Genomic DNA, 53994 nt, shown 5'->3' on the forward strand with positions numbered 1-53994 from the left:
CCCCCGCCCCTCCCGTCGAGAAGGACACCGCCATGCCAGCAATCGTCATCACCGGCGCCCAGTGGGGCGACGAGGGCAAGGGACGCGCCACCGACCTCCTCGGCAGCCGCGTCGACTACGTCGTGAAGTTCAACGGCGGCAACAACGCCGGGCACACCGTCGTCGTGGGCGACGAGAAGTACGCCCTGCACCTGCTCCCCTCCGGCATCCTCACCCCGGGCGTCGTCCCGGTGATCGCGAACGGCGTCGTCGTCGACATCGAGGTGCTCTTCCACGAGCTCGAGGCGCTGAGCGCCCGCGGCGTCGACGTGTCGAAGCTGCTCGTCAGCGCCAACGCGCACGTCATCACCAGCTACCACCGCACCCTCGACAAGGTCACGGAGCGCTTCCTCGGCAAGCGCCAGATCGGCACCACGGGCCGCGGCATCGGCCCGGCCTACGCCGACAAGATCAACCGCGTCGGCATCCGCATCCAGGACCTGTTCGACGAGAACATCCTCCGCCAGAAGGTCGAGGGCGCCCTCGACCAGAAGAACCACCTGCTGGTGAAGGTCTACAACCGCCGCGCGATCCTGGTCGAGCAGGTGCTCGAGGACCTGCTGCAGTACACCGAGCGCCTGCGCCCGATGGTCGCCGACACGTCGCTCGTGCTCTCTCAGGCGCTCGACGCGGGCAGGACGGTGCTGTTCGAGGCGGGCCAGGCCACGATGCTCGACGTCGACCACGGCACCTACCCGTTCGTCACCTCCTCCAACGCGACCTCGGGAGGAGCGGCCACCGGCTCCGGAGTCGCGCCGAACCGCATCGACCGCGTCATCGCGGTCATCAAGGCGTACACGACCCGCGTCGGGGCCGGTCCGTTCCCGACCGAGCTCTTCGACGAGTGGGGCGAGTACCTCCGCCGGCAGGGCTTCGAGTTCGGCACCACGACCGGCCGCCCGCGGCGCTGCGGCTGGTACGACGCCCCGATCGCCCGCTACTCGGCGCGGATCAACGGGGTCACCGACTTCGTCCTCACCAAGCTCGACGTGCTCTCGGGCCTCGAGACCATCCCCGTCTGCGTCGCCTACGACGTCGACGGTGTGCGCCACGACGAGGTCCCGGTCTCGCAGAGCGACTTCCACCACGCGAAGCCGATCTACGAGGAGTTCCCCGGCTGGCAGGAGGACATCTCCGGCTGCCGCGAGTTCTCTGACCTGCCGCAGACCGCGCAGGACTACGTGCGCGCGCTCGAGGCGATGAGCGGCGCCCGGTTCTCGGCGATCGGCGTCGGCCCGGAGCGCGAGCAGGTCGTCGTGCTGCACGACCTGCTCGACTAGAGCCTTTCGCCGACCCCACGCCGGTGCGCGCCGCGGCCGACTGCACGCCGGTGCGCGCCGCGTCTCGTCACAGCCGGTGCAGGCCGCGGCCGATCGCCGACAGCACGGCCCGCTCGACGTCGTCCCACTGCGTGAGCACCTGGGTCGCCGAGAAGCGGAGGGTGACGTAGCCGTCGACCGCGGCGAACAGATCGCGGCGGCGGTCGTTCTCGAAGTCGTGGGTCGACCTGCCGTCGATCTCGACGATCAGCGTGCGGCCGATCAGCAGATCGACGCGGCCGACGCCGGGGATCCGGGCCTGGGTCGAGCACTCGACCCCGATCGAGTGCAGGCGCCACCGGGCCAGGGTCTCGACGCCGCTGCCCGAGTCGTCGCGGGCGAACGCGAGGAGCGCCTGGAGCCGCTGCGGGCAGGCCGCCCGCAGCTCGGCGAGGTCGTCGGGTCCGAGCAGGCGCTTCTCGAGCGCCGACTCGAGCGCGACCAGCATGTCCTCGGCGCCGAGGGTGCGGCCCAGCTGCAGCAGTGCGTGCGGGACGGACACCCGCAGGGGCTCGTCGTCGGGCCGGGCCGGGTCCCAGTGCAGGCGGACACCGCGGGGAACGGTGAACCGACCGGCGTTCGGCCCGACGTGCACGTGCAGCCGAGGCGAGCGCAGAACCCAGAGTCCGTGGGAGCGAGCCGCATCGGTCGCGGCGAGGCGGCCGCCGAGCCGGAAGGCGGTGAGGGCCTCCGGAGGAAGGTTCGGCGAGGCGTACCGGCCGCTCCGGCCACGGACCAAGCGGCCGTCCGCGACCGCTGCAGTGAGGCCGCGAGCAGTCGCGCCGGCGGCGAGCAGGACCGGCCGCGAGGAGACTCCACCGTGGAGGGACATGAGGCGATCGAGATCCACACGGCGAGCCTGGCGCCGGACCGCCGTTCGGGGAGGGCCTCCTGCCTCTGCCGCGACGACCGGGCCGTCCGATTCGACTGTGGAGGGACGTCGCAAGCCTCTACGACCGGCGATCGTGTTCACAACTCAGGACGAACGTCCTCGGGCCGTCGGATTCATGCGGATCCGGCCGGGTCCGAACGAATTCTTCCTGAGTTGTGAACACGACCGCTGCCGAGCGCGCCGGATAATCGGCCCATGCAGATCTACGCCGACCTCCCGGCCGTCCGCGCACGTCAGATCCTGGCCGACGCCCTCGCTCTCGGCGTGGCCGTCGTGGCGATCGCCGCCGGGATCGCGGTCGGCTCGCTGATCGCCGGCCTGGCCGAGATCGGCCGTCGGCTCGAGAGTGCCGGCAGCGGCTTCGGCTCGACCATGAGCGACGCCGGGACCACCCTCGGCGGCATCCCGCTGCTCGGCGACGCCGTGCGCGCGCCCTTCGACGAAGCGAGCGGGGCCGGCTCCGTGCTGGCCGCCGCCGGACGCGACCAGCAGCAGCTCGCGAGCGCCCTGGCCGTGGTCGCCGGGCTCGCCGTCGGGGGCCTCCCGCTCCTGCTCCTGGCCGTGCTCTGGCTCCGGCCCCGGCTCCGTTTCGCCCGCCGGACCGCCGAGCTGCGCGCCCTGGGCTCGACCGGCGGCGGAACCGAGCTGCTGGCCCTGCGCGCGCTCACCCAGGCGTCCCCCCGCGAGGTCCTCGCCGCGCACCCGGACGCCGCCGCGGGCTGGCGGACCGGCGACCCGGCCGTCACCGCTGCTCTGGCGGCCCTCGCCCTCCGCCGGGCGGGGCTCCGGCCCCGCTGACCCCGGAGGACCACCGCGGGTCCGCCGGAGGGATGACGCCGCGAGCCACTGCGGACGACGCCGGCGACACGGGTGCCTCCGTAGCGTCGGGGACATGCAGAACCAGACCTCCTCCGTCGTGGCGCGCGTCGAGGGCGTGCGCAAGCTCTACGGCAGCACGCCGCCCGTCGTCGCCCTCGACGACGTCACCCTCTCGATCGAACGGGGCGAGTTCACCGCGGTGATGGGCCCCAGCGGATCCGGCAAGTCGACGCTCATGCACGTCCTCGCCGGCCTCGACACCGCCTCCTCCGGCCGCGTGTTCCTGGGCGACGCCGAGATCACCTCGATGAGCGACGCCGAGCTGACGGTGCTCCGCCGCCGCAGCGTCGGCTTCGTCTTCCAGGCCTTCAACCTCGTCCCCACGCTCGACGTGCGCGGCAACATCCGCCTCCCGTTCGAGCTCGACGGCCGCTCCGTGACCGGCGACGAGGAGCAGTGGATCGCCCGGCTGATCGAGTCCCTCGGGCTCCGCGAGCGCCTCACGCACCGGCCCCACGAGCTCTCGGGCGGGCAGCAGCAGCGCGTGGCGATCGCCCGCGCCCTCGCCACCCGGCCGCAGCTGATCTTCGCCGACGAGCCGACCGGCAACCTCGACTCCCGCACCGGCCGCGAGGTCCTCAGCCTGCTCCGGGCCTCCACCCGCGAGTACGGCCAGTCGATCGCGATGGTCACCCACGACCCGATCGCGGCGGCCTACGCCGACCGCATCGTCTTCCTCCGCGACGGAGCCGTCGTCGACGACCGCCGCGGGATGAGCGCCGAGGAGATCTCGCGCGCGATGCTCACGATGGAGGGTGCGGCATGAGCGGCGTGCGCACGGGCTCGCGCCAGGGCGGCGGCGCGATCGTCACGGTCGCCGCGCTCGCCGCCGCGTTCGGCGCCGTGCTGGTGCAGGTCATCGCCGACATGGTCGCGGCCTTCTCCGCGGCCGGGATCGACGGCATCGGCCAGGTCGCGCTCATGCTCGGGATGGTCGGCGCCGTCTTCTTCGGCATCGCGGTGTTCGTGGGCGGGATCGTCACGGCCAACGCCGTCTCGACCGTCATCGCCGGGCGGACCCGCGAGATCGCCCTGCTGCGCCTGCTCGGCGCTTCCGGCCGGTCGCTCCGCGGCGGGATCGTCCGCACGGGTCTCGTGCAGGGGCTCCTCGGGGCGGCGATCGGCCTGGTCGCCGGCGTCGCTCTCGTGGCGCTCGCCGCCGAGCTGGCGATCCGGGGCGGCACTCTGCCCCGCTTCGACTATCCGCTCGTCTCGCCCGGTCTCCTGCTGCCGCTGATCGCCGTGGTCGCCTCGACGGTCATCGCCTCGTGGTCCGGATCGCGCCGCGTGCTCGCGGTGGCGCCGTCGCAGGCCGCCGGATCGTCCGCCGAGCCCCGCTACGAGGAGCTGCGCGGCCGCACCGCCCGCAATGTCACGGCGATCGTCTTCGTCGTGGTCGGCGCGCTGCTGCTCGCCGCCGGCGTGGTCCTCGGGCTCACCAACCCCGGCGGAGTCCTGCTCGGGCTCGTCGGAGGCATGGCGTCCTTCACCGGCGTGATCCTCGGGGCGCCCGTCCTGCTCCCTCCGCTCACCGCCCTCGTGGGCCGCGCTTTCGGCCGGGGCCCCGTCGCGCGTCTGGCGTCCGCCAACGCCGTCCGCAACCCGGCGCGCAGTGCCCGCGCCGTCATCGGCCTGGTCATCGGAGTGTCGCTGGTCACGATGTTCGCGGTCGCCGCCGCCACCTTCGGCTCGATCATGGAGCGATCGGGCGAGACGAACCCCGAGGTGATCGCGGCGTTCGAGCAGTTCATCCAGGTGAGCACCGCGGTGATGAGCGTCCTGCTCGGCTTCTCGGTCGTCCTGGCCGCCGTCGGCATGGTCAACACGCTGTCGCTCAGCGTGCTGCAGCGCCGGCGGGAGCTGGGCCTGCTCCGCGCGCTCGGCTTCACCGGCTCGCAGGTGCGGTCGATGGTGGTGCTCGAGGCGGCGCAGATGATCATCGCTGCCGCGGTCCTCGGCATCGTGCTCGGCGTCGTCTACGGCTGGTGCGGCGCGATCTCGGTGTTCGGCTCGCTGCCGGGCATCGGACTGATCCCGCCGACCGTCCCGGTGCCGATCCTGGTGGGGGTGCTCGTGGTGGGCGTCGTGATCACGGTCGTCTCGGCCGTGCTGCCCGCCCGCCGCGCCACGACGGTGTCGCCGGTCGCCGCTCTCGCGGTGGCCTGAGGGCCGGCGCCGCCGGATCGAGGAGAGCCCGCGGCGTGAGGACAGGCGCCGTCCCGCGGAGGACCCGGAGGCAGGCACCACGCAGAACCCGCGGCCTGAGCGGCGGCGCCCTCACACCACCGAGAACCCCGCGGCGAGGGGCTCCCGCCCGCTGAGCGCGAGCAGGAGCTCCTCGCCGCGTCCGGCTCGAGCAGCCAGCCCGCCGGTCAGCGCGCAGCACGCCTCGACGGCCTCGGCGGGCAGCACGTGCCGGATCCCGGTGGCGCGCGAGAGGTCGAGCGTGTGCACGACCAGCTCGAGGAGCCGGGTCCGGAGGTACTCGCCCAGCTCGATCGCGTGGCCGCCCACGGCGACGAGGCGGCCGGGACGCTGGGCGGCGACCAGCTCGACCGCGCGGCCCGCCGCCTCCGCCAGCGCCTGCGCCGGCCTGTCGCCGAGCAGCAGTCCCGCCTCGACCCCCCGCTGCGCCACCGCCACGGGGTCGGCGACGTTCCCGGCCAGCGCGGCGTAGTAGTCGAGCGCGTCCTCGATGGTCGGCTGGGGCGGCTCCGGAGCGAGGAGGTACGCCTCGACCGTCAGCACGGCCCGGGAGGCGTGGCCCGCGAGGCCTCGGACGTCCCAGACGTCGAGCCCCGGCTGCTCCCACTGGTCGTCCCGCACCTGAGCGAGCAGGCCGACGAGGGCGGCGGCGGCGGACTCGAACAGTGCGGCGGTGCTCATGGAGCCATGCTGGCACGGTGCCCCACACTGATCGCATGAGCAGTCCCCGCCGCCCCGGTCCCGTCACACTCGTCGGCCGCTCGATCGTCCTCGAGCCGCTCGCCGCCGAGCACGTCGAGCCGCTCCGGCGGGCGATCGGGCGTCCGGAGGTGTTCGCCGGCGGCTACGGAGGAGGACCCGCCGGCCTCCCCGGCGGACCGGAGGAGTTCCGCGCCTTCGTCGACCGCTACTACCCGTGGGGCACGGGCCTGCCGTTCGCCGTGCTGCAGGAGGGGAGCGTCGTCGGCACGACCTCGCTGGCCGACTTCGACGAGACGCGCGAGGCGGCCCACCTCGGCTGGACAGCCTACGCGCCCGAGACGTGGGGCACCGTCGTGAACCCGGAGGCGAAGCGGCTGGTGCTCGGGCTCGCCTTCGACAGCGGCTACGAGCGGGTGAAGCTCCAGGCGGATGCGGTGAACGCGCGCTCGCGGGCCGCGATCCTCCGCCTCGGCGCCGTGTTCGAGGGGGTGCTCCGCCACGACCAGCGGCGGGCCGACGGCTCGTGGCGCGACACGGCCGTCCACTCGATCCTCGCGGCCGAGTGGCCGGCCGTCCGCGACGCGCTCGACCGTCGGATCGACGCGGCGCTAGCGCTCTCTCCCTCGGCCGCGCAACCGCTGACCGACCGGGCGCCCGAGGAGTAGGAAGGAGGAATGGAACGCATCCACTACGCCGGCAGCTCCGTGCTGACGGGTACCGCCATCGCGCGGTCGCTGCTGGCCTACGCGGAAGCGCTGGCGCTCACCAAGGGGTCGATCACGGTCGACATCCCGATCCGCCAGGAGTCCGGCCGGCCCGGACGGGCGGCGCTGCTGATCGGACCGGCGAGCCAGCTGTTCTCGGAGTCCGAGGACGACGGAGCCGAGGAGCTGCTCGACGAGGAGCTCGTCGAGCGCTTCACCCGCGAGACGGCCCGCCTGGGCGTCTCGCACCCCGTGGCCGAGGAGGACGGCGGCGCCGGGCCCCTCTCCGCCGTCGACACCGAGATCCCGCACTTCCACGGCGAGGACGACTCCTGGTGAGCATCCGGGGCGCCGGTAGTATCGACACCCACGACTGCGCCCGACCCTTCGCGGACGGGCGACTTCCCGAACGGAGAACCGCCTGATGGGGCGACTGATCTACGACTCGACCCTCGAGGCCGACTTCGACGACCGTCTGCTGGCGCACCTGCAGATCGTGATCGGCTCGAAGCTCGCGCGCAACGAGTCCTTCTACTTCTCCTGGAAGGACTCCCAGGCGGTCGGCGACGGACGCACCTCGATCTGGCTGCACCCCGCCATCCCGTTGCGCTTCAAGTACCACGGCGGCCGCGCACCGAACATCAACCCGGACTGGATCCGCCAGCTGCTCGCCGACTCGCACACGGCGCACGGGCTGCGGATCAGCGAGGAGCCCCACGGGACCGCCCGTCAGAGCGAGGAGAGCATGCTGTGAAGCGCGTCGAGATCATCTACGGCGGAGCGCCGTTCAGCCTGAGCGAGACGAGTGCCGCGGAGGTGCGCGAGAGCATCGACCGCGCCCTGGACGGCTCCGCGTCGCGCTGGATCACGGTGAACCAGGGCGAGGGCGAGCCTCGCGAGACCTCGATCCTGATCACGCCGGGAGTGGCGTTCTCGGTCGCGGACGTCGCGCACTGAGGCTCGTGCCGCGGTCCCGGTGACCGCCGGGGCTCGCGCCGCCGGCTCGGTCCGGGGCGCTCGCGCCGCCGGCCCGGCTCCGAACGGCTGCCGTGGCAGGCGCACCCGCCCCGCTCAGCCCGCCAGCACGCGCGGGAACTCGCCCGGGATCTCGCTCGCGAGATAGCCGGCCGGGCCGATCCGCGCGGTGAGGCGCGTGTCCGCCTCCGTGTGCAGGAAAGCGCCCCACGAGGCCGCGCCCATCGGGTCGACGCCGCGCCCGCGCAGGCCCGCCGTCGCTCCGGCGAGCACGTCGCCGCTGCCCGCGGTGGCCAGCCCGGGATGCTCGCCCTCGATCCGCACCGCGTCGCCGTCGGGCGAGGCGATCGTGTTGAACAGGCTCACCACCGCGCCGTAGCGCTCGGCGACCGCGAGAGCGGCCCGCTCGACGTCGTCGACCTCCTCGCCGAGGAGCCGGGACGCCTCCTCCGAGTTCGGGGTCAGCAGGAGCCGGCCCGCGAGCCTCCGCGCGAGACGGCGCTGCCCGGGCAGGACCCCGAGCGGGAAGGCGTCGAGGTGGACGGCCGGCACGTCGTCGAGGAGCGGAGCGAGGGCCCGCAGGGTCGCGGCGGTCGCGCGCGGGTCGTCCAGGCCGGGCCCGATCAGGGCGACGTCGGCGGAGGCGAGCTCGCCGGCCAGGACGTCGAGCCCCCGGCCCGCGACGGAGCCGGTCCGCGTCTCCGCGAGCGGGACCACTCCGCACTCCGGCAGCGCGACCGCGGTGGCCGACGCGACCGACTCGGCGACGCAGAGCGTGATGCGCCCCGCGCCGGTCCGCAGCGCGGCGATCCCCGCGAGGATCGCGGCTCCGGGCGTCTTGCGGGCGCCGCCGACGACGACCACGTCGCCGCGGGAGTGCTTCGAGCCTCCGGGCTCGGGGAGGGGCCAGCGCTGCTCGAGCAGGGCGCGGGAGACGAGGTCACTCACGGGGGTCTCCTTCTCCGGCCGCGCGGTCGTCGTGCCGGGTGACGGGGGCGCCGGAGCGCTCGAGGTGGGACGTGCGGTTGAAGAGCTCGAGACGCCACGCATCGCCGTCGCGGACGAGACGGGTGACGGAGCCGTTGGCGACGGGCGTCGAGGCGCCGATGTCGAGCAGTTCGCGCTCGGAGAGGCCCTCGAGGACGTAGCGGAGGACGAGGACGACCGCGTCGTGGCAGAAGAGGATCGCCGGCCCGGGAGGCGCGGCGACAGCGAGGTGGTCGACGAACGCGCGGACGCGGAGCGCGAGATCCGTCCAGGCCTCCCCGCCCGGCGGGCGGTAGTAGAACTTGCCGAGCCACTCGCGCCGCGCCGCCTCCTCGGGCATCCTGACCCGCACGCCGGCGGAGGTGAGGCGGTCGGTCACGCCGAGATCGCGGTCGCGCAGGCGCTCGTCGGGGCGCAGCCGCAGGTCGATGCCGGCCTCGCCGAGGGCGAGACGCGCGGTCGCGGAGGCGCGGCGGTAGGGCGAGGTCCAGGCGGAGGCGGGTCGCGCCTCCTCCGCCAGCCACCGGCCGAGCGCGCGGGCCTGCTCCTCGCCGGAGGGGGAGAGCTCGACGTCGGGGTCGCGGCGGTCGACGGCGATCTCGTGCGCCCCCGAGGCCTCGGCGGCGCTCGCCGCGATGTTGGCGAGGCTCTCGCCGTGGCGGACGAGGAGGAGCTCGGTCGGGCCGGTGGAGGAGTCGGGCATGGCTCCACGCTCCGCCTCGCGGGCCGGAGCCGCCAGGGGGTTCCGCCGCGGCGACGCGGGTTGCTACGGGGGCGTCAGGGCGCCTCTCCGTCGGCGCGCTCCTCCGCCGAGACCGCCGTGACGACCGCGGTGAGCGTCTCGGGGTCGCTCAGGATGCGGAAGTGCCCGCCGGTCTCGATCCGGACGTTGACCGCGCCCTCGAGCATGCTGCCCTCGGGGATGTGCGGATCGAAGAGGCCGAACACGGAGGTGATCCGCGCGTTCGCTCCGGAGCGGCTCGACAGCAGCAGGGTCGTGGCGTCCCTCGGCGAGAAGGCGCGCAGGCTCCGGAGGACCAGGTAGGGCGCGTAGCGGGAGCCGCCGAACGGGGTCGCCACGGCGACCATCCGGTCGACCCGGCCGTCCGGGTCCAGCTCGGTCATCACGTACTTGCCGATCAGCCCGCCCTTGCTGTGGGCGACGATCACCACGTCGCGGAGCCCGTGCTCGGCGAGGTAGGCGGCCACGTCCTCCGCGGTCCGGGCGACCGGGCGGCCGTTCCGGCCGAGGCTCGTCAGCACGTGCAGCGGGTGCCCGCGCTCGTGCAGAGGGTCGATGATCGGGCGGAGGAAGGACCAGGTCTCCCAGATCCCCGGGAGGACCACGACGGGCCGCCGGTCGCCGTCGAGGTAGTCGTCCGGGGCGCGGCGCGAGAGGACGCCCCGCACCTGCCAGGCGACGGCGTAGGCGTAGTCGCGGATCCACCAGACGGCGTCGCGCAGCAGGCGTCGGAGCCGGCTCATGCGGCCGGCTCCGACCGCAGGGGGAGCGGGGCGACGGGACTCTCGCCGAGGGCGGCGGCGAAGCGGAGGATCTCGCGGGCGAGCGCTCCCGGCTCGGTGCGGGGGACGACGTGGCGCGAGCCGGCGAACTCGACGAGCCGCCCCTCGCGCGCGCGGGCCGTGAGCCGCTCGCACCAGTCCCGGGTGGCGATCGGATCGTCGCGGCCGCGGGCGACGAGGACCGGCACCTCCAGCCGGGCGACTCGCTCCTGCACCGGATGCCGCAGCATCTCGGGCAGCTGGCGCAGGTACCAGCGCAGGCCGCCGCGCAGGTAGTCGGCCAGCAGGATCGCGTCGACGCCCACCGGCTCGCCGAGGCAGTCGCGCAGCAGCGCGAGCCCCTGGCGGACCGCTCCCGGCCGCTGCGGATCCACCACCGGCCCGATGAGCACCGCGCCGTCGACCAGCCCGGGCGCGCGCAGCCCCAGCTCGACCGCCACCTGCGACCCCATCGAGTGCCCGACGACGACCGCGCGCGAGACGCCCAGTCCGCGGAGGACCTGCTCGACCTGCCGCGCGTGGTCCTCGAGGCCGACCCTCCGCCGCGGGCGCCCGTTCGCGCCGAAGCCGGCGAGGTCGACGCCGATCACCCGGCCGTGCCGCTTCAGGCGGGCGGCGAGCGGCGAGAAGGTGTGGTGCGACATCCCGATCCCGTGGATCAGGACGAACACGGCGCCCGCTCCGGCCGGACCGGTGTCGACCGTCCGCAGCGTGACGCCCTCGACCTCGTGTCGCACGGGGAGGACGCGGCGGGGCGGTGTCGGCAGCATCGTCCCAGGCTAGGGACCGGTGGCCGGGCGTGCGGGGGGATGCGCCCGCTCCCGCCGTGGTCTAGGCCGGATCCGGCCTGGGGAGGAGCGTTCCCTCCGCCGGCCGCCGTCGAGCGTCCCGTCGTCCCCGCTGTCAAGCGGCTCCTCCCGGGCGGCGCCCCTGCCTAGCCTCGGAGGAGAGGGCCGGCGTGCGCCGCTCCCGGAGGGATGACGCCATGCGGATCGCGATCGTCGGAGCGACCGGCAACCTGGGGACGGCGCTGCTGCGGCGCCTGCACGGCGAGGCCGGGGTGGAGGAGATCGTGGGCATCGCCCGCCGGGCCCCTCGGCTCCGCTCGGAGGAGTACCGCGACGTGCGCTGGGTGGAGATCGACCTCGCGTCGAGCGTCGCACCGCGGCGGCTCCGCGAGGCCTTCGCCGGCGTCGACGCCGTCGTGCACCTGGCCTGGGCGCTGCAGCCCAGCCACGACGAGCCGTTCCAGCGGCTGGTCGACGTCGGAGGCACCGCGGCCGTGCTCGAGGCCGTCGCCGCCGCGGGAGTCGGCCACGTCGCCGTCGCCTCGTCCGTGGGCGCCTACAGCGCGGCGCCGAAGTCGATCCGGGTGACCGAGGACTGGCCCACCGGAGGCCTGCACACCTCGACCTACAGCCGCCACAAGGCCGCGAACGAACGGCAGCTCGACGTCTTCGAGGAGCAGCACCCCGAGATCGTCGTCACGCGCCTGCGCCCGGGGCTCGTCTTCCAGCGCGGAGCGGCGACCGAGATCGCCGGGCTGTTCGCGGGCCCCCACTACCCGACGCGGTGGCTGAAGGCGGTCCGGATCCCGGTCCTGCCGCTTCCGAGGAGCATCGTCTTCCAGGGCGTGCACGCCGACGACGTGGCCGACGCCTTCTGGCGCGTGCTCGACCGGCGCGCCGGCGGAGCCTTCAACATCGCGGCCGAGCCGGTCCTCACTCCGGAGCGGCTGGCACGCGCCTTCGGCGCCCGCCTGGTCACGGTGCCGTTCGGGCTGCTCCGCTCCGTCGTCACCGCGACCTGGCACCTGCGCCTCCAGCGCACGGACGCGGGCTGGCTCGACATCGCGGGCAACATCCCGGTCATGTCGACCGAGCGCGCCCGCGCGGAGCTCGGCTGGGCGCCGACCCGCACGGCGGAGGAGGCGCTCGCCGAGCTCGTGGCCGGCCTGGCCGACCGCTCGACCGTCCCGGGCTCGCCCCCGCTCCGGGGCTGATCCGGCCGGGCGCGCAGCCGAGGCGCGCCCGCCCGGTCACTCCGCGACGCGGATGAGCACCTTGCCCGTCGCGCCCTGCTCGACCGCGTCGTGGGCGGCCGCGGTCTCCTCGAGCGGGAACCAGGTCAGCGGGAGGCCCGCCTCCTCGCCCACCGGGAGGGCGCCGTCGACGAGCGCCGCGGTGATGTCCTCGGCCGCGGCCTGCAGCGCCTCCTCGCCCACGGTGTAGAGCAGCAGGCCCTGCCAGCGGGCGTTCTTCGCGAAGCTCGCGACGATCGGCACGATGAACTCGTCGCCGTTGTTGTTCGCGTAGTAGCCGATGCTGCCGTGGTTGGCGAGCACCTCGACGTCGAGCGCGGCGTTCTGGGCCGGGGCCACCTCGACCACGTGCTCGACGCCCTCGGGGGCGAGCTCGCGGATCCGGTCGGCGAGCGCGGCGTCCGGGTACTGCAGCACGTGCTGCGCGCCGGCCGCACGGGCGAGCCGCTCCTTGGAGTCGCTGCTCACCGTCGCGATGACGGTCGCGCCGGCCCAGACCGCGAGCTGGACGGCGGCGTGCCCGACGGCTCCGGCGCCGCCCTGGACCAGGACGGTGCGGCCGGCGAGGGCGCCGGGTGCGAGGCGGGAGGGGCCGTGCTCGTGCACGGTGAGGGCGCGGTGGGCGGTCATCGCGGGGACGCCGAGGCTCGCGGCGACGTCGGTGCCGACGCCCTCGGGCAGGCGCACGACGTGCTCGGCGGCGAGCACCGCCGACTCCTGCGCGGTGCCGGTGGGGCGGCGGTGCGCGGAGAGGTACATCCAGACCCGGTCGCCGACCGTCAGGCCCTCGACGCCCTCGCCGACGGCGTCGACGACTCCGGCGCCGTCCTGGTTCGGCACGACCTCGTCGAACGCGAGGTCGCCGTCGGCGCGCGCCTTCCAGTCGGTCGGATTCACGCCCGAGGCCAGGACGCGGACGCGGACCTCGCCGGCGCCCGGCGCCCGCTCCTCCCGGTCGACGAGGGAGAGGACGGAGGAGTCGCCGGTGCGGGAGTAGATGATCGATCGCATACGGAGGGCAAGGAGCGCGGGCGGCGGCGTATTCCCGGCGGCACGACGAAGGGCGGCGGGTCCGGAGGCCCACCGCCCTGTCAGCGCCGACGGATCAGTGCTGCACGTCCTCCTGGACGGCGTGCTTGGCCTCGCGGGCCGAGTCCTTCACGTCGTCGGTGGCGGAGGTGCCCGCCTCCTTGACGTTCTGCGCGGCGTCGGCCGCGGTCTCCTTGACGGAGGCGAAGGCCTGCTGCGCGGGCTCGCGGAGCTCGCTCGCCGCCTCCTTGGCCGCGTCGGTCACCTTGTCGACGACCGGCTGGGCCTGCTCCTTGACGCGGCTCGCCGCCTCCTTCTCCTTGCTGGAGGCGGGGATGAGCGAGGCGACGAGGAGTCCGGCGCCGAGGGCGATGAGCCCCACGGCGAACGGGTTGCCCTCCGCCTTGGCCTTCGCCGAGCCCGCACTGCTCGAGAGCGAGTCGGACGCGTCGTGCGCCGAGCCCATCACGCGGTCGCGGACGGAGCCCACGGCCGACTTGACCTTGTCGGTCTGACGCTGCGCGATGGCGGACGGGCTGACCTTCTCGGCCAGCGCGTCGACGTCGCCGCCGAGCTCGAGGCGCGTGCGCTCGATGTCCGCCCGGATCTCCTCGGGTGTCTTGTTCTGTCCTGCGTCGTACGTCATCGTCCTGCCCCGTTCGGCTTGAGGGTGTCGGGAATCTTCTTGAGGGAGTCGACCGTCTCGGGAGCGCCGTCGACCTGCTTCAGGCTCTTGCGGCCCACCGCGTAGAGGATCGCGGCCACGATCGCCCAGATGACGGCCACGACCACTCCGGACCAGCCGTTGCCGATCAGAGTGCCCAGGCCCCACCAGAGGGCGATCGAGAGGAAGAGCACGGCCATCAGCGCGGCGTAGCCCGCCCCGCCGAGGAGGCCCGCTCCCTTGCCCGCCTTGCCGGCGGACTCCTTGAGCTCGGCCTTCGCGAGGGCCATCTCCTGACGGATCAGGGTGGAGAGGTCGCGCGAGACCTCGCCGAGCAGATCGCCCAGCGACGTCGACCCGGCCCGCTGGTCGGGCGTCTCCGTCGAGCGGTGGACGCCCGTCGGGTCGGTCACAGCCGGCCGCCGTTCGGGAAGCCGCCGTCGAGCGGGTCGGCGACGGGCTCGGTCGGCGCGTAGTCGCGCTCGAGGGAGCTCGAGCCGACGGTGCCGTAGGTCGACGCGACGGGCGCGTCGTACGCGGAGGCGTCGGAGTACGCAGTGGTCGAGGCGGGGGCGTCGAACTCGGGCCCGTCGGTGCGGGTGCTCGTCGCCTCCTTCTCGTCCTTCGCCTCAGCGGTCAGGGCGCGGATGAGGCGCCCGCCGACGAGTCCCGTCGCCGCGGCGATGAGGATGAAGGCGCCCGGACGGCGGCGGGCGAACGCGCGGACGTCGTCGAGGAGCTCGGAGGGGTCGCGGTTCTCGAGCCACGACGCCACACCCTGCACGCGGGTGGCGGCCTGCGAGACGAGCTTCGCCGCGGCGTTGTCGCTGCCGCCCTCGCCGTTGGCCAGCGCGGTCAGGTCGTCGCTGAAGGCGCGGGCGCCCTTGGCAGCGTTCTCCTTCTGCGCGTGGGCCTGCTCGGTGAACTGGGTGCGACCCTGCTCGTAGAGGTCGCGGACCTGGACCTTGGCCTCCTGGACCACGTTGGCGGCCTCGTCCTTGCCGGTCGAGAGCACCTCGCCGGCGGCCTGCTTGGCGTCGCCTGCGACGGCGCCGGCCTGGTCCTTGGCGGTACCGGCGGCGGCACTGGCCTTCTCCTTCGCGGAGTCGACCGCGCCGGAGCCGGAGTCGGTCGTGTCGGTGGAGGCGGCGTGAGCGCCGGTCTCATAACCGGTGGTGCCGGTCGGGGTGTCGGTCGCGCCGAAGTTCGCGGCGCCGTCTCCGAAAGGAGGTGAAGCGGGATCGATGTTCGACATCGTCTGCCCTTCCAGTAGTCGAGTGGGGTGCCGCAAGTCTGGGCGGGGCGTCCCGGAAGCAGGAAGGGCGTAGCGGTTGACCCCCGGAAAGGGCTAGCATCCCGCGCCCCCGAGACGGTGCGTGGTCACGGCCTCGTCCGGCCGTGGGAGCAGTCAAGCCCTCCTGGCCTGCGCCGGGTCTGCCTACTGTCGAAGGAGACATCGGACGTCCGCACCCGGATCCGCTCAGCTCCCCGGAAAGGCACAACCAGTCATGCTCTCCTCCCGCCAGGCATCCCCGCTCTCCCCGTCCCGCTCCTCGCGCGCCCGCGTGCTCGGCGCCCTCGGAGCCTCCGCTCTGCTGATCGGCCTGCTGGCCGGCTGCAGCGGTGACGCCCAGACGCCGAACCAGTCGGGGAGCGCGGTGCCCACCAGCGCCGACGACGGATCGTCGCAGACGCCCACGAACGCGCCCTCCCAGTCGGCCCCGTCGGAGTCCGCCACTCCCGCGACCTGATCCCGCGCCCTCGACCGGCCGGCCCCGCTCGAGGGCGCGAATCATGGCAGTCCAGCGGGCGCTCGGGCAAGCCCCTTCCCGCTCCCAGGAAGCGGGCAGTTCCCGGTCCTACGGTCGTGCCAACGATCAGCGAAGGAGGCACCACCATGGGGCTCGATGACAAGATCAAGAACGCCGCTCAGGACATCGCCGGCAAGGCGAAGGAAGCCCTGGGCGACCACAAGAACGACGACAGCCTGAAGGCTGAAGGCCAGAAGGACCAGGCTGCGGCCTCGGCCAAGAAGGCCGGCGAGGACGTCAAGGACGTCTTCAAGTAGGTCTCAGTCGAACGACGAAGGCGGCGCTCCCCTCGGGGGGCGCCGCCTTCGTCGTTCGCCGCTAGGGCCGCAGGACGACCTTGATGCAGCCGTCCTCCTTCTTCTGGAAGGTCTCGTAGAGCGCCGGAGCATCCTCGAGCGGCGCCCGGTGGGTGACGAGATCCATCACGCCGAGCGGATCGGTGGAGTCCTCCACCAGCGGCAGCAGGTCGTCGATCCAGCGCTTCACGTTGCACTGGCCCATCCGCACCGTCACCTGCTTGTCGAACATCGACTTCAGCGGCATCGGGTCGGCCTCTCCGCCGTAGACCCCGCTCAGCGAGACGGTGCCGCCGCGGCGGACCAGGTCGAGGGAGGCGTGCACCGCGGCGAGCCGGTCGACGCCGACCGTGTCCATCGCCTTGCGGGCGATCGGGTCGGGCAGGAGCCCCGCCATCGACTGCGCGAACGAGCCGACCGGCGAGCCGTGCGCCTCCATGCCGACCGCGTCGACGACGGAGTCGGGGCCGCGCCCGTCCGTGAGGTCGCGCAGCTGGGCGGTGATGTCGTCGGACAGGTCGAACGTCTCGACGCCGTACCGCTCGGCCATCGCGCGCCGCTCGGCCACGGGCTCCACGGCGAGGACGCGGTAGCCGCGGTGGGCGCCGATCCGTGCGGCGAACTGGCCGACCGGGCCGAGGCCGAAGACGACCAGGGTCCCGCCGTCGGGCACCTGCGCGTACTCCACGCCCTGCCAGGCGGTGGGCACGATGTCGCTGAGGAACAGGTAGCGCTCGTCCGGCAGGTCCGTGCCGACGACGATCGTGTTGTAGTCGGCCAGCGGCACGCGGAGCAGCTCGGCCTGTCCGCCGGGGACCTGGCCGTACATCTTCGTGTAGCCGAAGAGCGACGCTCCCGAGCCGTACTCCGTGACCTGCGTCGTCTCGCACTGCGACTGCAGCCCGCGGCGGCACATGAAGCACTCGCCGCAGGCGATGGTGAACGGGACGACGACCCGGTCTCCGACCTTCAGCGCGGTGATCCCGGTGCCCACCTCCTCGACGACGCCCATGGGCTCGTGGCCGAGCACGTCCCCGCGGTCGAGGTAGGGCCCGAGGAGGCGGTAGAGGTGCAGGTCGGAGCCGCAGATCGCGGTCGAGGTGATCCGGACGATCGCGTCGGTCGGCTGCTGGATGCGGGGGTCGGGGACGGTCTCGACCGAGACCTTCTCGATGCCCTGCCAGGTGAGTGCTCGCATGCTCGTGTCCGTTCTCCGGCTCGCGCCGGTCGGGGTCGGTAGACCTCCAGCGCACACCCGGACGCCGTCGGACGGGAGGGGCTTGACGCTCCCTCCGCCGAACGCGGGGCGGATTCCCGGGAGAACGCACGGACGTGCATCGCGCGTTCACCCGACTCCCGGCGGCCGAGTGGTGGGATGGGGGGATGGATGCTCTCTACACCGCCATCGCCCACGCCTCCGGTGGAGGACGCGACGGCCACGTCCGCACCGAGGACGACCGACTCGACCTCGACACCCGCGCCCCGCAGGAGCTCGGCGGCTCCGGCGAGGGGACCAACCCCGAGCAGCTGTTCGCGGCCGGATACTCCGCCTGCTTCCTCAGCGCCCTGCACGGAGCGGGTCGCCAGCTGAAGATCGACACGACCGACGCGGCCGTCTCGGCCAGCGTCTCGATCGGGAAGAACGACTCCGACGGCTTCGGCCTCTCGGTCGAGCTCGACGTCTACGTGCCGAAGGCGGGCTCCGAGGACGCGCAGAAGGTCGCCGACGCGGCGCACCAGCTCTGCCCGTACTCCAACGCCACCCGCGGCAACATCCCCGTGCAGATCAACCTGGTCGCCTGACCGACCCCTCTCGACGGCCCCTCCCGGACTCCGGGCAGGGGCCGTCGTCGCGTCCGGGGGCGGTCCGTTAGGGTCGGGGCATGACCGAGGAGCTGTCGCACGAGGAGCCGTCGCACGAGGAGTCCCAGGCGCGGGCCGAGCTCGTGCAGATCCGTCAGAGCATCGACAACATCGACGCGGCGCTGATCCACCTGCTCGCCGAGCGCTTCAAGTTCACGCAGAAGGTCGGCCGGTTGAAGGCCGCGCACGGGCTGCCCGCCGCGGACCTCGAGCGCGAGGCCCGCCAGATCGCGCGGCTGCGGGCGCTCGCCGAGGAGTCCCACCTCGACCCGGCGTTCGCCGAGAAGTTCCTCGGCTTCATCGTCGCGGAGGTCATCCACCACCACCAGCGCATCGCCGACGGCGCCGAGGACTGAGCCTCAGCCCTCGATCCGCAGCAGCCCCGCCGTGCGCTCGCGCAGCACGCCGAGCAGCAGCGGGTAGTCGGGGAAGAGCTGGTCGCGCCGCAGCGTCGGCACCCGGAGCCCGAGGGGGACCTCCGTGATGCGGCCGTTGGTCTCGGTGAGGGTCAGCCGGAGGCTCCGGCTCCCCGTCGGGCTCGAGGCGACGACCGAGCGCAGGGCCTCGAGCGGGAAGATCAGCCCGTCGATCTGGATGGCCGACTCCGACACCACGATCGAGCCGGGCAGCCCGGGCCTCAGCGCCAGCCGCGCGGCGACCAGCCCGAGCGGGAGGGAGAGCGCCACGACGACCGCCCCCAGCGCGATCTGCGCGCGGTCGCCCGACGGGGATCCCGCGAGGGCGACGGCCAGGACGCCGGCGGCGAACGCCTCCGTGGCGACGACGACCAGGGCGACCGCCCGGCGCCGGAGCGGAGCACGGTGCGGCCGGAAGCGGACGGCCGAGGCGGGCCCGGCCAGAGCGGGCGGCAGAGCGTCGCGGACGCGGGCGGCGGCGCCGAGGTCGGCGAGCAGGGCGGCGAGGTCGTCCGGGCGGAAGTGCGCGCAGCGGACCTCGACTCCGTCGCCGCGGCACCAGGCGACGAAGCCGTCGCCGTCGGCGGACTCGAGGAAGCGGACCGACCGGCGGGGCCACTGCTCGCGGCGGCGGCGGCCGCGCATCAGCACGACCTGCGTCTCGGTCGTCATCACGCGGGTGGGGGAGACGACGAAGAGCGAGACCGCCGAGACCAGCCCGATGACGACGGTGAGGGCGAGGAGCCCGAGCGCGAGCACCGACTCGTCGAGGATGCCGCGGCGGTCCGCGAGGACGGCGAACGGGATGAGCACGGCCGTGAGGCCGGCGCCGAGGAGCCGCAGGAGGAGGGCGCGGAGGCGCCGCAGGACCGACGGGCCGTGCACCCGTCGCGTCCGGATCGCCATCGGTTCCGACTCCATCGCGTCAGGCTAGCCCCGGCCGGGGCCGGTCGCCCGGACAGGCGCGTCGGTGGCGCGATCCTCGCGCCACCCGTCCCCGGTTCGGGGGAGGAGTGGCGCGAGGCGCGGCCTACGCCTCGGCGGTGCGGTGCAGGGCGCGGACCGAGACGACCCTGCGGCGGGCGATCGCGGCGACCGTGAGCAGCAGGCCGAACAGCAGCCAGATCACCAGGCCGACGACGGCGCCGGCCGTGCCGTCGGTGCCCTCGACCACTCCGGACAGCGCGTTCTGCGCCGCCGAGAGCGGCAGGAACCCGAGCACGTCGTCGAACAGCCCGGGGACCGTCGAGATGATGCCCGCGCCGAGCGCGATCACCGCCGCGACCATCGCGAGGAAGCGGCCGATCCCGCCGAGCAGGGCGACCAGCCCCTGGTTCACTGCGGCGAACGAGGCGCCGGTGAGCATCGCCAGGAGGGCGAAGCCGACCCAGCGGCCCAGCTCCAGCCCCGCGACCCCGCTCATCACGATCGCGACCGCGAGCCCCTGCACCACGCCGATCACGAGCGCCGGCACGTAGGAGGAGAGGGCGAGCGCCGCGGAGGAGCGGGTCGAGGAGAGCGCGCGGTGCGAGAACGCGGCGAGCACCAGGAACGTCGCGAGGGCGCCGAGCCAGAGGGCGATGGTCGCGAAGAACGGGACGCTGGAGGCTCCGAACAGGTCGGTCGCGCTGCTCGCGTTCTCGACCGGGTCCGAGACGACGTCGGCCAGGTTGGTCGACTCCGACTCGGTGTAGGTCGGGAGCTGAGCGACGGCCGCGTCGAGCCCGGTGGCGAGCGTGCGGGTGCCGTCGGCGAGCTGCACGGCGCCGTCCGAGACCCCGCTCGCGCCGTCGGCGAGCTGGTCGGCTCCGTCGGCGGCGGAGGAGGCTCCCGTGGCGAGGTCGGCGGCGCCCCCCGCGGCGGTGGTCGCCCCGGTCGCGAGGTCGCGGGCGCCGCCCGCGGCGGTGGTCGCGCGGGTCGCGAGCTGCGCCGCTCCCGCCGCCGTGGTGTCGGCGCCGTCGGCGAGCTGAGACGCGCCCCCCGCGGCGGTGTCCGCGCCGTCGGCGAGCTGCGTCAGGCCGGCGGACAGCTGTCCGATGCCTCCCGAGAGAGTGCGCGCGCCGGTGGCGGACTGCCCGACCCCGTCGATCAGCGAGGGCTGCCCGTCGCCTCCGAGGCGGATGCCCGCGTCGATCCCGGCGACGGCTCCCGCGGTCTGCTCGGTGAGGGTCACGGCTCCGGTGGGCCCGCTCGTCGAGGCGAGGACCGCCTTCGCCGCGATGCACTCCGCGGTCGTGCAGGACTCGAGGACGGTCGAGAGGCCGGCGAACGTCTGCGCGGTGGCGGCGGCGGCGCCGGCGCTGAGGGCGGCGACCTGCTGAGTCCCGTCGCCGGTCCTCACCACTCCCTCCCGCAGCTGGTCGAGCCCGTCGGCCAGGTCGGAGGCGCCGCCCTGCAGCGCGGTCGCGCCGGTCGCCGAGTCGCGGGCGCCCGTCGCGAGCTGTCCCACTCCGCCGGCGACGCCGCGCGCGCCGGTGGCCAGCTGCGCGACTCCGCCGGAGAGGTCGGAGGCCCCGGTGCCGAGCTGCCCCACGCCGTCGGCGAGGGACGAGGCTCCGGTGCCGATCTGCCCGACGCCGTCCGAGAGCGAGGAGGCGCCGGTGGCGAGCTCGTCGATCCCGTCGGCGAGGCTGCTCGTGCCGTCGGCGAGGGTGGAGGCGCCGGTGCCGAGCTGGTCGGCGCCGTCGGCGAGCGTGCCCGCGCCCTCGGCCGCCTGGCCGATCTGCTCGTTGAGGGTGTTGAAGCCGACGTAGACGTTCTCGAGGTAGGCCGTGGTCAGCTGCGTGTTGAGCAGCGAGGTGGCGGTGCTGGTCACCGTGGCCGAGATGGCGTCGTCGACGAGCTTGGCCTTCTCGCTGGTGGCGATGTCGATGGTCGCCTTCGTCGCCTCCGCGGCGTCGCCCGAGTACGAGGTGGCGGCGGCGGAGAAGGACGAGGGGATCGTCACGACGGTCGCGTAGCTGCCGTCGGCGAGGCCCTTCGCGGCGTCGTCCTTGTCGGTGAGGACCCAGGTGAAGTTGCCCGTCGAGTCCGAGCCGGAGACGTTGGGCACCGGGGTCGCGCTCGCCGACGGGGTCGCGCTCGCCGAGGGGGTGGCGGAGGGGGCGTCCGAGCTCGCGGAGTCGGTGCCGCCCGTCACGAGGCCGGCCGCGAGCTGGCGGCCGAGCGGCACGGTCTGCCCGTTGATCTCGACCGGAGTGTCCTCGTTGACCACGGCGGCCGTGATCGTGTCGAGGCGCTCGGTCGGGTTCCAGAGCGCCCACACCAGGAGGCCGCCGATGACGAGGGGGACCAGGACGATCCCGAGAAGGGTCAGCCAGGACACCTTCTTGACGCCGCGGGGGCGTTCGAGGGAGAGGAGAGCCATCTGTCAGAGGACCTTTGCGATCGCGCGGCGCTCGGCCGCGGGCGAGACCGCGAGCACGCCGCGGTCGGAGGGGAGGAGGTCGTCGAGCGCCTCGGCGTCGACGGAGGAGGCGACCACGGTGAACGCGTCGTCGGCGGCGCGGGCGGCGTCGAGCTCGGCCCGGATCGCACTGCGCAGCTGCGGGTCGGTGACCGTGTCGAGGTCGTCGAGCACCAGGATCGGCGGGGCCGACTCCAGGGCCGACCGGACGTCGGCGACGGGGTCGGCGGCTCCGGCGAGGCGCACCAGCCCGACTCGGCCGCGCACGGCGGCGGAGCGGATCGGCACGACCAGGCCCGCGACCTTCAGGCGCCCGGAGTCGGGGGCGAGCCGGCCGGCGATGCTCAGCAGCAGCGCGGTGCGGCCGGAGCGGTGCGGCCCGTGGACCACGAGGGAGGAGCCGGGCGCGACCCGCAGCGAGACGCCGCTGTAGACGGGGCCATCGGGTCCGTCGAGGCGGAGGTCCTCCGCCGCGATCACGTCGGTGGATCCGGGCTCCGGCCAGTCGGCCAGCGCGAGCTCCTTCGTGAGGCCCTCGCCCTCGACGTCGAAGGACGGCAGGACGCGGTCGAGCCGGCGCGGCATGTGCCAGGCGCGGTCGCCGAGCAGGTGCAGCACGGCGGGCACCAGCGTCATCCGCACGATGAACGCGTCGACGAAGACGCCCACGGCGAGCCCGAGCGCGATCGGCTTGATGTTGGTGTCCCCCTCCGGCACGAAGGCGGCGAAGACCGAGAACATGATGACCGCGGCGGCCGTGACCACCTTGGCCGAGCCGACGAAGCCCGACTCGACGGCGGCGCGCGCCGGCCTCCCGTGCACGTAGTCCTCGCGCATCCGCGAGACCAGGAACACCTCGTAGTCCATCGCGAGGCCGAAGAGCACGCCCATCAGGATGATCGGCATGAAGCTGATGATCGGGCCCGTCTTGTCGACGTGCAGCGCGTCCGAGAACCATCCCCACTCGAACACCGCCGCCACGGCGCCGAAGGACGCGCCGACGGACAGCAGGTAGCCCAGCGTCGCCTTGATCGGCACCCAGAGCGAGCGGAACACCATCGTCAGCAGCACCAGCGACAGGCCCACGACGAGCAGGCCGAACGGCAGGAGGGCCTTGGCGAGCGTGTCCGAGATGTCGATCCCGACCGCGGTCTGGCCGGTCACCGCGAGGTCGACGCCGTACTCCTGCTGGAAGTAGTCGTGCTTGTCGCGGATCTCGGCGACCAGCGCCTTGGTGGCCTCGGAGTCGGGGCCGCCCTCGGGGATCACCTGGATGATGCCGGTGTCGGCGGTCTCGTTGGGCGTCGCGAGCGGCACCGAGGCGACTCCGTCGAGCTTCTCGATCTCGCCCTTGAGGTCGTCCATGAGGCCGAGCGGATCGGTCGAGCCGATGATCGTCCCGGTGACGATGAGCGGGCCGTTGTAGCCGGCGCCGAAGTTCTCGGCGAGCAGGTCGTAGGTGGTGCGCGCGGGCGTGCCCTGGGCCTGGTAGCCCGCGTCCGGCAGGGCGAGGCGGAGGCTGAGCGCCGGGATGCTCGCGACGCCGAGCACGCCGATCACCGCGATGATCGTCACGATCGGGAACCGCGTGACGACCCGGACCCAGCCGCGGAAGAACCCGCGCGGGACCTCGGCGTGCACGTGGCCGCCGGGGGAGGCGGTGGCCGCCTCCTCGTGAGCCTCGGTGTCGACGTGGGTGCCCGCGGCGGCGGCGGCCTTCGCGGCCCTCTTCTTCGCGCGGCGCTCCTTGGGGCGCAGCCGCGCCCCGGCGAAGCCGAGGAGGGCGGGGGTCAGGGTGAGCGCGATGACCACGGCGATCGCGACTCCGCCCGCCGCCGCGATGCCCATCGTGGTGAGGAACGGGATGCCCGCGACCGAGAGGCCGACGAGCGCGATGATCACGGTCAGGCCCGCGAAGACGACGGCGGAGCCCGCGGTCGCGGTCGCTCGCGCGGTCGACTCCTCCGGGTCCATGCCCTGCTTCAGCTGGTCCTGGTGGCGGCTGATGATGAAGAGGGCGTAGTCGATGCCGACCGCCAGGCCCAGCATCAGCGCCAGGAGCGGCGTGGTCGAGGAGATCGAGGCGAAGCGGGTGGCGATGAAGATCGCCGACATCGAGAGGGCGACGCCGAGCAGCGCGGTGACCAGCGGCATGCCGGCGGCCAGGAACGAGCCGAAGGTGAGCACGAGGACGACGAGGGCGACCACCAGGCCGATGGCCTCGGTGATGGTCACGCCGGGGAGGTTCTGGGCGAAGAGGTCGCCGCCGAGCGAGACCACGGAGCCGGCGGGCAGCGCGTCCTGGAGGGTCGTCGCCTCGGCCTTCAGCGCGTCGCGGCTCTCGGGGCTCGTGGTGGTGGCGGAGCCGTCCATCTGCGCGGTGATGACGAGGGCGTTCCCGGCGTCGGAGATCGTGCCGGAGACGCTGTCGGAGTAGGGGTCCGTGACGGCCGCGACCTCGTCGACGTCGCCGAGCGCGGCGACCGCGTCGGCGACCGGGCCCTTCACGTCGGCGTCCTGGACGCTGCCTCCGTCGGGCGCGACGACCACGTACCGCGCGGACGTGCCGCTGACCTGGGGGAAGGTGCGCTCGAGCTGGTCGAGGGCGGTCTGCGACTGCGTGCCCGGGATGGAGAACGTGTTGTCGGTGCCCTGGTTGAGCAGCAGCGCTCCTCCTCCGCCCGCCACCACGATCAGCAGCCACAGGACGGCGACGAGGCGGTGGGCGCGGTACACGCGACGACCGAGACGGTAGAGCAGCGACGACACGCGGTCTCCTGACGATGGGTGGGGAGGGTGGCGATACGTCTCTGTACCAGGGCGGAGCGGGGCTCCGATACACGAGCGTATCCGATACAGGACCGTATTCGATACGTGAATGTATCGGATAAGGTGAACAGCGTCGAAGGTGTTGACAGGACGGGCAGGGGGCTGGCGATGACGGCGATCGACTCCACCCCTCCCGAGACCTCCCGCCGCGGCCGCACCCGCGAGCGCCTGCTCGACGCGGCCTATGACGTCTTCGCCGAGACGGGCGTGCACAGCGCGTCCGTCGAGCAGATCTGCGAGCGCGCCGGCTTCTCGCGCGGCGCCTTCTACTCCAACTTCTCCACCAAGGAGGAGCTGTTCTTCGCGCTGATGGAGCGGGAGAACGGCGCCCGGGTGACCGCCCTCGTCGAGCAGATGGACCGCACGATCCCGCGCGTCGTCTCGGCCGACGAGCCGCTGACGGCCGAGACGCTGGCCGTGGTCATCCTCGACTTCCTCCAGGGGCCGGCCACCGACAACCGCCGCTGGTGCGTGGTCGAGTCGGAGTTCGAGCTGCTCGCGCTGCGCGACCCGCGGATCGCTCCGCAGTACCGCGACTTCCGGGCCGGCTTCGACGCCTCGCTCGTCCAGATCGTGCACGGGGCGCTGCGCCAGGTGCGCCGCGAGTTCTCGCTCGAGCCGACGACGGCCGTGCGCCTGCTGGTGGCGGGCTACGACGACGCGGTCAAGCAGTCGATCCTCGAGGACGAATCGGAGGCCGAGTCGCTCGAGCGCCTCCGGACGACGCTGACGGCGATCGTCCTCGCGATCTCGTCCGCCGACGCCTGAGCCGAGCCGGCGGCTCCCTCCTGCTGCCGCCGTGCCCGCCGGACGCCTCCGCACCCGGCGGCCGAGCAGCCGCTGCGGACTGCCGCGTCCGGTCCCCGCTCCTCCGCCCGCGCGACGAGGATGGACCCATGGAACTGCGTCAGCTCGAACACTTCCTCGCCGTCGCGAAGGAGCAGCACTTCACCCGCGCCGCGAGCGCCCTGCAGATCTCGCAGTCGGGGCTCTCGGCGTCGATCCGCGCGCTCGAGAGCGAGCTGGGCAGCCCCCTCTTCACCCGCAGCACGCGCCGGGTCGAGCTGACGCCGGCCGGCCGGGCGATGCTCGCGGAGTCGGAGCGCTCGGTCGCCAGCGCGCTCGCCGCCCGCGACGCGGTGCTCGCCGTCCAGGGGGTGCTCCGCGGGAGCCTCGCGGTGGGCACGGAGGAGTGCCTCGGCGGCGTGCACCTGCCGCGCGAGCTCGCGACCTTCCGCGAGCAGCACCCGGGAGTCGCGCTGCGGCTGATCCACGAGGGGTCCGGCACGCTGCTCGACTCCGTCGCCGCCGGCCGCCTCGACCTGGCGCTGGTGGCCGACATCGGAGCAGTGCCGGGCGGCGTGCGGACGATGCCGCTGGCGAGCGAGGGATTCGCGGTGCTCGTGCGCCCGGGTCACCCGCTCGCGAGCCGCGTCGGCTGCCGCATCCCGGACCTGGCGGGCGAGACGATCGTGGGGCTACAGGAGCACTGGGCGGCGAGCCACGTCGCGGCGCGGGCGTTCGCGGCGCACGGTCTCGCGTTCGAGGTCGAGCTCGAGGTGAACGACGTGCACACGCTGCTCGACCTGGTCGAGTACGGCATGGGGATCGCGGTCGTGCCGGCGCACTTCGCCGAGAAGCGCCCGGCCGGGCTGCGGGCGGTGGCGCTCGCCGATCCGCTGCTGGTGTGGCGGACCATGGTGGCGGTGCCGGAGCGGCCGAGCGCCGCGGCCCGGGCGTTCGTCTCGGCCCTCCCGCAGCCGCTGCAGGACGCGGTCTGAGCCGGATCGTGTTCGTCACGGAGGAAGGATCAGCGCCGGGCCCCCGCGATCCGCGTCGGACGGGTACCGAGGCACGATCCTTCCTCCGTTGCGAACCGAATCAGTCGAGCGAGGCCAGCTCCTCGGCCGTGAGCTCCAGGTCGGCCGCCGTGGCGGAGTCGCGGATGCTCTCGGGGCGGGAGGCGCCCGGGATCGGCAGCACGACCGGGGCCTTCGCCAGCTCCCAGGCGAGGCAGACGACCTGCGGCGTCACTCCGCGGGCCTCGGCGACCGCCGCGAACGCGGAGTAGCGCGAGCCGAGCTCGCCCGCCGAGGAGATGCCGCCGAGCGGGCTCCACGGCAGGAACGCCAGTCCCAGCTCGGCGCAGAGCTCGAGCTCCGGCTCGCTGGAGCGGAACGACGGCGAGAACTGGTTCTGCACCGAGACCAGGCGCTCGCCGAGGATGCCGTGCGCCTCGCGGATCTGATCCGGGTCGGCGTTCGAGATGCCCGCGCGCAGGACGACGCCCTCGTCGAGCAGCTCGGCCAGCGCGCCGATCGAGTCGGCGTAGGGGACCGCCGGGTCGGGCCGGTGGTACTGGTAGAGGCCGATCGCGTCGACGCCCAGGCGCTCCGCGGTCGCACGAGCCGCCTCCTTGAGGTACTCGGGGCGGCCGTCCTGGTCCCAGGGGCCGGGCTCGCGCCGCAGGTGTCCGCCCTTGGTGGCGACGAGCACGGCGGAGGTGTCGCCGCCGTAGCTGCGCAGCGCCTCCGCGATGAGCAGCTCGTTGTGGCCGAGGTCGTCCTGGGTGGCGAGGTGGTAGGCGTCGGCCGTGTCGATCAGGGTCACGCCGGCGTCGAGGGCCGCGTGGATCGTGGCGATCGAGCGCTCGCGGTCCGGGCGGCCCTCGATCGACATCGGCATGCCGCCGAGTCCGATCGCGCCGACCTGGAGGTCGCCGAGAGTGCGCTGCTTCATGAATGCTCCTTCGCAGTGGGGTGGGTGGTCACCAGGCGTAGTCCTCGGGGGCGGTCCGGTGGCCGGGGAAGATCTCGTCGAGGCGCGCGAGGGCCTCGGAGTCGAGGGTGATGTCGACGGCGGCGACGGCGCTCTCGAGCTGCTCGAGCGTCCGCGGCCCGGTGATCGGACCGGTGACGGCGGGCTGGTGGAGGAGCCACGCCAGCGCCAGCTCGCCGGGCGCCTCGCCGCGCTCGCGGGCGAACGCCTCCCACTGCTCCAGCGCGGGGCGGTGCTCCTCGATCGCGGCGAGAGTGCGCTCGGAGGAGCGTCGCCCGCCCTCCGCGGTCTTCTCGAGCACGCCGCCCAGCAGCCCGCCCTGCAGCGGCGACCAGGGGATGACGCCGAGTCCGTAGTGCAGCGCCGCGGGCAGGACCTCGCGCTCGACGTCGCGGACGAGCAGGTTGTAGATCGACTGCTCGGAGGCGAGGCCGGTGAAGTGGCGGGCGCGCGCCGCCTCCTGCGCCTGGGCGAGGTGCCAGCCGGCGAAGTTGCTGGAGCCGACGTAGAGGACCTTGCCCTGCTGCACGGCGACCTCCATCGCCTGCCAGATCTCGTCCCAGGGCGTCGTCCGGTCGACGTGGTGGAACTGGTACAGGTCGATGTGGTCGGTCTGCAGGCGGCGGAGGCTCTCGTCGAGCGCGCGGCGCAGGGTGAGCGCCGAGAGCCGGCCGCCGTTGGGCCAGGAGTCGCGGCCGCGCTCGGCTCCGGGAGCGGCGAACTCGCCCATGTCGCCGAAGACCTTGGTCGCGAGGACGGTGCGCTCGCGGCGCTCGCCGCCCTGCGCGAACCAGCGGCCCACGATCTCCTCGGTGGCACCGCGGCCGGCCTCGCCTCCGTACACGTCGGCCGTGTCGAAGAAGTTGACGCCGAGCTCGTGCGCCCGGTCCATGATCGCGAACGAGTCGGACTCCTCGGTCTGCATGCCGAAGTTCATGGTGCCGAGGACGGTGCGGGAGACGGACAGGCCGGTGCGGCCGAGGTGCGTGTACTGCATGGTCCCAGTCGACTCCGGTTCCCGCCGCGTGTCCAACAGGTGCTCGGCATGGGTCCGATCGACGGGGGAGGTCAATCGGGGGCGCGCTGTCCAGGGGCCGTTCGAGCCGCGCCTCGGTCGGGGCTGCCCGCCGGTCGGCTGCTCCGGTCTCGGCGGGATCGCCCGCACCCCGCTGGGCGCGGTGGCACCCGGCCGCGCGGGCGCCGGGTTAGAGTCGCGGAATGGTCCGGACGACGCAGCGCCTCGTGATCGCCCTCTCCGCCGCGGTCCTGCTCGCCGGCTGCACGGCGGAGGCGACGAGCCCCGCCGCCGCACCCGCCGAGCCGACCGCCTCCACGGCGCCGCCCGCCGCCGGAGCGGAGTCCACGCCACGGCCGGTGCCGAGCGTCTCGACCACTCCCGCGCCCGTCGAGGACGTCTCCGGCGAGTGCGTCGTCCAGGCGCTCGACGAGGGGACGCTCGACGGCGTCGATCTCGAGCGCGTGCGCGACCGCGGCTCCCGTGCCGGCGCGACCGGAACGGCGAGCACCGCCTCCGACGGCGCCCCGGCCTCCTACCTGGTGGCGGCCGGCGACATCAGCGAGCGCATCGCGGACCGGTTCTGCATCAGCTCCGACTACCTCTCCGCGCTGAACTCGGTGCGCCGCGACGGCGTCGACATCGACAGCCTCTACGGCGGCGACACCCTCAACCTCCGCCCGACGACCGTCCTGAGCGTCGGCGACCAGAACGGCCGCGTCCTCGACAACGCCGAGCCCGACGACCTCCCCGCGCAGATCGGCTGACGCCGCTCCCTCCCGGGCGGACCCCACTCCTCCCACGTCACCGCAGCACGCGACCACCACCGCAGGGCGTGGACCGGACGGCGCAGGCGCTCAGCCCAGGACGCCGATCAGGACCGCCGACACGGCGACGGTCGCCGCGAGCCCGGTGGTGCGCGAGCGGCGGCGCGCCGGATCCTCGAACCACGGCAGCCCGCCCCAGCGCAGCACCGCGCCGGCCGCCCCGGCCGCAGTGAGAGCCACGAGCGCGGCCCAGGGGAGCAGCGTCAGCGCCGACCAGTCGACGAGCGCCCGCCCGAGCAGCAGCACGGCGACGGCCTCGACGCCGCGGGCGAGCGTCCGGACGCGGTCGCGGTCGAGGAGCCCGGCCGCCCGGCGACGGTGAACGCTCCCCAGGGCGAAGCGGCCGACGGTGAACGCGACGACGAGCAGGACGAGGACCGAGGCGATCATCACGACTCCTCCCCGGCGCGCTCCAGCAGGCGCAGGCCGAGCTCGTCGACCGAGCTCGCCGTGTCGCCGTTGACGAACACCGCGACGCCGCGCTCGCGGTCCATCGCGAGCATCGTCGAGTAGCCGGAGGTCCCTCCGTTGTGCCAGGTGACGGATCCGCCGTCCTCCGACTCCGAGGTGAACCAGCCGAGGCCGATCCGCGCCCCGTCGGCGTCGAACCGCGGATCCAGGACGCTCGCCGCGGGCACTCCCAGCGCGGGGTCGTCGGTGAGGAGGGCCTGCGCGTAGCGGGCCATGTCCGCCGCCGTGGAGCGGACGCCGCCCGCCGGCGCGTAGCCCGCCATCGTCCACGCGTCGACGGGCCGCCCGCTCGCCGAGAAGCCGGTCGGCGCGTCGGCGGGGAGGGCGTCCGCGGTCTCCGGGGCGGAGGTCGCGGTCATCCCGAGCGGATCGAGGACGCGCTCGCGGAGGAGGTCGGCGTAGTCGCGGCCCTCGGCGCGGGCGAGCGTCTGGCCGAGCACCGCCGCGCCGAGGTTCGAGTAGGCGTGCACGTGCTCGCCCTGGTCCGCGTCGGCGGCCTGCCGGAGGACGTCGTCGGCCGACCAGCCCGCGTAGGGGTCGGTGCCGCGCAGCTGGGCGACGAGCGTCGAGGCGAGGTCGCCGATACCGGCGGGGAGGCGCGGCAGGCCGGAGCGGTGGGTCGCCAGCTCCTCGAGCGTCCCGGTGAAGCCGCCGACGTCGGCGTGGTCCGCGGCGGGGTCCTCGAGCCCGACCGTCCCCTCGGCGGCGCTCCGGGCGAGGAGGAGCGCGGTCATCGTCTTGGTGACCGATCCGATCTCGACCTCGGTCCGCTCGTCGGCTCCGAGTCCGCCGTAGCGCACGCCGTCGGGCGTGACCACGGCGGCGACGAGGTGGTTCCGAGCCCCGTCCCCGACATCCGTCCGGAGCCACTCGGCGATCTCGGCGTCGCCGGTCGCCTCGGTCGAGAGGGTGGGAGCGGAGGGGCGGAGCAGCACTCCGCCGAGCAGGACGACGGCCGCGGCGGAGGCGGCGGCGAGGGCGAGGCGGCGGCGGGTCATCGGGGTCCTCCGGAGGCGAGCAGGATCACGAGCAGGGGGACGAGGCGCTCCGGCGGGATGCCGTAGCGGCCGCGGCCGCGCGCCTCCAGCCAGCCGGCGGCGACCAGCTGGTTGACGTGGTGGTAGATCTGCCCGGTGGTGCCCGCGCCCTCGCTCTCGGCGAGCTGGGCGACGGTCTCGACTCCTCCGGCCACCGCCTGCAGGAACCGCAGGCGCACAGGGCTTCCCAGGGCGGCGAGCGCGGTCGGCCCGGGGCTCGCTCCCCAGTCGCGCTCGAAGAACGCATCGGTGCTGAGGCCGTACTGCCACTCGACGGGGCCGGCCGGAGTGGCGACCGAGCCGGCGAAGACGACTCCGCCGGGAGAGGGCAGGCGCTCGCGGAGAGCGGTCAGGGCCCAGAGCGGATCGTCGGCGGCGGGCGCGGCGGGGGCGTCAGCGCGCTCGAGGCGGTCCAGCCGCGCTCGGAGCGCGTCGACCTCGCCGGCGAGGTCTCGGGAGGAGGTCATGCTCCACTATTGCAAACATTCCGTAATCACGGAACTCCACGAACGGCGATCGTCGCCGGGAACGCAGGAGTCGCGGTGGTCCGGCTCGACCACCGCGACTCCTGCGGTCTCGGGATGTGCGGAGGCTCAGCCGAAGTGGCGCGGCAGCACAGCACCGTTCACGGAGCGCAGCTCGTCCAGCGGCAGCGTGAACAGGCCCTGCACCTCGACCGCGGGGGTCGCCGCGTCGGTCACGCCGATGCGCAGCACCGGGTAGCCCCGGCCCTCGCAGAGCCCGCGGAACTTCACGTCGTCCTCGCGCGGCACCGACACGAGCACGCGGCCGGTCGACTCCGAGAACAGCGCGGCCGTCGCGTCGACGCCGTCGCGCTCCATCAGCTCGTCGAGCCAGATGCGCGCCCCGACACCGAAGCGCAGGGCCGACTCGGCCAGCGCCACCACGAGCCCGCCGTCGGCGAGGTCGTGGGCGGAGGCGATGAGCGACTCCTTCGCGCCCGCCGAGATCAGCTCGGCCAGTGCGCGCTCGGCGGCCAGGTCGAGCTGCGGGGGCAGCCCGCCGAGGTGGTCGTGGATCGTGCCGGCCCACGCGGAGCCGTCGAGCTCGTCGCGGGTGGTGCCGAGGAGGTAGAGGTTGTCGCCCTCGTCCTGCCAGCCGGAGGGGATGCGGCGCGCGACGTCGTCGATCACGCCGAGGACGCCGACGACGGGGGTCGGGAAGATCGGCACGTCGCCGGTCTGGTTGTAGAACGAGACGTTGCCGCCGGTGACGGGGATCTCGAGCTCGAGGCAGGCGTCGGCGAGCGCGCCCACGGCCTCGCGGAACTGCCACATCACCTCGGGGTTCTCGGGGCTGCCGAAGTTGAGGCAGTCCGAGACGGCGACCGGGGTCGCTCCGGTGACGGCGACGTTGCGGAACGCCTCCGCCAGCGCCAGGCGGGCGCCCTGCGCCGGGTCGAGCTGGCACCAGCGGCCGTTCGCGTCGGTCGCGACCGCGAAGCCGAGGCCCGACTCCTCGTCGACGCGGACCATGCCGCCGTCGTCGGGGTAGCTGAGGGCGGTGTTGCCGAGCACGTAGCGGTCGTACTGCGAGGTGATCCAGCTCTTGTCCGCGAGATTCGCCGAGCCCAGGAGCGCCAGGGTCTCGGCGCGCAGCGCGTCGCCCCCGGTCGAGCGGGGCAGGCGGGAGGAGGAGTCGGCCTGCAGCGCGTCGAGCCAGGAGGGGTACTCGATCGGGCGCTCGTAGACCGGGCCGTCGACCGCGACGGTGCGCGGGTCGACGTTGACGATCTCCTCGCCGTGCCAGTGGATGATCAGGCGGCCGGAGTCGGTGACCTCGCCGAGGACGCTGGTCTCGACGTCCCACTTGCCGACGACCTCGAGGAACGCGTCGAGCTTCTCGGGCGTGACGACGGCCATCATCCGCTCCTGCGACTCCGACATGAGGATCTCCTCCGCCGTGAGCGAGGGGTCGCGCAGCAGCACCGAGTCGAGCTCGATGAACATGCCGCCGTCGCCGTTGGAGGCCAGCTCCGAGGTGGCGCACGAGATGCCCGCGGCGCCCAGATCCTGGATGCCCTCGACGAGGTCCTTGCGGAAGAGCTCGAGACAGCACTCGATGAGCACCTTCTCGGCGAACGGGTCGCCGACCTGCACCGCGGGGCGCTTGGTCGGTCCGCCGTCGGCGAAGGTGTCGGAGGCGAGGATCGACGCGCCGCCGATGCCGTCGCCTCCGGTGCGCGCCCCGAAGAGCACGACCTTGTTGCCGACGCCGCGGGCGTTCGCGAGGTGCAGGTCCTCGTGGCGGAGGACGCCGACGGCCAGCGCGTTCACGAGAGGGTTGCCCTGGTAGACCGAGTCGAAGTAGGTCTCGCCGCCGATGTTCGGCAGGCCGAGGCAGTTTCCGTAGAAGGAGATGCCGGCGACGACTCCGTGCACGACGCGCGCGGTGTCGGGGTCGTCGATCGCCCCGAAGCGCAGCGCGTCCATGACCGCGACCGGCCGCGCGCCCATCGAGATGATGTCGCGGACGATGCCGCCCACTCCCGTCGCCGCGCCCTGGAAGGGCTCGATGTAGCTCGGGTGGTTGTGGCTCTCGATCTTGAAGGTGACGGCCCAGCCCTCGCCGACGTCGACCACTCCGGCGTTCTCGCCCATGCCGACCATGAGGTTCTTCTTCATGGCGGGCGAGACCTTCTGCCCGAACTGGCGGAGGTACATCTTCGACGACTTGTAGGAGCAGTGCTCGCTCCACATCACCGAGTACATCGCGAGCTCGCCGCTCGTGGGGCGGCGGCCGAGGATCTCGCGGATGCTCGCGTACTCGTCGGGCTTGAGTCCGAGGGCCGCGTAGGGCTGCTCCCGCTCGGGCGTCGCCTCCGCGTTCGCAGTGGTGTCGGGAACGGCGGTGCGGCTGTCTGCCATGTGCTGGAGGCTCCAGGGGAGGGGGACGGGATGCGCGTCGATCCTACCCGCCGCCGTCGCCGCGGCCCGGGCCCTCCTGTGGAGCGGTGCGGGCACCGGCGCCTAGGATCGGGCGGGTGAAGCGGGCGGCTCTGATCGGGACCGTGCTGTGGGGGCTCTACCAGTGCTTCGGGAACCTCGGAGCGGCGAACATCTCGTCGGACGAGCCCGTGTACCTCGCCGCCGGGTGGGACTACCTGCACGGCGACGTGAGCGCGAACCTCGAGCATCCGCCGACGGCGAAGTACCTGATCGGGCTCGCGCAGGTGCTGCTCGGCGAGGGGCTGCTCGCGGGCAGGATCGCCGCCGGCGCGGCCGCGTTCCTCACCGGGGTGGTGCTCTGGCTCTGGTTCCGGCGCGAGCTCGGCCCGACGCTCGCCCTCGTCCCGGCCGGCCTGTTCCTCCTCCTCCCGCGCACCGCCGTGGGAGCCGGCACGCGGATCGACCGCCTCGCGCTCCTGGAGCCGTTCATGGTGCTCTTCGCCGTCGCGGCGATGGCCGCGGCGTGGACCTGGTCGCGTGCCTCCCCGGGCAGGCGGAGCGGTTGGCTGATCGCGCTGGCCGGGGCGCTGCTGGCGCTGTCGGTCACCTCGAAGCTGACCACGGCGGTCCTCGCGCCGGTGCTCCTCCTGCCGCTGCTGTGGTCGGGGAGCAGGGCCCGGGCTCTGCGGGGCGGCCTCGCCCTCTCCGTCGCGTTCGTCGTCACCGGGGTGCTCGCCTACCTGCCGGTGCATCCGGTCGAGGCGATCCGGTACCTGCTCGAGTTCCAGTCCGAGCACAACGCCGACGGCCACCTGATCGAGGTCGCCGGGACCGCGTACGTCTTCCCGCCGTGGTGGGCGAACCTGTGGTTCATGCTCGTCGGCATCGGGCCGGCGGCGCTCGCCGTGCTGCTCCTCGGGACCCTGCTGGCCCTGCTCGCTCCGCGGCGCCGCGCGCTGGTGCTCTACCTGGGCGCCGCGACGCTGCTCCTCCTCGTGTTCCACCTGGCGATCAGCTCGGTCGCGCTGCCGCACTACTACGCGGCGTGGGCCTGGCTGCTCTGCGCGCTGGCGGGCATCGGCATCGCGGAGGCGCTGCGCGGCGGGATCGTGCTGCCCGCGCCCCTCGCCCGCGGCGCCGGCGCCGTGCTGCTGGCCGCGTCCCTCGTGATCGCGACCGCCACCTCGGCGGGGATCACCCAGGAGCGGCCGACCGGGATCGCGCGGGTGGCCGACGTGCTGCGCGAGCGCGGCCTCGACGGCGGCCTGGTCCTCGCGCAGGGCATGTCCTCGGGCGTCTACGTGCCCTACATCGGCGACCGGGTGACGACCGATCCGTCGTCCGCCGGGATCGTCGCCATCGCGATCGAGCGGTCGGCGCGCTTCCCCGTCGATCCGCGCGTGTCCGCCTACCTCGAGTCGGCGCGGCCCGAGACGGTGCGGCTCGACGACCTCACCCTCGTGCTGGTCGACGGGCCGCTCCCGTGACCGCTCACTTCGAGCGGCAGGCCCCCGGATCCACGGCGTCCGTCAGCGACGCGGCCTGCTCGACCACGGGAGTGAGGACCGAGAGCGGGATGGCGTAGCCGACGTTGTCGACGGAGGCGGCCTTGCCGAAGACGACGCCCGACACGGTCCCCTCGAGAGAGAGCAGCGGGCCCCCCGAGTTGCCCTGGTTGACGACGGCGGCGAGGGTCAGCACCTCGCGCGAGGTCGGCGCTCCGTCGACCATCAGCGAGACCGTGGCGTCGGAGGAGATCTCGGCCGAGCCGAGCGTCAGCGGGCCGCCGAAGGGGTAGCCCGCGACCACGGCGCCGTCCCCAGCGGCGACGGCGTCGTCGAGCGGGAGCGGGGAGGCGTCGAGCCCGTCGACGGCGATCACGGCGAGGTCGGCGGCCGGGTCCAGGTAGACGACACGGCCGGTGCGCGGGGCCTCGCCCGGCGCCTCGACGACCGGCTGTGAGACTCCGCCGACCACATGGGCGTTGGTGATCACGCGGTCGTCCGAGACGACGAAGCCGCTGCCCGTCACTCCGACGTCGCAGGCCCAGGCCGTGCCGGAGACGCGGACGACCGAGCGGGTGGCAGCGGCCACCTCGGGGTCGTCGGTCGAGACGTCCGGGATCGCGGGCGCCCGGGTCGGAGCGTCGAGCGCCTCGACGACCCAGGAGGTGCCCTCGTCGACCACCGTCGACTGCAGCTGCGCGAGGAAGGCGCGGACGGGGGAGGGGGTGAGGTCGTCGATCGTGCGGATGACGGTCGAGCCGGCGACCGAGGTCGTGACGAGGGGGACGCCGAGGAGGGAGACGGCCGAGGTGACGGCGATCCAGACCAGGCCGGAGATCGCGACGCCGGCGACGCCGCCCGCGAGCCGGTCGAGCAGGCCGAGCTTGACCCTGTCGGCCCCCCGGCCGATGACCGCGCCGAGCGTCGCTCCGATCGCGTAGCCGACGCCCAGCAGCAGCACGGCGGTGCCGATCACGGCGAGCAGGCGCCACTCGCTGCCGGCCGTCCACGACGAGACGGCGGGCACGGCGAACGAGGCGCCGATCGCGCCCGCGACGATCCCGGCGAGACCGCCGAGGGTCCGGAGCAGGCCGCGCCGCAGGCCGTCGACGAGCGCGCCGATGAGGCTCAGCACGACGATGACGTCGACGATCACGGATGCACCCACGCGGAACTCCTGCCGGTGTCGGGGACGGGTCCTCCAGCATGACCGACGCGGGATGCGCGGACGCCCGGAGGCGGCTGGCAGTCCGCGGCGGCTGCGGTGCGCGGGGTGGTGCGGTGCGCGTGCGGTTCGCAGGGGGTGTGCGTGCGGTTCGCGGGGCGGCGTGCGGTTCGCAGGGGGTTGTGCGGTGCGCGTGCGGTTCGCAGGGGGTGTGCGGTGCGCGGGCGGGGGGTGTGCGGTGCGCGTGCGGTTCGCAGGGGTCTGCGTGCGGTTCGCCGGGCGGTCTGCGGTTCGCAGGGGGTGTGCGTGCGGTTCGCCGGGGGTGCGCGGTTGTCAGGGGGAGTGAGCGCGTGGTTCGCAGGGCGGTGTGCGGTTCGCAGGGAATGCGCGCGCGATTCGCAGGGCGGCGTGCGGTTCGCAGGTGGCCCGTGTGATTCGCAGGGGTGCGCTACGGGCGGTGTGCGCGATTCGCAGGGGAGTGTGCCGTCTGCAGGGGAACTCGGGCTCCAGCCGTCATTCATGCGGAGGAATGCCCGATCGCGCGCGGCTCTCCTGCAGACGGCACGCTGAGCGCCTGCAGATCGCACGCTCTCCTGCAGACGGCACGCTCAGCGCCAGCAGATCGCACGCTCTCCTGCAGACGGCACGCTCAGCGCCTGCAGATCGCTCAGCGCCTGCAGATCGCACAGCCGCCTGCAGATCGCGCAGCCGCAGCGCTTCAAAGGAACCGTTCGCAGCGGAGGGGGAGCGCCGCGCAGGCCTAGAAGAACGAGATGCAGTACGGCGTCGCGATCGGTGCGAACAGCCGGTCCATCCGCCCCGCCTCGCCTGTGAGGCGCGCCAGCCCGGCCTTCGCCAGGATCGACGGCCGCACCGAGCCCAGCAGCAGCGAGCCCAGGTCGGCCACGTCCAGCGCGAGCTCGGCCTCGTCCTCGGTGCGCTCCACGGTGGCGGAGCCGCCCGCGGCGGTGAGGCGGTAGCGGCCGTCGGCGAGCCCGAGTCCGTCGGCCACCTCGACCACGACCGAGCCGTCCGCGGTCCACGGCCGGGCCGAGAACGCGGCGGCGACGTCGAGGATCCGCAGCCAGATCAGATCTCCCACGTGGCTCACCTGCACCACGCGCGCGTCGCGGAGCGCCCAGGTCAGCGGATCGTCCACCGGCGCCATGTCCCAGGTCACCGCGGAGGCGAGGTCGACCGCACCGAGGTAGCCCCAGAGTGCGAGGTAGGCGTCGGCGCCGGGGGCGACGAGGTCGACGATCTCGAGGGTCTTGTCGTCCTCGGGCCCGACCGCGCGGTAGGTCACGAAGCCGTCGAGCGTCCCCTCCTCGTCGAGGTGGACGGCCGAGCGGACGTCGAGGCCGGGCGTGGTCTCGCCGGACGCGGTGCCGACGGAGTTCGCCTCGTAGCGCGACTGCCGGGTCAGCGAGCCGGGGGTCGACGCCTGGAACGCGGCGAACACCGCGGGGATGCGCGGCTGCAGCCAGCTCGTCGCGACGACCTCGACGCGGCCGGCGGGCTCGGTCTGCAGGCCGAAGCGCGGCCCGGTGTCGACGCGGATCGAGCGGGTGAAGGCCGAGCGGCCGAAGCCGAACCGGCGGTAGATGGAGGCCTCGCTCGCCGTGAGCGCGGCGACCGGGGTGCCGGCCTCCTTCGCCAGGCGCAGGTCCTCGGTGATCATCGCGCGCAGGATGCCGCGGCGCCGGTGCGTGGGCCGCACGGTCACCTGCGACACCAGGTGCGCCGGCAGCTCGCGTCCGCCGCCCACCTGCAGGGCTCCGGGGAACGCCGCATAGGTGCCGACCGGCACGCCCGCGCCGTCGAGGCCCTCGGGGGCGGAGGAGTCGACGACCGCGGTGAGCACGCGCTGATCGGCGACCATGTGCTCGGCCCAGTCGCGCAGCTTGTCCGGCGTGAACTCCTTCTCGTGGAAGCCCGCATTGATCGCGGTGGCCCACGCGGCGGTGGCGGCGTCGGGACCGCCCTCATCGTTCAGGGCGGCGGGGAAGCGGCGGAGGTCGAGACCGGTGAGAGGCATCCGTCCAGCCTATTCACCCGGGGTGCGCGGGGGCTGAACCGGTGCGCGAACGGTCACCGCCGCGGGTGCGCCGGGACCGCGGACCGGCGCATCCCGAGACAGGGTCGGCGTCAGAGCACGGTCCACCGCTTCTCGAGGGCCGCGTCCACCGCCTCCGCGAGCTCGTCCAGCCGCCGGGAGTCGAGGCGCCCCGGGTCCGCGGCCGCCCGGATCCGCCCGCTCATCGCCGCGATCGCCGCGCGCCGCCGCGGCAGCGTCGCGGTGAACGCGCAGTCGCGCAGCAGCACGAGGAGCTCGCCCGGCCCGCCCTGCGCCTCCGCGAGGACCTCGAGCCGACGCTCGAACGGCGACTCCGGGACCGTCACGCGCAGGAACCCGTCCGGATCCTGGAACGCCGCCGGCGGATCCGGAACCCGCGCGAGCAGCGCCAGCGCGGCTCCCAGCTCGTCCAGGTCGCCCGCGCGCGCCAGCTCCTGCAGCCGCGAGTCCACGTCCTCGGCCGGTCCCGGACCGAGCTCCACCGTCCGCAGCACGAGCGCGTCGAGCCGGCGCTCCTCCTCCTCGCCCGGGACCGAGGGGGTCGCCGACCACCACGAGAGCACCGGGGTCGCGGCCACCGCGTGCTCGCCGATCCGCCGCTCCAGCGCGATCAGCAGGTCCTCCTCCGCCGCGAACGCGACCAGCGCGTCCACGTCGACGCGGAGCAGGGCGCCCGAGGCGGGCGGCGCCACCAGCCGGCGTCCGGACGGAGGGACGGCCTCCGCCCTCGTCCTCGCCCCGGGTCCGCGCTCGCTCGCCCGCACGATCTCCTCCTCGAGGGTCCGCCGGGGTCGTCGTCGTCCGCTTCCGCGCGCCATGCCGTCACGCTACCGTCGGCCGCATGACCCGGTTCCTCGCCCTCCTTCGCGGAGTGAACGTCAACGGCCGCACCGTCCGCAGCGCCGAGCTCGCCGAGACGGTCGCCGGGATCCGCGTGGACCGGGTGCGGACGGTCCTCGCGAGCGGCAACGCAGCCTTCGACTCCGACCGCCCGGCCGCCGAGCTGAAGCCCGCGCTCGAGGCGGCGCTCGCCGAGCGGTTCGGCTACGACGCCTGGATCGTGCTCGTGACGCAGGAGGCGCTCGCCGCGGTGCTCGCCGCCTACCCGTTCCCGCGGATCGACGAGGAGGCGCATCCGTACGTCGTCTTCGGCTCCGACGAGGAGGCGCTCGACGCCGCGCAGGCCGCGATCGGCGAGCCGGATCCGGCGGTCGAGCTCGTCGCCCGGGGCGCCGGCGTCCTCTACTGGCGCTGCCCGCGCGGCGCCTCGACGGACACTCCGGTCGCGAGGATCCTCGCCCGCTCCGCCTACCGCTCCACCACGACGACCCGGAACCTGCGCACCGTTGAGAAGCTCGCGAGGGCCTGATGTCTGCAACCGAGGTCGGAATGCGCCCGGTGCCCTCGAAGGGCCGTCCGGGGCGCTCCTGACCTCGGTTCGGGACAGCTCCCGACTGAGAGCACGCACATTCTTTGGTTAGGCTGTCCTTAGTGCCGGTCCGCTCGGACCCTGCGCCGCCTCCCGCACAGCCTCTCGAAAGGGACCCATGCCCCGCGCCACCACGCCCCTCGCCCTGCTCGCCGCCACCGCGCTGACGATCGGCCTCGCCGGCTGCAGCGGCTCGGCCGCCGGGGACGACGCCGCCGCCGACAGCGGCTTCACGCCGATCACGATCGAGCACGCCCTCGGCACCACCACCATCGAGTCGGCGCCCGAGCGCGTGGCGACCGTCAACTGGGCCAACCACGAGGTCCCGCTCGCGCTGGGCGTCGTCCCCGTGGGCATGGCCGCCGCCAACTTCGGCGACGACGACGGCGACGGGCTCCTCCCCTGGGTGAGCGAGAAGCTCGCCGAGCTCGGCGCCGAGACCCCCGTCCTCTTCGACGAGACCGACGGCATCGACTTCGAGGCCGTCTCGGACACCGACCCCGACGTCATCCTCGCCGCCTACTCCGGCCTCACGCAGGAGGACTACGACACCCTGAGCGGGATCGCCCCCGTCGTCGCCTACCCCGAGACCGCCTGGGGCACCTCCTGGCGCGACATGATCACGCTGAACAGCGAGGCGATGGGCAGGGCCGACGAGGGCGCCGCCCTGATCACCGAGCTCGAGGGCGAGATCGAGGAGAAGGTCGCCGCGCACCCGCAGCTGGCCGGCACGTCGGCGATGTTCCTCACCCACGTCGACCCGACCGACCTCAGCCAGGTCAGCTTCTACACGTCGCACGACACCCGCCCCGCGTTCTTCGAGGACCTCGGCATGGCCACTCCCGGCAGCATCGCCACCGCCTCCGCCGCGACCGACACGTTCTCGCTCACGCAGAGCGCCGAGCAGGCCGACGCCTTCAGCGACGTCGACGTGATCGTCACCTACGGCGACGACGAGCTCGTGAGCACCCTCAAGGCAGACCCGCTGCTCTCGCAGATCCCCGCGGTCGCCGACGACGCCATCGTGCGCCTGCCCTCCACTCCGCTCGGCACCGCCGCCAACCCGACGCCGCTCTCGATCTCGTGGGTCCTCGACGACTACCTGGACCTGCTCGACGAGGCCGCCGCCAAGGCCGCGCAGAGCACTCCGGCCGCCTGAGCCGGATCCCGATCCGCGTGACCCTCGCCGCTCCTCCCGCCGCCTCGGGCGTCGCCGCCGTGCGCCGCCCGAGGCGGCTGCGCGCCCTCTGGCTGCTCGCGGCCGTGGCCGTGCTGCTCGCCGCCGCCGTGGTCTCGGTGCTGGTGGGGTCGCGGGAGGTGGCGTGGAGCGACGTGGTCGCCGCGTTCGGCGGGTCCACGGACGGATTCGCGCAGGCCGCGGTCGCCAAGCGCATCCCGCGCACCGTGCTCGCCGCGATCGCGGGTGCGGCCCTCGGCGTCGCCGGCGTGCTGATGCAGGGGGTGACCCGCAATCCGCTGGCCGACCCCGGCATCCTCGGGGTGAACACCGGGGCCTCGCTCGCGGTCGTGACGGGCATCGTCTTCTTCGGGCTGAGCAGCTCCGCCGCCTACGTCTGGGTCGCGATCGGCGGGGCCGCGGTCGCCGCGGTCTTCGTCTACACGGTCGGCTCGCTGGGGCGCGGCGGTGCGACTCCGCTCACGCTCGCCCTGGCCGGGGCCGCCACCTCGGCCGCGCTGGTCTCGGTGATCAGTGCGATCGTCCTGCCGCGCGCCGACATCGCGGGCGGCATCCGCTCCTGGCAGATCGGCGGAGTCGGCGGCGCGACGTCCGCGAGCATCGCGCAGGTGCTCCCCTTCCTCCTGGCCGGCCTCGTCCTCTGCGTGCTCTCGGCCAAGAGCCTCAACACGCTCGCGCTGGGCGACGAGCTCGCCGCGGGCCTGGGGGAGCGGGTCGCCCTCGCGCGCGGCGGTGCCGCCCTGGGCGCGGTCGTGCTCTGCGGAGCGACGACCGCGGTCACGGGGCCCATCGGCTTCGTCGGCCTGGTCGTCCCGCACGCCTGCCGCCTCCTCGTCGGCGTGGACCACCGCTGGCTGCTGCCGTTCTCGGCGGTGACCGGCGCCGTGCTCCTGATCGCGGCGGACATCGTCGGCCGCGTCGTCGCGCGCCCGAGCGAGATCGACGTGGGCATCGTCACCGCGCTGGTCGGCGCCCCGGTGTTCATCGCGATCGTCCGCCGCCAGAAGGTGCGCGAGCTGTGACCGCGCTGCTCGAGGCGCCCTCCGCCACCGCCCGCGCCGTCGCGGCCGGCCGCCGCCGCCGCGGGGCCCGGCGCCGTATCGTCGTCGCCGTCCTCGTGGTCCTGATCGCGGCCGCCTTCGCCGTCTCCCTGCTGGTCGGCCAGACCGTCTACTCGCCCGACGAGGTGCTGCGCGTGATCCTCGGCGAGCAGGTGCCCGGCGCGGGCTTCACCGTCGGACGGCTCCGCCTCCCGCGCGCCGTGCTCGCGCTGCTGGTGGGCCTGTGCTTCGGTCTCGGCGGAGTGAGCTTCCAGACCATGCTCCGCAATCCGCTCGCCAGCCCCGACATCATCGGGATCAGCGCCGGGGCGAGCGCTGCCGCCGCCTTCGCGATCGTGACGCTCTCGCTCGGAGCCGCGCAGGTCTCGGCCCTCGCGATCGTCGCGGGACTCGTGGTCGCGCTGCTCGTCTACGCCCTGTCCTACCGCAGCGGAGTGGCCGGCACGCGGCTGATCCTGATCGGCATCGGGGTCGCCGCGATGCTCGACTCCCTCACCGCCTACGTGCTCTCGCAGGCCGCCGCGTGGGACCTGCAGGAGGCGTCCCGCTGGCTCACCGGGAGCCTCAACGGCGCGAGCTGGAGCGAGGTCGTGCCGGTCCTCGCCGCGGTCGTCGTCCTCACTCCCGTCCTGCTCTCCCGCTCGCGCGACCTCTCCGCCACCCAGCTCGGCGACGACACCGCCTCCGCGCTCGGCATCCGCGTGAACGCCACCCGCCTGGTCGTGATCGTCGCGGCGGTCGGGCTGATCGCCTTCGCGACCGCCGCCGCCGGCCCGATCGCCTTCGTGGCCTTCCTCTCCGGGCCGATCGCCGCCCGCCTGATCGGGCCCGGCGCCTCGCTCCTCATCCCCTCGGCCCTCGTCGGCGCGCTCCTCGTGCTCGTCGCCGACTTCGTCGGGCAGTTCGGGCTGGGCCTGCGCTACCCGGTCGGAGTGGTCACCGGCGTGCTCGGGGCGCCGTACCTCGTCTACCTCATCGTCCGCAGCAACCGAGCGGGAGGCTCACTGTGACCACCGCGCACACCCTGACGGCCGAGGGGGTCACCCTCGGCTACGGCGACCGGACGGTCGTCGACGGCCTCGACCTCGTCGTCCCGCCCGGCCGCATCACCGCGATCGTCGGAGCGAACGCCTGCGGCAAGTCGACGCTCCTGCGCTCGATGTCGCGCCTGCTCGCGCCCCGCTCCGGCGCCGTGCTGCTCGACGGGCGGGCCGTGCACCGGACGCCCGCGAAGCAGCTCGCCCGCACGCTCGGCCTCCTCCCGCAGTCGCCGATCGCCCCGGAGGGCATCACCGTCGCGGATCTCGTCGGCCGCGGCCGCCATCCGCACCAGGGGATGCTGAGCCGTTGGAGCGCGCACGACGACGAGGCCGTCGCGACCGCGCTCGACGCGACGGACACCGCCGCCCTGGCCGACCGCTCCGTCGACGAGCTCAGCGGCGGGCAGCGCCAGCGCGTCTGGATCGCGATGGCCCTCGCGCAGGAGACGGACGTGCTGCTGCTGGACGAGCCGACCACCTTCCTCGACGTCAGCCACCAGATCGAGGTTCTCGACCTGCTCGTCGACCTCAACCGCACCCGCGGGACGACGGTGGTGATGGTCCTGCACGACCTCAACCTGGCCGCCCGCTACGCCGACCACCTCGTGGCGATCGCGCACGGCGCGGTGCACGCCTCCGGCACCCCGGCCGCGGTGCTCACCGAGGAGACGGTGCTCGCCGTCTTCGGCCTCGACAGCCGCATCATCACCGACCCGACCTCGGGCACTCCGCTCATGCTCCCCCTCGGGCGGCACCGCCTCGCCCCCGAGCGGATCGACGCCCCCGGCGGCGCGCAGATGACGGACGTGTAAACGGTTCCACACGGCGGCCGGGGGGCGTATACGATACCTGCAGTCCGCGGCGGACGACCGTCATCGGCGGAACCGCCGAACGCCTGCCCCCGATCAGAGGTCCTCCCCGCCGTGACTGCATCCCCGACGCGCCTCGACGCCTCCGCCCTCCGCGATGTCCGCGCGCTCCTGTTCGACCTCGACGGCGTGCTCACGCCGACCGCCGACGTCCACATGCAGGCCTGGTCGCGGCTGTTCACCGAGTACCTCTCCTCGCGCGGCGTCGCCGAGGGCTACACGGTCGCCGACTACTTCCGCCACATCGACGGACGCCCGCGCTACGACGGCGTCCGGGCGCTCCTCGCCTCGCGCGGCATCACCCTCCCCGAGGGCACGCCCGAGGACGACCCGTCGCTCGAGACCGTCTGCGGGCTCGGCAACCGCAAGAACGACGCCTTCAACCGCACCCTCGCCGAGACGGGCGTCGCTCCCTACCCGGGCTCGCTCCGCTTCGTCGACGCCGCGATCGCCGCGGGCGTGCAGGTCGCCGTCGTCACCTCCTCCCGCAACGGCGTGCCGGTGCTCGAGGCGGCCGGCCTCCGCGACCGCTTCGAGGTCGTCGTGGACGGGCTCCTCGCCGCTGAGCGCTCGATCGCCGGCAAGCCCGCGCCCGACACCTACCTCTACGCGGCCGAGCTCCTCGGCCTCCCGGCCGCCGAGTGCGCCGTCCTCGAGGACGCCCACTCCGGAGTCGCGGCCGGCCGGGCGGGCGGCTTCGGCCTCGTCGTCGGGGTCGACCGCGGAGTCGGGGCCGACACCCTGCTCGAGCACGGCGCCGACCTGGTCGTGGACGACCTGGCCGAGCTGCTCCCCTTCCTCCCCACCGCTCCCGCCCCCGAGGACGCCGCATGAACCCCATCACCTCCGACCCGCTCGACCGGAACCGCTTCCCGATCGACGAGTGGGCCCTCGTCGAGACCGAGTTCGCCTCCGAGCTGCAGGGCCGCACCGAGACGCTCTTCGCCACCGGCAACGGCTACCTCGGCCTCCGCGGCAACGTGGAGGAGGGGCGCGACGGCTACGCCTACGGCACCTTCATCAACGGGTTCCACGAGACCTGGCCCATCCGTCATGCGGAGGAGGCGTTCGGCTTCGCCCGCGTCGGCCAGACCATCGTCAACGTGCCGGACGCCAAGATCATCCGCCTCTACGTCGACGACGAGCCCTTCGTGCTGAGCGAGGCGGACGTCCTCGCCTACTCGCGCCGCCTCGACTTCGCGAACGGCGTGCTCACCCGCGAGCTGGAGTGGCGCACCCCGTCCGGCAAGCGCGTCCTCATCCGCTCGCGCCGCCTGGTCTCGTTCACCGACCGGCACCTCGCGATCCTCGACTACGAGGTCGAGATGCTCGACCACGACGCGTCGGTGCTGATCTCGAGCCAGATCCTCAACCGCCAGGACGGCGTGGACGAGTACCACGCCCCCTCCGGCAGCGAGGGCGCGGGCTTCGACCCGCGCAAGGCGGAGTCGTTCGAGGACCGCGTGCTCCAGCCGCGCCTGAAGCGCGTCAGCGGCACCCGCTACCTCCTCGGCTACCGCACCACCAACTCGCAGATGACCGTCGCGTGCGGCGCCGAGCACCAGCTCGAGACCGAGAACGAGTGGGACCAGACCTCCCAGATCGACGACGACCTCGCCAAGCACGTCTACCGCGTGAAGGCCAAGGCCGGCCGGCCGGTCCGCCTGGTCAAGACGCTGACCTACCACACCTCCCGCGGCGTGCCCGTGCGCGAGCTCGCCGACCGCTGCGACCGCACGCTCGACCGCGCCCGCGAGACGCCGGTCGAGGAGCAGTTCGTCAAGCAGCGCGAGTGGCTCGACGACTTCTGGACCCGCTCCGACGTGCAGCTGGACGGCCAGCCCGCGATCCAGCAGGCGACCCGCTGGAACCTCTTCCAGCTCGCCCAGTCCACCGCCCGCACCGACGGCGGCGGAGTCGCGGCCAAGGGCGTCTCGGGTTCCGGCTACGGCGGCCACTACTTCTGGGACACCGAGGTCTACGTCCTCCCGTTCCTCAGCTACACGGCGCCCCTCGTCGCCCGGAACGCCCTGCGCTTCCGGCAGAACATGCTCGAGGCGGCCCGCGCGCGCGCCTCGGAGCTCAACCAGCGCGGCGCGCTGTTCCCCTGGCGCACCATCAACGGGCAGGAGTCGTCGGCCTACTACGCCGCCGGCACCGCGCAGTACCACATCGACGCCGACATCTCCTACGCGCTCATGCAGTACGTGGGAGCGACGGGCGACGACGACTTCCTCGCCCGCGGGGCGATCGACATCCTCGTCGAGACCGCTCGGATGTGGGCCGACCTGGGCTTCTGGCGCAGCAACGGCGACGACCACTTCCACATCCACGGAGTGACGGGGCCGGACGAGTACACGACGGTCGTCAACGACAACCTCTACACGAACGTCATGGCCCGGGCGAACCTCCGCTCCGCCGCCCGCGCCGTCGAGCTGCTGAAGGCCGTCGAGCCCGCCGCGTACGAGCGGATGGCCGACCGCCTCGCTCTCGACGAGGGCGAGGTGCTCGAGTGGGCGCGCGCCGCCGAGAAGATGCACATCCCCTTCGACGCTCGGGCGGGCATCCACCCGCAGGACGCGGCCTTCCTCGAGAAGGAGCTGTGGGACCTCGAGAACACCCCGGCGAGCAAGCGCCCGCTGCTGCTGCACTTCCACCCGCTGGTGATCTACCGCTTCCAGGTCCTCAAGCAGGCCGACGTCGTGCTCGCGCTGCTGCTGCAGGGCAACGAGTTCACCGCCGAGCAGAAGCGCGCCGACTTCGAGTACTACGACGCGCTGACCACCGGCGACTCGACCCTCTCGGCCGTCGTGCAGTCGATCATCGCCGCCGAGGTCGGCTACAGCGACCTGGCCCGCCACTACTTCCTGTCGGCGCTCTTCGTCGACCTGGCCGACCTGCACCGCAACACCGCCGACGGCATCCACGTCGCTTCGACCGGCGGCGTCTGGAGCGCCCTCGTCTACGGCTTCGGCGGGATGCGGGACCACGGCGGGCGGATCACGCTCGACCCGCGCCTGCCCGACGACTGGGACCGCCTCGCTTTCCGCATCACCCTCCACGGCACGCGCGTGCGGGTCGAGGTGACGCAGACCGAGGTCCTGCTGACCGTCGAGACCGGCGACTCCGCGACGATCACCGTCCGCGACGAGCGGGTGCACGTCGCGGCGGGCAGCCCGGTGCGCGTGACGCTGACCCACCAGGGCCGCCGCCTGCACGGCGCGCCGACCACGTCCGACATCGAGGGCACCCGCCGCTCCGACGGAACCGTGATCACCGCCTCGATCCCCACCCTCTCGATGACCCCCGAGCCCGAGGTCCTCACCGGCCCCTGAGTCCGACCCGCCGGCCCGTCCGCCGAGACACCGCCCCGCCCGGCAGAAGCGTCGGCACGGTTCCTCGCCGTCCCGTGCCGGTTTCTCCGTTCCCGGACTTCGCTGAGGGTGGGCACCGACGATGGAGGAGCGGCCCTCCCGGCGCGCACCTCACGACGAGAGAAGGGAACTCACCATGGCATCTCCCCTCAGCGGTCTCCTCGGAGACCACGCCGCCCCGACCGAGGAGCTCGTCTCCCTCTTCGGAGACGGGGCATCGACCACCCCCGCGGCCGTCGCGTCAGCGGTCGACTGGGGTCGTGGCGTCCTCGCCGAGCGCGGGATCGAGCCCCGGAAGCAGGTGGCCGCCATCCACGCCTTCCGTCAGGCGGAGCCCCGCCTGTCCCTCAAGCCCGCGACCTACCTGGCGAAGCTCGTCGCGGCCTGAGCCGGGCGGCCGCGCAGGCCGCTCGAGACGAACGGGACCCCCGGCCGCTGGAGCCGGGGGTCTCGTTCGTCGTGCCCCGGGCGGACCCGGGCCGGATGTGTCAGGCGGAGGCGAGCAGCGAGCGCAGCGCGGAGGTGAAGAAGGTCAGCCCGTCGACTCCGGAGCGCATCGCGGCGGCCGTGTCGGGACCGAAGCCCTCCTCGACGGCGTGCTCCGGGTGCGGCATGAGGCCGACCACGTTGCCGCGGCGGTTGCTGATGCCGGCGATGTCGTTCATCGAGCCGTTCGGGTTGTGGCCGAGGTAGCGCACGACGACGCGTCCCTCCGCCTCGAGCTCCAGCAGCGTCTCGGCCGAGGCGATGTAGCCGCCCTCCCCGTTCTTCAGCGGGATCGTGATCTCCTGGCCGGGCTCGAAGCCGTTCGTCCAGGCGGTCTCGGTGCTCGCGACGAGCAGGCGCTGGTCGCGGCAGACGAAGGAGCCGATGTCGTTCGCGATCAGGCCGCCGGGCAGCAGGTGCGCCTCCGTCAGCATCTGGAAGCCGTTGCAGATCCCGAGGACCGGGGTCCCCGCGTTCGCCGCGTCGACGACCTCGCGCATGATCGGCGAGTGCGAGGCGATGGCGCCGCAGCGCAGGTAGTCGCCGTAGGAGAACCCGCCGGGCAGGACGATCGCGTCGACCCCGTCGAGGTCGTGGTCGCCGTGCCAGAGCGCGACCGGCTCGGCACCCGCGAACCGGACGGCGCGCTGGGCGTCGCGGTCGTCGAGCGAGCCGGGGAAGGTGATGACGCCGATCCTCATCGGGCGGCCTCCGCCGGGTAGTGGATCCCGACGACGTCCTCGATCACCGAGTTCGAGAGCATCTCGTCGGCGATGCGCTGCACCGAGGCGCGCACCTCGTCGGTCACCTCGTCGACGGTGATCTCGAAGCGCTTGCCCACCCGGACGCCGTGGAGGGCGGAGTGGCCCAGCCGCGCGAGCGCGCCGGCGACGGCCTTCCCCTGCGGGTCGAGCAGCTCGGCCTTGGGCATGACTTCAACGACGATCGTGGGCACCGTGTTCTCCGGAGTGTCGGGGGAGTGCGGTCTTCCGCGTCACTCATCGTACCCGCGGGGTCCCCCGCGGTCGGCGGCGGCTCAGGAGGTCGTGACGCGGATCGCGTTCGCCCACGGATCCTCGAAGGCGAGGGTGCGGCCGTCGTCGCGCGCGGCGACTCCGGAGCGGGCCAGCCGCTCGCCGAGCGCGCCGAGGTCGTCGGCGTCGGGCACCACGATCTCGACCTGTCCGAGGCCGAGGGCCTGCTGCCGGCGTCCGGCGCCCGCCGAGTTCCAGGTGTTCATCGCCATGTGGTGGTGGTAGCCGCCCGCCGAGACGAAGAGCGCCTGAGCGCCGTACGCGATCGTCGTCTCGAAGCCGAGCCGGTCGACGTAGAACTCCTTCGCGGTGGCGACGTCGCCCACGCTCAGGTGCACGTGGCCGACGGAGGCGCCGCCGAGGCGCGGCTGGGCGATCGACTCCTCGGTGAGGTGCTCCTGCAGGAACGCGTTCGGGTCGAGGAAGAGCGTGCCCATCTCGATCCGCCCGTGCGTCCACGACCACTGGGTGCGGTCGCGGTCCCAGTAGAGCTCGACGCCGTTGTGCTCGGGGTCGTCGAAGTAGAAGGCCTTGCTGACGAGGTGGTCGGAGCTGCCGGTGAAGGAGCCGGGGTGCCGGGTCGCGACGCTGTACACGGCCGCGGCGAGCGCCGCCTCCGATTCGAAGAGGATCGCCGTGTGGAAGAGGCCGGCGCTGCGCGGCGAGGCGTGCACCAGCTCGGGCGCGTGCTGGAGGATCACGGCCGGCACTCCGCCGCGGCCGAGCACCGCGACCGGGCCGTCGTGCGAGAGCAGCTCGAGCGTCACGGCGTCGCGGTAGTAGGCGATCATCCCGTCGAGGTCGGCGACGCGGAGGGTCACCGCGCCCATCGCGGTGTCGGGAGCGAGCAGGTCGGGGGAGGAGGTGGTCACGGCGGAGACGCTACCCGCTTTTGGTTGACGCTACAACTATCAGGGAGGCGAGCGTTCATAGGAACCGCATAAGGCGTGTCCAGGCAGCGCGGGGAGGCCGGGCGTGGAATGGGAACCGGTCGCCGTCAGGGGCGGCCCCGGCACGAGGACGACATCATGAACGAGCGACACGAATCCGACGAGCGAGAGCTCACCGACCAGCCCGCCACCACGGAGGCGACGGGCGCCGACGAGGTGCGCGCGCTGCGCGCGGACGACCGGCGCCGTCGCCGTCGGGCGCTGATCGCCGGGGGCCTCGGCCTGGCCGTGCTGATCGGAGTGACGGCAGGCGGAGTCGCCACCGCCGGCCGCACCGAGGCGGCCTCCTCGGCCTCGGCCGGCGCCACCACGATCGTCTACCCCGGCGGCTCGCGGGGATCCTTCGGCGGCGGATACGTGATCGTCCCCTCCTGGGGTGGATCGACGCAGGGCGGATCGTCGCAGGGCGGCTCCTCCCCGTTCGGGTCGACGCAGGGCGGATCCTCCGCCTCCGAGCCCGCCACCGGCGCGACCGACGCCGTGGCCGCGAGCACCGCGCAGACCGCCGGCGTCGTCACGATCACCTCCGAGCTCACCTACCAGGGTGCCCGCTCGGCCGGTACCGGCATGATCCTCACCTCCGACGGCATGATCCTCACCAACAACCACGTCGTCGAGGGCGCCACCGCGATCTCGGTCACGGTGGAGTCCACCGGGCGCAGCTACACCGCCCGCGTCGTCGGCACCGACGCGACGAACGACGTCGCCGTCCTGCAGCTGGAGGACGCCTCCGGTCTCACTCCGGCCTCGCTCGACACCGACGGAGTCGCCCTGGGCGACACCGTGACGGCCGTCGGCAACGCGGGAGGAACGGGCGACCTGGTCGTCGCGTCCGGCTCGGTGACCGCTCTCGACCAGCAGATCACCACCCGCTCCGAGTCGGGGATCACCGCCGAGACGCTGACCGGCCTGATCCAGACGGACGCCGACATCGTCTCGGGCGACTCCGGCGGCCCGCTCGTCGACTCCGCCGGACGCGTCGTGGGGATGGACACCGCCGCCTCCAGCGGCACGACCGACATCACCGGCTTCGCGATCCCGATCTCGAAGGCCCTGGACATCGTCGCCACCATCGAGGCGGGCGCCGACACGGCGACCGTCGAGATCGGGTACCCGGCCTTCCTCGGCGTCTCCCTCTCCTCCGGCACCGCGTCGGCGACCTCGCGCGCGCTCGCGACCACCGCGTCCGGTGCCGTGATCGGCGGAGTCGTCGAGGGCGGGCCGGCCGCGCAGGCGGGCCTCGAGGCGGGGGACGTCGTCACCGCTGTCGACGGCGTCGGCATCGCCTCGGCCGACCAGCTGTCCGCCTCGCTCGCGCAGCGCGAGCCCGGGGAGTCGGTGACGATCTCGTGGACCGACACCGCGGGTGCCGCCCGCTCCGCCCAGGTCGTGCTGGTCGAGGGCCCGGTCGCCTGATCGGAGCCTCCGGAGCGTTCCCGGCCGTTCACCGGGACGGGCGCGCCACGCCGCCCGTTGTTTTGATCCGCTCAAGACAACTCGGGTAGTGTCCTCGGCATGACGACAGTGGACGAGCGGCTCCGAGCCTCCGGGCTCAAGGTCACCGCCACCCGGCGCGCGGTGCTCCTCGCTCTCGAGGAGCACCCGCACTCCGGGGTCGACGCGGTCCTGGCCCGAGTGCGCGCGGGCCTCCCCGAGGCCTCGGCGCAGGCCGTCTACGGAGTGCTCTCGGCGTTCACCGACGCCGGGATCGTCCGCCGCATCGAGCCGGAGGGCCACCCCCGCCGGTTCGAGCTGCGGGTGGGCGACAACCACCACCACGTGGTGTGCCGGCGCTGCGGAGCCGTGGCCGACGTCGACTGCGTCGTCGGGGAGGCGCCGTGCCTGCAACCGCAGACCGCGAGCGGCTTCGCCGTGGACACCGCCGACGTCACGTTCTGGGGCACCTGCCCCGACTGCCTGGCGCCGGCCCACTGACCGACATCCGCTACACCGGAGCGGCGGGCCCCGTGCCCCTCGCCGACAGGAGGAACATGACCGAGGAACGATTCACCACCACGAACTCCGGAGCACCGGTCGCGAGCGACGACCACTCGCTGAGCGTCGGAGCCGACGGACCCCTCGCGCTCCACGACCACTACCTCGTCGAGAAGCTGGCCCAGTTCAACCGCGAGCGCATCCCGGAGCGGGTCGTCCACGCCAAGGGCGGCGGAGCCTTCGGACGCTTCACCACCACCGCCGACGTCAGCGCCTACACGCGTGCCGCGCTCTTCCAGCCCGGAGTCGAGACCGAGATGCTCGCGCGCTTCTCCACGGTCGCCGGCGAGCAGGGCTCGCCCGACACCTGGCGCGACCCCCGCGGCTTCGCGCTGAAGTTCTACACGAGCGAGGGCAACTACGACCTCGTCGGCAACAACACCCCCGTCTTCTTCATCCGGGACGGCATCAAGTTCCCCGACTTCATCCGCTCGCAGAAGCGCCTGCCCGGCAGCCACTTGCGCGACCACGACATGCAGTGGGACTTCTGGACCCTCTCGCCCGAGTCGGCCCACCAGGTCACATGGCTCATGGGCGACCGCGGCCTCCCCTCCTCGTGGCGGCACATGGACGGCTTCGGCTCGCACACCTACCAGTGGATCAACGCGGCCGGCGAGCGCTTCTGGGTCAAGTACCACTTCACGACCGACCAGGGCGTCGAGATCCTCAGCCAGGAGCAGGCCGACCAGATCGCCGGAGAGGACGCGGACTTCCACATCCGCGACCTGTCCTCCGCGATCGACCGCGGCGACTTCCCCTCCTGGACGCTGTCCGTGCAGGTCATGCCGTACGAGGACGCGAAGAGCTACCGGTTCAACCCGTTCGACCTCACCAAGGTCTGGCCCCACGCGGACTACCCGCTGATCGAGGTCGGCACCATGACGCTCGACCGGAACCCCGAGAACTACTTCGCGCAGATCGAGCAGGCGGCGTTCGCCCCCTCGAACTTCGTGCCCGGGATCGCGGCCAGCCCCGACAAGATGCTCCTCGCGCGCATCTTCAGCTACGCCGACGCGCACCGCTACCGCGTGGGGACCAACCACGCGCAGCTGCCGGTGAACGCGCCGAAGTCGCCGGTGCACTCGTACTCGAAGGACGGGCCCATGCGGTTCGACTTCCAGAAGTCCGAGGTCCCCGTCTACGCGCCGAACACGATGGGCGGCGCCCACGCCGATCCCGCCCGGGCGGCGGAGTCGGCCGGCTGGGAGACCGACGGCGAGCTGACCCGCGCCGCGGCGACCCTGCACCCGGAGGACGACGACTTCGGTCAGGCGGGGACGCTCTACCGCGAGGTCCTCGACGACGATGCGCGTGCCCGCCTGGTCGCGAACATCGCCGGCCACGTGTCGAAGGTCACCCGTCCGGAGCTGCGCCAGCGCGTGCTCCAGTACTGGGCGAACGTCGACTCGTCGCTCTCGCAGCGCGTCGCCGAGGCGCTCGCGCCGTCGGCACCCGGTGCGGACGTCTCGCCCGAGGCGGTCGGCATCGGGGCGTAGTCCCGGCATCCCCCCGAGGAGCGCGCGGTACCGGAGCGATCCGGGTCGCGCGCTCCTCGTCGTCTCCGGGGGTGGTCCTTCCTCGGGGCAGCGCGGGGAGCGGAACCCTGCCGCACTCCGATGCAGCCGGGCCGGACCCGGTTCCCACCCGCGGAACGGGGCGCCGACGGGGAGGACCCCCGATCCCGACACGCCCGGGATACGCGATTTCGGCCCCTCGTTTGACAGCACCGCGATCGCTGCGTAACTTATTCCGAGTCGCCACAAAGGCCGCAGGGAAACGGAAAGAGCAGCAGCTCCTACGTCCCGGCCTCAATCGGGACCATCCACTCGGCAAGACAGCTCTTCGGAGCAGGTCTGCCGCACGGATGTAAAGCCTTCGCAGGATCCCTCGGATCCAGCAACTTCGCCGCCCGGCGCAGGATTCAGGTCCTGAACCGAGCAACGTCGGAGCGCCTACGAGCGTGACGGCATAGCGAAGAAGCCGGATTTGACACGGCCTGCGGATGTGCTAAGTTATACAAGTTGCCACGGCGACAGGGAGAAAGAAACTTCTCCTAGTCTACCGAGAAGACGCGTATGACGCAAGCAACAACATCTTCGATCACTTTCGTTGTGAAGCACCGTTCTGGTGTGGAGGCGGGATGTGTCCGATTCTTGAGAACTCAACAGCGTGCACTATGTTCAATGCCAATTT

At 73.5% G+C, this 53994-nt stretch carries 54 protein-coding genes; 28 read left to right on the forward strand and 26 right to left on the reverse strand.

All coding sequences use genetic code 11. The features are described from left to right. Positions 1-32: 32 nt before the first annotated feature. Entirely contained in the window at positions 33-1319 is a 1287-nt protein-coding gene (locus C5D08_RS13900; RefSeq protein ID WP_104222783.1) for an adenylosuccinate synthase, read from the forward strand. 67 nt (positions 1320-1386) lie between these two features. On the opposite strand, the gene C5D08_RS13905 is transcribed toward C5D08_RS13900, so the two are convergent. Further along, complete coding sequence (locus C5D08_RS13905; RefSeq protein WP_104277541.1) at positions 1387-2190, reverse strand: DUF559 domain-containing protein; 804 nt, start codon at positions 2188-2190, stop codon at positions 1387-1389. A 255-nt stretch (positions 2191-2445) separates the two neighbouring features. Here C5D08_RS13905 and C5D08_RS13910 point away from each other — a divergent pair, with 255 nt between their 5' ends. From C5D08_RS13910 to C5D08_RS13920, 3 genes are all read left to right on the forward strand, one after another. Beyond that, on the forward strand, positions 2446-3048 hold the full coding sequence (locus tag C5D08_RS13910) for a hypothetical protein (protein ID WP_104277542.1): 603 nt from the start codon (positions 2446-2448) through the stop codon (positions 3046-3048). A 94-nt stretch (positions 3049-3142) separates the two neighbouring features. Then, positions 3143-3895: an ABC transporter ATP-binding protein gene (locus tag C5D08_RS13915; RefSeq protein WP_104222781.1), complete on the forward strand. Its 753-nt coding sequence runs from the start codon at positions 3143-3145 to the stop codon at positions 3893-3895. Next, a complete protein-coding gene (locus C5D08_RS13920) occupies positions 3892-5295 on the forward strand; it encodes an FtsX-like permease family protein (RefSeq protein WP_104277543.1) in 1404 nt (467 codons plus the stop codon). Before C5D08_RS13915 ends, C5D08_RS13920 begins: the two co-directional genes overlap by 4 nt. 111 nt (positions 5296-5406) lie before the next feature. Here C5D08_RS13920 and C5D08_RS13925 read toward each other — a convergent pair whose 3' ends face one another. Then, positions 5407-6015 (reverse strand): maleylpyruvate isomerase N-terminal domain-containing protein, encoded by a 609-nt coding sequence (locus C5D08_RS13925; RefSeq protein WP_104277544.1) that lies wholly within the window; start codon positions 6013-6015, stop codon positions 5407-5409. A gap of 35 nt (positions 6016-6050) precedes the next feature. Between C5D08_RS13925 and C5D08_RS13930 the strand changes: the two genes are divergently transcribed. The 4 genes from C5D08_RS13930 to C5D08_RS13945 all read left to right on the forward strand — a co-directional run bounded on the left by C5D08_RS13930 (position 6051) and on the right by C5D08_RS13945 (position 7697). Next, entirely contained in the window at positions 6051-6701 is a 651-nt protein-coding gene (locus tag C5D08_RS13930) for a GNAT family N-acetyltransferase (RefSeq protein WP_104277545.1), read from the forward strand. A gap of 9 nt (positions 6702-6710) precedes the next feature. Next, positions 6711-7079 (forward strand): hypothetical protein, encoded by a 369-nt coding sequence (locus C5D08_RS13935; RefSeq protein WP_104222777.1) that lies wholly within the window; start codon positions 6711-6713, stop codon positions 7077-7079. An 85-nt stretch (positions 7080-7164) separates the two neighbouring features. Beyond that, on the forward strand, positions 7165-7494 hold the full coding sequence (locus C5D08_RS13940; protein WP_104222776.1) for an ATP-dependent DNA ligase: 330 nt from the start codon (positions 7165-7167) through the stop codon (positions 7492-7494). Beyond that, positions 7491-7697: a hypothetical protein gene (locus C5D08_RS13945; RefSeq protein WP_104222775.1), complete on the forward strand. Its 207-nt coding sequence runs from the start codon at positions 7491-7493 to the stop codon at positions 7695-7697. The genes C5D08_RS13940 and C5D08_RS13945 overlap by 4 nt, the downstream gene beginning before the upstream one ends. A 114-nt stretch (positions 7698-7811) precedes the next feature. Here the strand turns inward: C5D08_RS13945 and C5D08_RS13950 are convergent, their stop codons facing one another. The 4 genes from C5D08_RS13950 to C5D08_RS13965 form a co-directional block, all read right to left on the reverse strand. After that, positions 7812-8663 (reverse strand): NAD(P)H-hydrate dehydratase, encoded by an 852-nt coding sequence (locus C5D08_RS13950; protein ID WP_258067413.1) that lies wholly within the window; start codon positions 8661-8663, stop codon positions 7812-7814. Then, positions 8656-9405 carry a histidine phosphatase family protein gene (locus C5D08_RS13955; protein WP_104277547.1) on the reverse strand — a complete coding sequence of 250 codons (750 nt, stop codon included), beginning with the start codon at positions 9403-9405 and terminating at the stop codon, positions 8656-8658. The genes C5D08_RS13950 and C5D08_RS13955 overlap by 8 nt, the downstream gene beginning before the upstream one ends. Before the next feature lie 74 nt (positions 9406-9479). Next, entirely contained in the window at positions 9480-10187 is a 708-nt protein-coding gene (locus C5D08_RS13960) for a triacylglycerol lipase (protein ID WP_104277548.1), read from the reverse strand. Then, the gene (locus tag C5D08_RS13965) at positions 10184-10996 is read right to left on the reverse strand and encodes an alpha/beta fold hydrolase (protein ID WP_104277549.1); all 813 of its coding nucleotides are present in this window, start codon (positions 10994-10996) and stop codon (positions 10184-10186) included. Before C5D08_RS13965 ends, C5D08_RS13960 begins: the two co-directional genes overlap by 4 nt. A 215-nt stretch (positions 10997-11211) precedes the next feature. Here C5D08_RS13965 and C5D08_RS13970 point away from each other — a divergent pair, with 215 nt between their 5' ends. Continuing rightward, entirely contained in the window at positions 11212-12228 is a 1017-nt protein-coding gene (locus C5D08_RS13970; protein WP_104277550.1) for an NAD-dependent epimerase/dehydratase family protein, read from the forward strand. A gap of 36 nt (positions 12229-12264) precedes the next feature. On the opposite strand, the gene C5D08_RS13975 is transcribed toward C5D08_RS13970, so the two are convergent. From C5D08_RS13975 to C5D08_RS13990, 4 genes are all read right to left on the reverse strand, one after another. Then, complete coding sequence (locus tag C5D08_RS13975) at positions 12265-13278, reverse strand: NADPH:quinone reductase (RefSeq protein ID WP_104277551.1); 1014 nt, start codon at positions 13276-13278, stop codon at positions 12265-12267. 94 nt (positions 13279-13372) lie between these two features. Then, entirely contained in the window at positions 13373-13942 is a 570-nt protein-coding gene (locus C5D08_RS13980; protein WP_104277552.1) for a DUF3618 domain-containing protein, read from the reverse strand. Next, on the reverse strand, positions 13939-14373 hold the full coding sequence (locus C5D08_RS13985) for a phage holin family protein (protein WP_104222767.1): 435 nt from the start codon (positions 14371-14373) through the stop codon (positions 13939-13941). The genes C5D08_RS13980 and C5D08_RS13985 overlap by 4 nt, the downstream gene beginning before the upstream one ends. Then, positions 14370-15215: a hypothetical protein gene (locus C5D08_RS13990; RefSeq protein WP_104277553.1), complete on the reverse strand. Its 846-nt coding sequence runs from the start codon at positions 15213-15215 to the stop codon at positions 14370-14372. The genes C5D08_RS13985 and C5D08_RS13990 overlap by 4 nt, the downstream gene beginning before the upstream one ends. 253 nt (positions 15216-15468) lie before the next feature. Between C5D08_RS13990 and C5D08_RS13995 the strand changes: the two genes are divergently transcribed. Together C5D08_RS13995 and C5D08_RS14000 are read left to right on the forward strand one after the other, a co-directional pair. Further along, on the forward strand, positions 15469-15711 hold the full coding sequence (locus C5D08_RS13995) for a hypothetical protein (RefSeq protein WP_104277554.1): 243 nt from the start codon (positions 15469-15471) through the stop codon (positions 15709-15711). A gap of 146 nt (positions 15712-15857) precedes the next feature. Beyond that, entirely contained in the window at positions 15858-16028 is a 171-nt protein-coding gene (locus tag C5D08_RS14000; RefSeq protein WP_104222763.1) for a CsbD family protein, read from the forward strand. A gap of 61 nt (positions 16029-16089) precedes the next feature. On the opposite strand, the gene C5D08_RS14005 is transcribed toward C5D08_RS14000, so the two are convergent. Next, positions 16090-17265: a zinc-dependent alcohol dehydrogenase gene (locus tag C5D08_RS14005; RefSeq protein ID WP_104277555.1), complete on the reverse strand. Its 1176-nt coding sequence runs from the start codon at positions 17263-17265 to the stop codon at positions 16090-16092. A 185-nt stretch (positions 17266-17450) separates the two neighbouring features. On the opposite strand from C5D08_RS14005, the gene C5D08_RS14010 reads away from it, so the two are divergent. Together C5D08_RS14010 and C5D08_RS14015 are read left to right on the forward strand one after the other, a co-directional pair. Continuing rightward, positions 17451-17870, forward strand: coding sequence for an organic hydroperoxide resistance protein (locus tag C5D08_RS14010; RefSeq protein WP_104277556.1), 420 nt, complete (start codon positions 17451-17453; stop codon positions 17868-17870). A gap of 80 nt (positions 17871-17950) precedes the next feature. Next, on the forward strand, positions 17951-18286 hold the full coding sequence (locus C5D08_RS14015; protein ID WP_104277557.1) for a chorismate mutase: 336 nt from the start codon (positions 17951-17953) through the stop codon (positions 18284-18286). A gap of 3 nt (positions 18287-18289) precedes the next feature. On the opposite strand, the gene C5D08_RS14020 is transcribed toward C5D08_RS14015, so the two are convergent. The 3 genes from C5D08_RS14020 to C5D08_RS14030 form a co-directional block, all read right to left on the reverse strand. Then, positions 18290-19267 (reverse strand): hypothetical protein, encoded by a 978-nt coding sequence (locus C5D08_RS14020; RefSeq protein WP_146086095.1) that lies wholly within the window; start codon positions 19265-19267, stop codon positions 18290-18292. Positions 19268-19376: 109 nt separating this feature from the next. Continuing rightward, a complete protein-coding gene (locus C5D08_RS14025; protein WP_104277559.1) occupies positions 19377-21713 on the reverse strand; it encodes a YhgE/Pip domain-containing protein in 2337 nt (778 codons plus the stop codon). 3 nt (positions 21714-21716) lie between these two features. Beyond that, positions 21717-24521: an MMPL family transporter gene (locus C5D08_RS14030; RefSeq protein WP_104277560.1), complete on the reverse strand. Its 2805-nt coding sequence runs from the start codon at positions 24519-24521 to the stop codon at positions 21717-21719. A 168-nt stretch (positions 24522-24689) separates the two neighbouring features. Between C5D08_RS14030 and C5D08_RS14035 the strand changes: the two genes are divergently transcribed. Beyond that, positions 24690-25349, forward strand: coding sequence for a TetR/AcrR family transcriptional regulator (locus C5D08_RS14035; RefSeq protein ID WP_104277561.1), 660 nt, complete (start codon positions 24690-24692; stop codon positions 25347-25349). Positions 25350-25477: 128 nt separating this feature from the next. Then, positions 25478-26362 (forward strand): LysR family transcriptional regulator, encoded by an 885-nt coding sequence (locus C5D08_RS14040; RefSeq protein ID WP_104277562.1) that lies wholly within the window; start codon positions 25478-25480, stop codon positions 26360-26362. A 100-nt stretch (positions 26363-26462) separates the two neighbouring features. Here C5D08_RS14040 and C5D08_RS14045 read toward each other — a convergent pair whose 3' ends face one another. After that, entirely contained in the window at positions 26463-27320 is an 858-nt protein-coding gene (locus C5D08_RS14045) for an aldo/keto reductase (protein ID WP_104277563.1), read from the reverse strand. A 28-nt stretch (positions 27321-27348) separates the two neighbouring features. Beyond that, positions 27349-28356, reverse strand: coding sequence for an aldo/keto reductase (locus C5D08_RS14050; RefSeq protein WP_104277564.1), 1008 nt, complete (start codon positions 28354-28356; stop codon positions 27349-27351). 221 nt (positions 28357-28577) lie between these two features. Here C5D08_RS14050 and C5D08_RS14055 point away from each other — a divergent pair, with 221 nt between their 5' ends. Then, entirely contained in the window at positions 28578-29141 is a 564-nt protein-coding gene (locus C5D08_RS14055) for a hypothetical protein (protein ID WP_104277565.1), read from the forward strand. Between the two features lie 90 nt (positions 29142-29231). On the opposite strand, the gene C5D08_RS14060 is transcribed toward C5D08_RS14055, so the two are convergent. From C5D08_RS14060 to purL, 4 genes are all read right to left on the reverse strand, one after another. Continuing rightward, entirely contained in the window at positions 29232-29591 is a 360-nt protein-coding gene (locus C5D08_RS14060) for a hypothetical protein (protein WP_104277566.1), read from the reverse strand. Next, positions 29591-30670: a serine hydrolase gene (locus C5D08_RS14065; protein ID WP_104277567.1), complete on the reverse strand. Its 1080-nt coding sequence runs from the start codon at positions 30668-30670 to the stop codon at positions 29591-29593. Before C5D08_RS14065 ends, C5D08_RS14060 begins: the two co-directional genes overlap by 1 nt. Beyond that, positions 30667-31176, reverse strand: coding sequence for a winged helix-turn-helix domain-containing protein (locus C5D08_RS14070; protein WP_104277568.1), 510 nt, complete (start codon positions 31174-31176; stop codon positions 30667-30669). Before C5D08_RS14070 ends, C5D08_RS14065 begins: the two co-directional genes overlap by 4 nt. A 126-nt stretch (positions 31177-31302) precedes the next feature. Next, positions 31303-33597: a phosphoribosylformylglycinamidine synthase subunit PurL gene (gene purL, locus C5D08_RS14075; protein ID WP_104277569.1), complete on the reverse strand. Its 2295-nt coding sequence runs from the start codon at positions 33595-33597 to the stop codon at positions 31303-31305. A gap of 116 nt (positions 33598-33713) precedes the next feature. Between purL and C5D08_RS14080 the strand changes: the two genes are divergently transcribed. Continuing rightward, positions 33714-35105 (forward strand): glycosyltransferase family 39 protein, encoded by a 1392-nt coding sequence (locus tag C5D08_RS14080; RefSeq protein WP_146086096.1) that lies wholly within the window; start codon positions 33714-33716, stop codon positions 35103-35105. Positions 35106-35109: 4 nt separating this feature from the next. Here C5D08_RS14080 and C5D08_RS14085 read toward each other — a convergent pair whose 3' ends face one another. The 3 genes from C5D08_RS14085 to C5D08_RS14095 form a co-directional block, all read right to left on the reverse strand. Continuing rightward, positions 35110-36291 (reverse strand): MarP family serine protease, encoded by a 1182-nt coding sequence (locus C5D08_RS14085; protein WP_258065207.1) that lies wholly within the window; start codon positions 36289-36291, stop codon positions 35110-35112. Between the two features lie 757 nt (positions 36292-37048). Next, a complete protein-coding gene (locus C5D08_RS14090) occupies positions 37049-38326 on the reverse strand; it encodes a GNAT family N-acetyltransferase (RefSeq protein WP_104277571.1) in 1278 nt (425 codons plus the stop codon). 110 nt (positions 38327-38436) lie between these two features. Continuing rightward, positions 38437-39183, reverse strand: a complete 747-nt coding sequence (locus tag C5D08_RS14095) for a DUF2254 family protein (RefSeq protein WP_104277572.1) — start codon at positions 39181-39183, stop codon at positions 38437-38439. A gap of 23 nt (positions 39184-39206) precedes the next feature. Between C5D08_RS14095 and C5D08_RS14100 the strand changes: the two genes are divergently transcribed. The 8 genes from C5D08_RS14100 (at position 39207) to C5D08_RS14135 (ending at position 47724) form a co-directional block, all read left to right on the forward strand. Continuing rightward, positions 39207-39734, forward strand: coding sequence for a DUF1697 domain-containing protein (locus C5D08_RS14100; RefSeq protein ID WP_104277573.1), 528 nt, complete (start codon positions 39207-39209; stop codon positions 39732-39734). Between the two features lie 178 nt (positions 39735-39912). Then, positions 39913-40953 (forward strand): iron-siderophore ABC transporter substrate-binding protein, encoded by a 1041-nt coding sequence (locus C5D08_RS14105; RefSeq protein ID WP_104277574.1) that lies wholly within the window; start codon positions 39913-39915, stop codon positions 40951-40953. 17 nt (positions 40954-40970) lie between these two features. Further along, positions 40971-42014, forward strand: a complete 1044-nt coding sequence (locus C5D08_RS14110) for an iron ABC transporter permease (protein ID WP_104277575.1) — start codon at positions 40971-40973, stop codon at positions 42012-42014. Further along, a complete protein-coding gene (locus tag C5D08_RS14115; protein ID WP_258067414.1) occupies positions 42011-43063 on the forward strand; it encodes an iron chelate uptake ABC transporter family permease subunit in 1053 nt (350 codons plus the stop codon). The genes C5D08_RS14110 and C5D08_RS14115 overlap by 4 nt, the downstream gene beginning before the upstream one ends. Beyond that, the gene (locus C5D08_RS14120) at positions 43060-43905 is read left to right on the forward strand and encodes an ABC transporter ATP-binding protein (RefSeq protein ID WP_104273138.1); all 846 of its coding nucleotides are present in this window, start codon (positions 43060-43062) and stop codon (positions 43903-43905) included. The genes C5D08_RS14115 and C5D08_RS14120 overlap by 4 nt, the downstream gene beginning before the upstream one ends. A 111-nt stretch (positions 43906-44016) precedes the next feature. Further along, a complete protein-coding gene (locus C5D08_RS14125) occupies positions 44017-44796 on the forward strand; it encodes an HAD family phosphatase (protein ID WP_104277576.1) in 780 nt (259 codons plus the stop codon). Next, positions 44793-47297, forward strand: coding sequence for a glycoside hydrolase family 65 protein (locus tag C5D08_RS14130; RefSeq protein ID WP_104277577.1), 2505 nt, complete (start codon positions 44793-44795; stop codon positions 47295-47297). The genes C5D08_RS14125 and C5D08_RS14130 overlap by 4 nt, the downstream gene beginning before the upstream one ends. A gap of 175 nt (positions 47298-47472) precedes the next feature. Then, positions 47473-47724 (forward strand): hypothetical protein, encoded by a 252-nt coding sequence (locus tag C5D08_RS14135; protein WP_104277578.1) that lies wholly within the window; start codon positions 47473-47475, stop codon positions 47722-47724. Positions 47725-47824: 100 nt separating this feature from the next. Here the strand turns inward: C5D08_RS14135 and purQ are convergent, their stop codons facing one another. The 3 genes from purQ to C5D08_RS14150 all read right to left on the reverse strand — a co-directional run bounded on the left by purQ (position 47825) and on the right by C5D08_RS14150 (position 49686). Further along, a complete protein-coding gene (gene purQ / locus C5D08_RS14140; RefSeq protein ID WP_104277579.1) occupies positions 47825-48523 on the reverse strand; it encodes a phosphoribosylformylglycinamidine synthase subunit PurQ in 699 nt (232 codons plus the stop codon). After that, positions 48520-48777 carry a phosphoribosylformylglycinamidine synthase subunit PurS gene (gene purS, locus C5D08_RS14145; RefSeq protein WP_104222736.1) on the reverse strand — a complete coding sequence of 86 codons (258 nt, stop codon included), beginning with the start codon at positions 48775-48777 and terminating at the stop codon, positions 48520-48522. The genes purQ and purS overlap by 4 nt, the downstream gene beginning before the upstream one ends. A gap of 81 nt (positions 48778-48858) precedes the next feature. After that, positions 48859-49686: a VOC family protein gene (locus C5D08_RS14150; RefSeq protein WP_104277585.1), complete on the reverse strand. Its 828-nt coding sequence runs from the start codon at positions 49684-49686 to the stop codon at positions 48859-48861. A gap of 198 nt (positions 49687-49884) precedes the next feature. Between C5D08_RS14150 and C5D08_RS14155 the strand changes: the two genes are divergently transcribed. From C5D08_RS14155 to C5D08_RS14165, 3 genes are all read left to right on the forward strand, one after another. Then, positions 49885-51222, forward strand: a complete 1338-nt coding sequence (locus tag C5D08_RS14155) for a S1C family serine protease (protein WP_104277580.1) — start codon at positions 49885-49887, stop codon at positions 51220-51222. Between the two features lie 99 nt (positions 51223-51321). Further along, positions 51322-51741, forward strand: a complete 420-nt coding sequence (locus tag C5D08_RS14160) for a Fur family transcriptional regulator (protein ID WP_104277581.1) — start codon at positions 51322-51324, stop codon at positions 51739-51741. A 56-nt stretch (positions 51742-51797) separates the two neighbouring features. Beyond that, the gene (locus C5D08_RS14165) at positions 51798-53297 is read left to right on the forward strand and encodes a catalase (RefSeq protein ID WP_104277582.1); all 1500 of its coding nucleotides are present in this window, start codon (positions 51798-51800) and stop codon (positions 53295-53297) included. Positions 53298-53994 lie beyond the last annotated feature (697 nt).

Source organism: Rathayibacter sp. AY1B6 (assembly GCF_002932755.1).
Lineage (GTDB): Bacteria > Actinomycetota > Actinomycetes > Actinomycetales > Microbacteriaceae > Rathayibacter.

Coding starts and splice junctions, on each gene's coding strand:
- C5D08_RS13900 (WP_104222783.1), top strand. CDS start 33: ATGCCAGCAATCGTCATCACCGGCGCCCAGTGGGGCGACGAGGGCAAG.
- C5D08_RS13905 (WP_104277541.1), bottom strand. CDS start 2,190: ATGTCCCTCCACGGTGGAGTCTCCTCGCGGCCGGTCCTGCTCGCCGCC.
- C5D08_RS13910 (WP_104277542.1), top strand. CDS start 2,446: ATGCAGATCTACGCCGACCTCCCGGCCGTCCGCGCACGTCAGATCCTG.
- C5D08_RS13915 (WP_104222781.1), top strand. CDS start 3,143: ATGCAGAACCAGACCTCCTCCGTCGTGGCGCGCGTCGAGGGCGTGCGC.
- C5D08_RS13920 (WP_104277543.1), top strand. CDS start 3,892: ATGAGCGGCGTGCGCACGGGCTCGCGCCAGGGCGGCGGCGCGATCGTC.
- C5D08_RS13925 (WP_104277544.1), bottom strand. CDS start 6,015: ATGAGCACCGCCGCACTGTTCGAGTCCGCCGCCGCCGCCCTCGTCGGC.
- C5D08_RS13930 (WP_104277545.1), top strand. CDS start 6,051: ATGAGCAGTCCCCGCCGCCCCGGTCCCGTCACACTCGTCGGCCGCTCG.
- C5D08_RS13935 (WP_104222777.1), top strand. CDS start 6,711: ATGGAACGCATCCACTACGCCGGCAGCTCCGTGCTGACGGGTACCGCC.
- C5D08_RS13940 (WP_104222776.1), top strand. CDS start 7,165: ATGGGGCGACTGATCTACGACTCGACCCTCGAGGCCGACTTCGACGAC.
- C5D08_RS13955 (WP_104277547.1), bottom strand. CDS start 9,405: ATGCCCGACTCCTCCACCGGCCCGACCGAGCTCCTCCTCGTCCGCCAC.
- C5D08_RS13960 (WP_104277548.1), bottom strand. CDS start 10,187: ATGAGCCGGCTCCGACGCCTGCTGCGCGACGCCGTCTGGTGGATCCGC.
- C5D08_RS13965 (WP_104277549.1), bottom strand. CDS start 10,996: ATGCTGCCGACACCGCCCCGCCGCGTCCTCCCCGTGCGACACGAGGTC.
- C5D08_RS13970 (WP_104277550.1), top strand. CDS start 11,212: ATGCGGATCGCGATCGTCGGAGCGACCGGCAACCTGGGGACGGCGCTG.
- C5D08_RS13975 (WP_104277551.1), bottom strand. CDS start 13,278: ATGCGATCGATCATCTACTCCCGCACCGGCGACTCCTCCGTCCTCTCC.
- C5D08_RS13980 (WP_104277552.1), bottom strand. CDS start 13,942: ATGACGTACGACGCAGGACAGAACAAGACACCCGAGGAGATCCGGGCG.
- C5D08_RS13990 (WP_104277553.1), bottom strand. CDS start 15,215: ATGTCGAACATCGATCCCGCTTCACCTCCTTTCGGAGACGGCGCCGCG.
- C5D08_RS13995 (WP_104277554.1), top strand. CDS start 15,469: ATGCTCTCCTCCCGCCAGGCATCCCCGCTCTCCCCGTCCCGCTCCTCG.
- C5D08_RS14000 (WP_104222763.1), top strand. CDS start 15,858: ATGGGGCTCGATGACAAGATCAAGAACGCCGCTCAGGACATCGCCGGC.
- C5D08_RS14005 (WP_104277555.1), bottom strand. CDS start 17,265: ATGCGAGCACTCACCTGGCAGGGCATCGAGAAGGTCTCGGTCGAGACC.
- C5D08_RS14010 (WP_104277556.1), top strand. CDS start 17,451: ATGGATGCTCTCTACACCGCCATCGCCCACGCCTCCGGTGGAGGACGC.
- C5D08_RS14015 (WP_104277557.1), top strand. CDS start 17,951: ATGACCGAGGAGCTGTCGCACGAGGAGCCGTCGCACGAGGAGTCCCAG.
- C5D08_RS14020 (WP_146086095.1), bottom strand. CDS start 19,267: ATGGAGTCGGAACCGATGGCGATCCGGACGCGACGGGTGCACGGCCCG.
- C5D08_RS14025 (WP_104277559.1), bottom strand. CDS start 21,713: ATGGCTCTCCTCTCCCTCGAACGCCCCCGCGGCGTCAAGAAGGTGTCC.
- C5D08_RS14035 (WP_104277561.1), top strand. CDS start 24,690: ATGACGGCGATCGACTCCACCCCTCCCGAGACCTCCCGCCGCGGCCGC.
- C5D08_RS14040 (WP_104277562.1), top strand. CDS start 25,478: ATGGAACTGCGTCAGCTCGAACACTTCCTCGCCGTCGCGAAGGAGCAG.
- C5D08_RS14045 (WP_104277563.1), bottom strand. CDS start 27,320: ATGAAGCAGCGCACTCTCGGCGACCTCCAGGTCGGCGCGATCGGACTC.
- C5D08_RS14050 (WP_104277564.1), bottom strand. CDS start 28,356: ATGCAGTACACGCACCTCGGCCGCACCGGCCTGTCCGTCTCCCGCACC.
- C5D08_RS14055 (WP_104277565.1), top strand. CDS start 28,578: ATGGTCCGGACGACGCAGCGCCTCGTGATCGCCCTCTCCGCCGCGGTC.
- C5D08_RS14060 (WP_104277566.1), bottom strand. CDS start 29,591: ATGATCGCCTCGGTCCTCGTCCTGCTCGTCGTCGCGTTCACCGTCGGC.
- C5D08_RS14065 (WP_104277567.1), bottom strand. CDS start 30,670: ATGACCCGCCGCCGCCTCGCCCTCGCCGCCGCCTCCGCCGCGGCCGTC.
- C5D08_RS14070 (WP_104277568.1), bottom strand. CDS start 31,176: ATGACCTCCTCCCGAGACCTCGCCGGCGAGGTCGACGCGCTCCGAGCG.
- purL (WP_104277569.1), bottom strand. CDS start 33,597: ATGGCAGACAGCCGCACCGCCGTTCCCGACACCACTGCGAACGCGGAG.
- C5D08_RS14090 (WP_104277571.1), bottom strand. CDS start 38,326: ATGCCTCTCACCGGTCTCGACCTCCGCCGCTTCCCCGCCGCCCTGAAC.
- C5D08_RS14095 (WP_104277572.1), bottom strand. CDS start 39,183: ATGGCGCGCGGAAGCGGACGACGACGACCCCGGCGGACCCTCGAGGAG.
- C5D08_RS14100 (WP_104277573.1), top strand. CDS start 39,207: ATGACCCGGTTCCTCGCCCTCCTTCGCGGAGTGAACGTCAACGGCCGC.
- C5D08_RS14105 (WP_104277574.1), top strand. CDS start 39,913: ATGCCCCGCGCCACCACGCCCCTCGCCCTGCTCGCCGCCACCGCGCTG.
- C5D08_RS14130 (WP_104277577.1), top strand. CDS start 44,793: ATGAACCCCATCACCTCCGACCCGCTCGACCGGAACCGCTTCCCGATC.
- C5D08_RS14135 (WP_104277578.1), top strand. CDS start 47,473: ATGGCATCTCCCCTCAGCGGTCTCCTCGGAGACCACGCCGCCCCGACC.
- purQ (WP_104277579.1), bottom strand. CDS start 48,523: ATGAGGATCGGCGTCATCACCTTCCCCGGCTCGCTCGACGACCGCGAC.
- C5D08_RS14150 (WP_104277585.1), bottom strand. CDS start 49,686: ATGGGCGCGGTGACCCTCCGCGTCGCCGACCTCGACGGGATGATCGCC.
- C5D08_RS14155 (WP_104277580.1), top strand. CDS start 49,885: ATGAACGAGCGACACGAATCCGACGAGCGAGAGCTCACCGACCAGCCC.
- C5D08_RS14160 (WP_104277581.1), top strand. CDS start 51,322: ATGACGACAGTGGACGAGCGGCTCCGAGCCTCCGGGCTCAAGGTCACC.
- C5D08_RS14165 (WP_104277582.1), top strand. CDS start 51,798: ATGACCGAGGAACGATTCACCACCACGAACTCCGGAGCACCGGTCGCG.